The organism is Propionicimonas sp. (assembly GCF_034927565.1).
Taxonomy (GTDB): Bacteria; Actinomycetota; Actinomycetes; order Propionibacteriales; family Propionibacteriaceae; genus Propionicimonas.
On record NZ_JAYFPT010000062.1, the window covers coordinates 1 to 49,844 of the forward strand.

Genomic DNA, 49,844 nt, shown 5'->3' on the forward strand with positions numbered 1-49,844 from the left:
GTGGCGTCGTCGGCATGGTCCCCGGCGATCAGCGGCGTGCTGAGTTCGGCGGCAACGGCGCCGGCGACCACCGGTGCCGCGAACGACGTCCCGCTCCAGATTGCGAACCCGCCGCGGTAGTCGTCGGGATCCTGGGTCTCCCGGCGAAGCTGGTAGGCATCGTCGCGGGCGGTGGCCTGCAGCCCGCCCTGGAAGGCCGGGCTGGTGCTGATCACCGAGGCGCCGATCGCCCAGGTTTTCACCCAGGGCCCGACATTGGAGAACAACGCCGCCGCGTGGCCGCCGGGGTTGAGCGCACCCACCGAGAGGTGGTCGGCGTAGCCTGCCGGGTCTGGCGTGAGCCCGTTGTCGGCCCCCGGCCACGGCCACAGCGAGGCCGGGAAGGTGGGACGGTCGGTGGCATCGTTGCCTGCCGAGCACACCACCGTGCAGCCCAGTGCCCGCAGGGCTGCCAGCAGCAGGTACAGGCCGAGGCTGTAGGCGCCGTCCTGCGGCGTCTCGTGGTAGTAGCTCAGCGACAGGTTCAGCACGTCGATCGGCCGTCCACCCCGGCGGCGGGCGCGGTACCGGGCCAGCAGCACGCCCAGGTCCTCGATGATCGCCAGCAGGGTGCTCTCCTCCACCACTCCGAGCGCATCCGCCGCCCGGATCGCGAGCACGTCCGCATCGGGCGCCAGCTGGCGCACCAGGCCGGCGATGAAGGTGCCGTGCCCGGCGACCGGGTCGAGTTGGCCGTCCAGCGGGCCGTAGAGATCGGGGTGAAGCTCGGGGTTCGCCGGCCCGCTCAGCCCGACCGGCCGTCCGTCCAGGGTGACGTGGCGGTCGACGATCGCGGGGGGCAGCCAGTCGTGCTTCCCGCAGCCGGTGTCGAGGATGGCCACGACCGGACGGCGGCCCCTGACCGCCTTGTCGCTGCAGCGCACCGGCGCCGGCCCCAGCCAGGCTACCGGCGTCCGTCCCCCCGACCCCGGCAGGCAGTACTCGTCGGCCGGATTGCTGGAGGTGAAGGGGTTGGAATGGGTGTACGGGTTGGAGTGCGTGTAGGGGTTGGAGTGGGTGTACGGGTTGGAATGGGTGAAGGGATTGGTGTGCGTGAAGGCGTTCAGCCCCACCGGATCGATTGACACGATGTGCTCCAGGCCCACCCCGGGCAGCAGATCGGCACGCTCCAGCCGTGGCTGCTCGACCTGGTCGGGGTCGGTGCCCTCCGCGCGCAACCGGGCGAGGTACCGCAGCCGGCGGGCGCGCTGAAGCACCCGCCAGGCGTCCGGCGGAGCGGGAGACTCCTGCCCGGCCTGGTCTGACGAGGTGATCCGCAGCCGGATGGTGACCGGGGCCTGTGGGAAGCGGGGCTCCGGATAGTGGTTCTCGGTGGGCAGCGGGGTGCCGTCCAGCAGTTGAGGGCTGATCCGCCAGCCGAAGGCCGCCGCCGCTTCCTCGAGAACCTGATAGGGGTCATCCTCGCCCTGGAGGCTCTCGGTCAGCAGCAGCCGGTCGGGGACGTAGGCGGTCGGGAAGACCTCCAGCCCGTCCAGCGGCTCGTTGAGCGGGTTGAGCGTCGCCCCGACCGGGATCGACCCCTTGGCACGATCCTGCCAGGTCCATCCCCGAAGCTGGGGCACGTCCTCGTTCCCGGTGCCTGTCATCGTTCCCTCTCTCCCGACCACGCCCCGGCACCGTCGCCGGGGACGCTAGACCTCGAACTGTGGCGTCTCGAAATCGCGCAGCGAGCCGTCCGGCCGGCGGACCACCAGCCGGAGCCGTGCGACCCCTCGTGGCAGCGTCTCGAAAGCGAACCTGCCGGAGTCGTTGGCGACCGCCTGCCAGGATCTGTCGTTCTGGCTGAGCCGGATCTCCAGCGGGGTGGAGTCCACCCAGCCGTCAACCCTGCGGCGGTCGCGGGTCGCGGCCGCCACGTGCAGCAGGACGTTGGTCACACCGTCGCTGAACTGCAGGGTGGAGGTGTCGGCCTCGCCGCGGACGGCGCCCAGTTGGGCGTCCTCGACCAGGGCGAGCACCTCCCACTCGCGGGTGAAGTCCGCCATGGCGACACTGGCCACCATCCGGTCGGCGAGGTCGTCGGGCGCCGGGTCGGCGTCCAGCCACAGCAGCCGGAGATTCTCCATCAGCAGTTCGTCGTCGAGGTCACCAGCCATCGGGCTCCCCCTCGGCGAGCAGCGTTTTCAGCTTGGCCAGGCAGCGCTGCCGGGTGGGCCCAATGCTGCCGACCGGCATCTCCAGGTCGGTGGCCAGGCGGGCGTAGTCGGGACGGTCCTCGAAGGCGACCACGCGCAACAGGCGCTGGCAACGTTCGGTGAGCTGGTTGACCGCCGTCCACAGCTGCGTGGCGGTGCTGGTCTGCCCCGCCACCTGTTCGGCGGACGGGCTGGTCGCCAGGTGCGGCTCCAGGTGTTCGGTCTCGGAGACGTCGGCGCGGCGCTGCAGCCTGCCGACCCGCCAGGCCTCTCGCCGGGCGGTGGTGATGAGCCAACTGGAGACGGCCTGCGGCTCGGTGATGGCGTCTCGGCTGTGGACCAGCGCGAGCCAGGTGGACTGCACCACGTCCTCGGCCAGTTCGCGATCCAGACCATAGGATCGCGCCACCTGCCACAGCGTGGGGGTGAGCAGCCGGACGAGGTCGTCGACCGCCCGGGAGTCGCCGCCCTGCCAGCGCCGGAAGAGGGCAGCGGCAAGCTCCCACCGGGTGGCGTCGACCGGCGCGGCGGGAAGATCGGACAGGCCCGCGGGATCGTGTTCCGGGCGCGACCGATCGGGGGCGCTCATGGCGACCATTGTGCTCACAACTACCAAGAGCACGGCAAGCGTCTTCTGATACACGATCCGGAAAACATCGACCGGTGTCGTTGTGGTAGGGCGCCACGAGGTGGAGGCGTCGCCGTCCGCCGGCCGCCGCGAACTCCCGGTGCGCGTTCGGCGGGGACGGTTCCGGCGAACCGGCCGCGGTGCGTGGCCGATTCAGAGGGCGGCGTAGGCGACCGCGATCGCGGCGCCGAGGCGGGCGTTGTTCTTCACCAGGGCGATGTTGGCGCGCAGCGAGTCGCCACCGGAGAGCTCGACGATCCGGCCCAGCAGGTAGGGGGTGATCGCCGCGCCGGTGATGCCGAGCTGGTCGGCCTCGGCCACCGCCTTCGCGATCAGTACGCCGATCTGCTCCTCGGGGATCTCGTCCGCCTGCGGGATCGGGTTGGCGATCACCATGCCGCCGGCCAGGCCGAGCTCCCACTTGGCCTTCATCGCCCGGGCCACCTCGTCGGGGGTGTCCAGCCGCAGCGGGGAGTCGAAGCCGGAGGAGCGGGAGTAGAAGGACGGGAAGTCGTCCGAGCCCACGCTCACCACGGGGACGCCGAGGGTCTCCAGCACCTCCAGGGTGCGGCCGATGTCCAGCAGCGACTTCACGCCGGCGCTCACCACCCCGACGTCGGTCAGCCCGAGTTCCATCAGGTCGGCCGAGATGTCCATGCTGACCTCGGCGCCGCGGTGCACGCCGCCGAGCCCGCCGGTGACGAATACCCGGATGCCGGCCAGCGCGGCCAGCCGCATCGTCGAGGCGACGGTGGTGGCGCCGTGCTCGCCGCGGGCGATCACATACGGCAGATCGCGGATGCTCACCTTGCGGACGTGCTCGTCGGAACCCAGCAGATCCAGTTCGTCGTCGTCCAGCCCTACTCGGGGGATGCCGTGCAGGACGGCGATGGTCGCCGGGACGGCACCGCCCTCGCGGATGATGTCCTCGACCTCGCGGGCGGTCTGCACGTTCTTCGGGTACGGCATGCCGTGGCTGATGATGGTGGATTCCAGTGCCACCACGGGGCGGCCGTCGGCCAGCGCCTGGCGGACCTCGTCGGCGAGCTTGAGCATCGGGTGCGGTGTGGTCATCGGGTGACTCCTGTGGTGAGGGACTCGGCCACGGCCGTGGCCAGATCGGGACGGACGGTGTGCCGGCTGGCCACCGTGAGAGCTGCCACCCGGTGCCCGAGGCGGGCGGCGGAGGTCACGTCCGCCCCGGTGAGCAGGCCGTGGACGAAGCCCGCGGTCAGCGCGTCGCCAGCGCCGGTGACGTCCACCACCTCGGTGGGGCCGGCCTGCAACAAGGTGACCTCGCCGTCGGTGCTGAGCAGGCTGCCTGCGACGCCGCGGCTCACCCAGACGTTGGCGATCCCCCGGTCGTGCAGCAGCCGGGTGGCGGCGATCAGCTCGTCGAGGGTGCCGACGGGCCGGCCGGCGAGGGCGGCAAGTTCGTCGGTGTTGGGCGTGGTGGCGAAGATCGGGACCGCCGGCTGCACCAGGTGGGCGAGCCGGGCGGCCTTGGCAACGCTGACCGGTTCGAAGACCACCCGGACGCCGGCATCGGTGGCGGTCCGGAGCACCCAGGCGAACACCTCGGCAGACAGGTTCGCGTCCACCACCACGACAGCAGCATCGGCGATCAGCTCGCGCGAACCGGCCAGGCCTGCGGTGGTCAGCGCGTCGGTGGCGGCGAAATCGGAGACCGCGACGACCAGTTCGCCGTCGTGGTCGAGCAGGGCGAGGTAGCTCCCGGTCGGATGGGGGACCAGAACCAGGTGCCCGACACCAATTCCGGCCGTGCGCGCCTGCTGGGCCAGGGCGTTGCCGGCGGAGTCCTCCCCGACAGCTGCCACCAGGTGGACCGGACTGCCCAGCCGGGCGATCCCCTCGGCGATGTTGCGGCCCACCCCGCCCGGGGTCTGGGTGACGGTGCCGGGGTTGGAGGTCTGCATCCGCACCGGCGCGGCGCTGCGGGCCTTCACGTCCATTGCCGCGCCGCCGACGACGACTGCGTAGGGCTCGGGCACGCCTCCCACGGTACCGCGTCCGGCCGGACGTCCGCCTCCGGGAGCGCTGGCCGACGCGTACCGGCGACGCATGGCGCGGGGGTGCGAGTCGACGGGCGCGTCCCTAGGCTGAACCTATGGAGTGGCGCACGGTGATCGCGATGCTGGCCAACCCGGACACCCGGCGGGCCCTTGCCCGGGTGGTCGCCGAGACCGAGGCGACGCCGTCCGGGCAGCAGGCGCAGCGTGGACTGGCGCGGTTGGCCGAGGCCGGGCTGGTGCGGGACGGGGTGGTGGACGTCGATGCGTTGCGTGCCCTGCTGCAGGAGAACGCCCGGCCGCGGCCGGAGGGTGCCGAGCGGTTCCTCTCACCGTCCGGACGGCTGATCGGGCTACCGTCCCGGCCGGGTGATCGGCAGGAACTGCTGCGGCTGATTGCCACGCGGGTGCTGGTGGTGGGCGAGGTGGTCACCGAGAAAGAACTGGGTGAGCGGCTGGCGGCCTTCGACGACGACGTGGCCACATTGCGGCGCCTGCTGGTCGAGGCCGAGCTGCTGGAACGCACCCCCACCGGCACCGAGTACGCGCTGGTGGTTGAGGACGGCAGCACGCCGTCGGGCAGCTGAGGGCGGACGGACCGGCAGCCGGTCAGCGGGAGGCGAACGCTTCGCGGTAGATCCGGCCGAGTTCGGCGATGTCCAGCCCCTCGAGGGAGGGACGGATCACCTGGCCGGGATGCGGGGTGAGCCGGGCGACGCTCGGTACAGCCAGCACCGCGGCCCCGGCTCGTCGGCCGGATTCGGCGCCGGCGTCGGAGTCCTCGATCACCAGGCAGTCCGCGGCCGCCACGCCCAGTCGGGACGCGGCCAGCAGGTAGCCCTCGGGGTCGGGCTTGTCCCGGGTGAGCTGGTCGCCGGTGACCACGGCGGCGAACCAGGTCTGCGGCAACCGGTCCAGCCCGGGCTGCACGACGTGCTGCGGGCTGGCGGTGTGCAGGGCGCAGCGGATCCCCGCGTCCGCCAGCCGGTCCATCAGCGCAGCCACGCCCGGACGGGGAGTCACGCCCTCGGCCCGCACCCGTTCGGCCACGCCGTGGGCGCGCAGTTGCTCGACGGCGGCAGGGGTGAGAGCGGGGTCGCCGATTGCCTCGGCCAGCAGGGTACTGGCCTCGGCGCCGCCAAGGCCGATCGCGGCGTGGGCCTGCCCGGTGGTCCAGGTCCCGCCGTGCCGGGCGACGAGTTCCTGTTCGACCTCGATCCAGATCGGCTGGGTGTCGACCAGGGTGCCGTCGTAGTCCCACAGCACGGCGCGGGGGAGGGGCAGTTCGTCTGGCGTCACCCGCCAAAGTCTGCCAGTCGATCGGACCGGGTTTGTTACCGGTCGATCACGAATGGTGACAGTGTTGTCACCTTTGGAATTGCCGCAGCCAGCCGGTCTTAGGCTCGCCGCAACACCACCAGGCAGACATGGCTGTTCGCCGCCGGCGAGTTGCCCCCTGAGACCGCGGTGTTCGTGACGAGGAGGTCCCCACAGATGACGAGAACCCGCTTCCTGGGCTCGCTGGCAGTCGTTGCCAGCCTTGCCCTGCTCGCCGGTTGTGGCGGCGGGTCGGAACCCGCTGCCAACGACGAGGCTTCGAAGGCCACCCAGGCCCTGATCACCCAGGCCGAGGGGATGAGCAGCGAAGAACTGTTCAAGAAGGCGATCGAGGAGTCCAAGGGCAAGACGATGTACGGCATCGGCAACTCCAGCCGGGGTGCCGCCGCTGCCACCGAGTTCATCGCCGCCCTGCAGCAGATCGACCCGAGCTACAACGGCCAGATCGAGTGGTCGCAGCCGAAGAACAACTCGATCTTCACCACCCTCAACGCCGACATCAACTCGTCCACCCATACCTACTCGATGACGCTGATCCAGGACGGCAACCAGATCCAGTCCAAGATGATCAACACCGGCGCCCTGCTCAACTTCATCCCCAAGGAGTGGAAGGAGGCCCAGGGGGTCAACGTCGAGGCCGACGGCACGCCGTTGTCGCTCCAGACCATCTCCAAGGTCTTCATGGTGAACAACCTGGGCAGCAAGACCTACACCAACGTGTGGCAGTTCGTGGCACCGGGCGAGAGCCCGCTGTTCATGGGTGTGAACTCCGAGCCGGTGGGCAAGAACTTCCTGTACATGCTCACCCAGGACAAGTACTCGACCCTGCTCAAGACCGCCTTCGACGCGCTCCCGGCCGACCAGCAGTCCGCCTTCCAGCCGACCATCGAGGAGATGGCCAAGGAGGCCGAGAGCCTGGGCATCACCGGCGACAACGCCAAGTACGGCCTGGCCTGGGTGAAGCTGTTCGCGCAGCAGTACAACGAACAGACCGACGACGGCCCGATCGCCAACCAGTTGGTGACCACCTCGGCTGCCGGCCAGACCGGTCTGCTGGTCTACTCCAAGCTGCGCTCGATCGAGGAGTCTGCGTCGTCCTCGAACAAGAACGTCGACATTGCCGCCTATACCGACGGCTACGCCGGCTTCGGCGGCTACGGCTACAAGCACTACCTGATGATCCCCAAGACCAGCCCGCTGCCGTGGACCGGGATGGCCTTCAACGCCTTCATGGCCACCACCAAGGAAGGCTTCAACGCCTGGGGCAAGGACATCGGCGGCTGGTCGTCCAACCCGAACATCAACCAGGACCACACCGCTGACGGCGGCACCGAGTTCCCGGCACTGAACGACAAGGGTCACGACTGGTGGATCTCCGACGACGGCGGACGCCTGGTGCTGGAGGATCCGAAGTACGCCTCCGAGGTCGCTCCCGTGCTGGGCGACTGGATCGACATGATCGTCGGCGGCAAGAAGTAGCCGACTGATCCAGCGGTGAGGGGGCCGGTCTCCGGTCCCCTCACCAGCGGGCGCCGGGCAGGTGCCCGCCAGGCCGTCCGTCCCGCTGCCACGGCGGGGACGGGGCCGACCACCAACTTCGCCAGGAAGGAGCCACTGTGAGCACGGTGCAGGCAGCCGTCGCGGGTCCCGCGCCCGGCGGGTTCTCCGTCCGGCTTCGCAGGCTGACCACCTACTTCTCCAAGCCGTGGAACGCGGTACTGCTGGTTCTGGGCATCGTCTTGACCATCTCGACGCTGGCCCCGCTGGCAATGATCCTGCTCGACACGGTCACCGTGCACGCCGGCTCGGTGGACGACCCGACCGGCGCCGGCGGCGGGTTCACCCTGCTGAACTGGCAGGATCTGTTCGGCGGCCGGCTGGTGATGGTCAACTTCGTCACGCCGCTGGTCAACACCGTGGTGATGGCGATCATCGCCTGCGCCGGGGCCATCCTCTACGGCGGCTTCTTCGCCTACCTGGTGACCCGGACGAACCTGGCCTTCAAGAAGTACCTGTCGGCGATCTTCATCTTCCCCTACATCATGCCGCAGTGGACGCTGGCGGTGGTCTGGGACAACCTGTTCACCTCCCGGGAGATCTCCGGCGGCTCGGACGGCCTGCTGGCCTACGTCTTCGGCATCCACACCCCGAGCTGGCTGGCGGAGGGCATCGTCCCGTCCGGGCTGGTGCTCGCCATGCACTACGCGCCGTTCGCCTACATCCTGATCGGTGCGATCTTCCGCAACATGGACGCCAACCTGGAAGAGGCGGCGACCATCCTGAACACCCCGCGCTGGAAGACCTTCACCCGGATCACGTTGCCGATGGTGACCCCCGCGGTGCTGTCGACCACCCTGCTGGTCTTCTCCTCTGCGATGGGCTCCTACCCGGTGCCGCACTACCTGCGGCTGACCACCCTGGCCACCAAGTACGTCCAGATGAACGTCAACCGGCAGGGGCAGGCGTCCATCCTGGCGGTCACCATGATGCTGTTCGGCATCGCGCTGATGGTGGCCAACCAGCTGAGCACGTCCAGCCGCCGCAGCTACACCACCGTGACCGGCAAGTCGGGCCAGTCCAGCCGGGTCAACCTGGGGGCGGTCGGCAGCCGGGTGATCGCGGTGATCTTCCTGCTGACAACGCTGTTCACCTCCATCTACCCGATCCTGGCGTTCGCCTTCGAGACCTTCTTGCCCAACCCGGGCGACTACAGCTTCCTCAAGACCGGCGACCCGTCGAATCTGACCACCAAGTGGTGGCTGACCACCGACAACAACGACGGGGCGATGTTCGGCCAGTACGGCATCCTGTTCAACTCCTTGATCTGGGGAGCTGTCGGACGGACGCTGATCGTGGCGGTGTTCACCGCCCTGTGTGCCGGCACGATCGGTCTGCTGGTCGGCTACAGCGTGGCGAAGAACCGGCGCAGCAGGTGGGCCAACTGGGTCAACAACATGGCCTTCCTGCCCTACCTGATGCCGTCCCTGGCGGTGGGCGTCGCCTTCTTCATCTTCGGGTCGAACCTGGGCATCTTCAACACCCTGCTGCTGCTGGTGATCGCCGGCACCGTGAAGTACATCCCGTTCGCCTCCCGGGCCGCACTGAACTCGATGCTGCAACTCTCCGGCGAGATCGAGGAGTCGGCGATCATCCAGAACATCCCGTGGTGGAAGCGGATGGTGCGGATCATCATCCCGATCCAGAAATCGGCGATCATCTCGGGCTACATGCTGCCGTTCATGAGCACGCTGCGGGAGTTGACGTTGTTCATGCTGCTGGTCTCCCAGACGCAGATCGTCACCACGATGCTCGACTACTTCGACGAGATGGGGCTGTACGCCTTCTCGTCGGCGATCAACCTGATCCTGATCGTGATCATCCTGATCTTCAACTCACTGGTCAACAAACTCACCGGCGCCAGCCTGGACAAGGGTCTTGGAGGGAACTGAACATGCCCACTATCGAACTGAGCCATGTCACCAAGCGCTGGGGCGGCTTCTACGGTGTCGACGACCTGTCGCTGGTGATCGACGACAATGCCTTCGTCACCTTGCTGGGGCCGTCCGGCTGTGGCAAGACGACGACCTTGCGGATGATTGCCGGCCTGGAGACCCCGACCAGCGGACGGATCACGATCGGCGACCAGGTGGTCTTCGACTCCGCCCGCGGGATCGACGTCCCGGCGAACAAGCGCCGGGTGGGCTTCCTGTTCCAGAACTACGCACTGTGGCCGAACATGACGATCTACAAGAACATCGCCTTCGGTCTGGCCAATATCAACGAGGAACTGCCGGTCATCGACGACGAGGCGGTGAAGGCGGCCGGCATGGTGCGTGCCACCGCCCGGCCGTCCGAGCTGCGGGACGCGATCGCCGACTGCAAGGACGTCAAGGGCGTGCTGGACGTGGCCAAGGCGCGGATCCGGTTGATCGACAACTACCAGATCTCGCTGTCCTCGGCGAAGGAGTTGCTCGGGCTCGGCCTGCACACCGCCTCCGACCCGGCGGCGGCCGTCCAGGCCACCACGGCCAGGTACGCGGCCCAGCTGGAGGCCGCTCGGGCGCGACACCAGGCGGCCGGTGAGCAGCTCAACACCCGCTTCGAGGTGACCGATGCGAACGGGACGGTGAAGACCGTCAAGCGGAAGCTGAGCGCCGAGGAGATCGACCTGCGGGTCCGCCGGGTGGCCCGGATCGTCAAGATCGGGCCGTTCATGGACCGCTACCCCAGCGAACTCTCCGGCGGCCAGCAGCAGCGGGTGGCGATCGCCCGCACCCTCGCCCCCGAGCCGACGGTGCTGTTCATGGACGAGCCGCTGTCCAATCTGGACGCCAAGCTCCGGCTGGAGATGCGTTCGGAGCTGCAGCGGCTGCACATCGAGACCGGCTCGACCTTCGTCTACGTCACCCACGACCAGGGCGAGGCGATGACCCTGGCCACCCGGATCTGCCTGCTCGACAATGCCGTGCTGCAGCAGTACGACCAGCCGTTGGACGTCTACAACAAGCCGGCGAACCTGTTCGTGGCCGACTTCGTCGGCAACCCGTCGATCAACTTCATCGATGCCCAGGGTGCCCAGCGTCCTGACGGCAGCGTCGGCCTGGCCGCCTTCGACGGCCACCAGCTGACCTTCCGGCCCCGGCAGCCGGTGGATCTGGCGCAGTGGTTCGCCGACGAGGCCGGGCGCGACGAGGAGTTGGCCCGGGCCGAGCAGCAGAAGCTCGCCCAGCCCCGCGCGGTCGAGAAGGAGAACAAGGAGTCCAACTTCCACTACCACGTGGCGCTGGTCACCGAACCCGAGGACACCGGCGACGACGTGGCCTGGACCGACCGGGACTTCGTCGTGGGGGTGCGGCCGGAGTTCCTGGAGATCCGGGACGGCGGTGCCTTCGAGGCTGAGGTGTACTCGTCGATGCCGACCGGCATGGAGACCACGGTGCGGGTGCGGATCGGCAACTACTTGCTCACCGGCGTGATCTTCGGCGGCGCGATCTACGCCATCGGGCAGAAGGTGCGGGTTGATCTCGACGGCGATGCGCTGATGCTGTTCTCGCGCAAGAATGGGCGCATGATCGCCCAGGGATCGCTGACCGCGGGGTGACTGCTCCGCGTCCCGGCCAGCCTCCGCACGAGGATCTGACCGACAAGGTCTTCCGGGTGGGGGGCGAGCTTGCCTACATCTGCCTGCTGTCGGCACTGTGGTTGCTGCTGGCGTGGCCGATTGTCACGCTGCCGGCTGCCACCGTCGGGGTGTACGCCACGCTGGTCGCTCATCTCGAGGACGGCAGCCGCGAGTACGTCCGTCCGTTCTGGGACGCCTTCCGGGCCAGTTTCCGGATGGTGACGCTGCCGGGCCTGCTCCTGGTCGCCGTGGCGGGCCTGGCCGGCTTCAACAGTTACTACTACCTGGTGGTGCAGGAGCGGACGGCCGTCACGATCGCGCTGGCTGTCGTCCAGATGCTGCTTGCGGCGGTGGCGATCGCGCTGGCCAGCTACCTGTTCGGCCTGGCCGGACGGTTCCACGTCCGCGGCGCAGGCGGACGCCCACCCGGGCTGCGGCAGGCCGCCACGTCCGCGGCGGCGGCACCCGGCTGGAGCCTGCTGATCATCGCGGTCACCGCCGGCGTGCCGGCGGTGCTGGCCTGGCTGAGCCTGTGGCAGTTCGCCCCGTTCGTGATCGGCACCGTCTGCTACGCCAACACCCGCCTCCTGCTGCGCGCCCTCGGGGAGGCCGAATCTCGGCGGTGACGCCGCGCGCCTGCCATCGCGCCGAGCGCTCGACCCTCGGGAGTGGCGCTCGGCGCGATGGCAGGCGGTCAGTGCTCGAAGGGTGGCGTTCGATGGGGGACGGGCGCGGGCGGACGTCCGACGCGCCGGCGGTCAGGGTGGGGCGAAGGGTCGGCAGTGCGCCCCACCTTCACTCTCGAGAGGACGACACCAACGAGGGTTGCGAGGCCTGCCGAGGCAGCTCAGCTCGCGACAGCGGTTCCGAGGGTGACCACCACGTGGTGGCATCCACCCGGGGCGGGCAGTGGCAGCCGGGCCACCAGGCGGTCGCGCTGTGGGTCGGGTTGCGGAGCGACGGGGACGCCGTCCAGTTCGACCGAGGCAACACCGGCGGCCACGCCGGCAAGGTTGCGGATCTCGATCTCGTACGTCGCGCCGCGCCACTGCCGGGTGGCGGTGAACCCGTCCCAGTCGGACGGGATGCACGGGTCGATCACCAGGGAGTCGAAGCCGGGGCGGATGCCGAGGATGTACTTCGTCGCGGCGGTGTACATCCAGCCGGCGGTGCCGGTCAGCCAGGGGTTCTGGGCCTTGCCGTAGTACTCGTGGTCGCGGCCGTAGAGGAACTGGGCATAGACGTACGGCTCGGCGCCGCGCACCTCGATGTTGTCGTTCTGGCGCGACGGGGCCAGCGCGTCGTAGTAGGCCATTGCCTGGGCTCCCCGTCCGAGGATGGTCTCGGCGATGATCGGCCAGGCGTTCGGGTGGCTGAAGATCGAGCCGTTCTCCTTGACGCCGGGGTAGACCCGGGTGACGTAGCCGATGGTGTCGTCGACAGTGGTGTAGCTGGGCCAGCACAGGTGGGTGCCATACGGGCTGGCCAGGTGCTCGGCGACGGCATCCATCGCGCGGGTGCCACGGTCGGCCGGCGCCATCCCCGAGATCACCGCCCAGGGCATGTGCTCCAGGAAGATCCTTCCCTCCGGGCTGGCCGCCGAGCCGATCTTCACTCCGTCTCGGGTGTAGCCGCGGAGGTACCAGTCGCCGTCCCACAGTTCGCGGTTGGTGTCCTGGGCCAGCTTCGCGATGATCTCCTGCAGCCGGGCGAGTTCCTTCGTCCAGTCCGGGACGGCAGAACCGCCCCCGTGTCCCGCCTTCGCCCGATGCTCGACCAGTTCGGCCAGGGCCTGGGCCGCCCAGGCGTGCAGGAAGCTCACCAGCGAGGTCTGCCCGCCGCCGAGGTTGAGGCAGTCGTTCCAGTCGGCCCGCAGGCCCTTGGCGATGCCGTTGTCCCCGACCTGTTCGGCGGTGAACTCGATCGCCCGGCGCAGGTGTTCGTACACGGTGGCCGGGGCGGCGTCGAACCGTCCGGCGGCGTCGGCGCCCATCACCTCCGCCCGCTCGGCAAGGCTCAGCTCCGAGTCGGCGAACGGGATCACCTGGTCGAGGAAGGCCAGGTCACCGGTCTCTTTCAGGTACTCCATCACCGACGGCACCAGCCACAGGTGGTCGTCGGAGCAGGCGTCGGCCAGTCCGTGGACGAGGTCGCCGGCCTTGCCGGGCACGACCGTCGGCAGTTTGACCCCCACCGGGATGTCGGGACGCTGGCTCTCGGCAAACAGCAGCGGGTCGAACAGGTGCAGCCCGTAGCCCCACGACATCTGCCCGTGCAGCAGTTCCTCCATGCGTTGCCGGACCTTGCCGGGGTTGGTGTGGACGACGCTCATGATGTCCTGGGCGGTGTCGCGATAGCCCAGGCCCACCCGTCCGCCGACCTCCACGAAGGAGGCGAACCGCGACCACACCACGCAGGTCTCGGCCTGCAGCAGGGTCCAGCTGTTCAGCAGGGTGTTCATCGCCTCGGACGGGGTTCGCAGGGTGAACACCGACTTTTTGGCCTGCCAATACCGGGCCAATTCCTCAATGGCCTCGTCGACCGCCGCTGCAGTTGCGTAGCGGTCGCGCAGCGCAGCGCCGGCCGTCCGGTTCCCGTAGCCGAGCAGATAGCTGAACCGGGCGGTCTGACCCGGGGCGAGGGTGAGCTTGTGCTGCAGGGCGCCACAGTGGTTGCCGGTCGTCCCCTGGCTGCCCGAGCAGGCGCCGCGTTCGACGGCAAGCGGGTTGGTCTCGGTGCGGTAGGGGCCGATGAAACAGTCGCGCAGGGTGTCGAAGCCGTCGGGTTCGCGGGTGGCGGTGAAGTAGTGGTACGTCCACGGCTCGTAGTAGAAGTCGTACTCGACAATGCCGTCGGCGTAGTCCGAGCCGGAGGCGTAGAGCGACATCTGGAAGTTCTCGTTGTCGATCTGCACCGAGTGGTAGCTGAACTCGACGTAGCCGAACAGGCTCAGCGTGCGGGGCACGGCGGAGGTGTTGGTGACCGTCACGTCCCACAGTTCGACGTCGTCGTTCACCGGGACGAAGATCCGCTGGCTGGCCTCGATGCCGCGGTAGCTCGACTCGAAGACCGAGTAGCTCAGCCCGTGGCGGGTGCGATAGACGGCGTCGGCGTCGGTCGCGCTGGTCGGGGCCAGGGCGTCCCCGGGGGCGGGGTCGCCCTCCGGGGCTCGCAGCTTCTTGCCCACCGGTTGCCAGGACGCCGACCAGTAGTCGCCGTCGGCGTCGTCGCGCAGGTACAGGTAGTGGCCGGGACGGTCCAGCGGGACGCCGTTGGGACGGAACCGGGTCACCCGTCCGGTCTGGCTGGAACGGTAGAAGGAGTAGCCGCCGGCGTTCTGGTTGATGACCGTGCACCAGTCCTTCACGCCCAGATAGTTGATCCAGGACGCGGGCACATCCACCCGGTCGATCACGTACTCGTCGTGGTCGGTGTCGAAGTAGCCGTAGCGCATGCGGTCCTTCCTTGTCGTTCATTGGGGCCGGGCCAGGGAACCGTCCCGCGGTCCCGCGGCGACGGGTTGGGCCGGGGAACCGTCCCCCGTCCCAGCGGAGACGAGGTCAGCGGGCCGGGGAACCGTCCCCCGTCCCGGAGGCGAAGTCCTCCAGCCAAGCGATCAGCTCGGCGGCCTTCTGGGGGGTTTCGGCCTCGACGAACATCCGGAGTACCGGCTCGGTACCGCTGAACCGGAGCAACGCCCAGGCACCCCCTTCCAGGTAGATCTTGATGCCGTCGTAGGAGTCGATGTGGTCGACCGGGTAGCCGGCCACCCGGGTGGGTGCCGCGGCGGCCATCCGCCGGGGCAGCTCCACTCGCATGTCGGGAGTGGCGGGCACGCCGGTCTCCACCTGGTGGAGCCGTCCGGTGATGGCGTAGACGTCGTCCAGCAGCTCACCGAGGCGCTTGCCGGTCCGCGCCAGCATCTCCACCACCAGGGCGCAGGCGAAGATCCCGTCCTTGCCCTTGATGTGGCCGCGGACGGTCAGACCGCCCGAGCTCTCCCCTCCCAGCACGGCACCGATCGCGTCCATGCCCGCGGTGATGTGCTTGAAGCCGACCGCAACCTCCCGGTGCTCCTCTCCGAAGGACTCCGCCAGCCGGTCCAGCAGGTGGGTGGTGGCCAGGTTGCGCACCACTCCGCCGCGCTCGCCGCGCACCTCGTGGAGATACCAGTAGACCAGCAGCAGCAGGTCGTTGGTGGAGATGTAGCGGCCCTGCTCGTCGATGATGGCGATCCGGTCGGCGTCGCCATCGGTCGCCATCCCCAGGTCATAGCGACCCGACGACCTCACCATGTCGATCAGCGTCGACAGCCGCTCCGGGTCGGGGGCGGGCGACCGTCCGCCGAACAGCGGGTTGTGACGCTCGTGGATGAACTCGGTCCGGCAGCGGGCGTCGGACAGGATAGTGCCGAGGGTCAGTTGCGAGGTGCCGTACATCGCGTCCACGATCACCCGCAGACCGGCCGAGCGGATCACGTTCACGTCCACGATCTGCTCGATGGCGTCCACATAGGCATTGGTCAGGTCGATCTCCTTCACCCGCCCGACCGCCCGGGCCAGCGAGAAGTCGATCGCCACCACGTCGGCCTGGCGCAGCGAGTTCGCCTCGGCGGTGTAGGCGTCGGTCTCGTCCTGCAGCGGCAGGGAGCCGTCCGCCCGGAAGACCTTCAGCCCGTTCCACTGCGGCGGGTTGTGCGAGGCGGTGAAGATCAGGCTGTAGGCGGTGCCGAGGTACGGTGCCGCGAAGGTGACCAGCGGGGTCGGGACGTCGTCGGGCAGGACCTGGACGTCGATGTTGTTGCCGGCGAACACCTCGGCCGCTGCCACCACCGACTCCCAGGACAGGAACCGCCGGTCGCCACCGATCACCACGCCCTGCTGCTCCAGACCGCGCCGGGCCACCTCGTTCGCGATCGCCTGGCACAGCCGGCGGACGTTGTGGATGGTGAAGCCCTCGCCGATCAGCGCCCGCCAACCGCCGGTCCCGAAGGCGATCTCCCCGGTCTCGATGGCGTGCTGCGGGGCGAACAGCCGCTTCAGCACGATGTCGGCGGCCGCCTGCAGCTCGCCGTCGGTGTTGATCCCCTGCACCTCGTCGGGATCGACGATCGCATAGGAGGCGACCTCGCGTCCCTGGTCGATCAGGCGCTCGGCCAGCTCGGTGAGCCGATGCTCGCCGGCCTCTGCCATGGCGTCGAGTTCGGGGATGAGCAGGCCGTTGTCCACCACGTACGCACCGACGTTCACCTCGGTGATCTGGGTGGTGGTGGGCGACAGGTCGGTGGCCTCGACGATCTCCTGGATGCGCCCGGCGTCGTCGCGTTCGATCCGGCCGTAGCTCAGCGGTTGCTCCAGGACGGCGGTCAGCAGCGAGAATTGGGCGGCCTTGAGCCGGTGCCGCCACAGCAGCCCGCGCAGGGACGCGGAGCGCAGCAGGGGAGTGTCGCCGTAGGCGATCAGCACGTCGCCGTCGAAGCCCTCCAGCTCGAACCGGGCGCAGCGCACGGCATCGCCGGTGCCGGCCTGCACGGTCTGCACCACGTAGTTCCAGCCCTCGCCGAGGTACTCGCGGACGGCCGGGTCGTGCTCGGCGACGACGATGATCACGTCCTGGCGCGGGACCACCGCGGTGACATTGGCCAGGGTCTGCTCCAGCACGGAGGAGCCGGCCAGCGGGCGCAGCAGCAGGTCGCGGGTGGCCTCGTCGTGTCCGGCCGCCAGCACCACCGCCTTGCAGGGACGGGCGCCGGCCGGTGCCGGGTTCGTGCTGCTCGCGTTCATGACTGGCTCCTGACAAGGTCGTGACGGGCGTGAAGCCCTTTCTTCCGTCCTACCACGGCGGCACCGATCGCGGCGACCGGGACGTCGCCGGGAAGGACGATCAGCCGGTCGGCCACCCGGAGCCCGGCCAGGAAGGACGATGATGCGGCCCGTTCAGTCAGCGTCTGCCGGACGGCGGGCAGCAGCCAGTCGGCGGTCCGCAGCACACCGCCGCCCAGGGTCACCGCTGCCGAGTCGTAGCTGATCACCACCAGGGTGAGGCCGGTCGCCAGCGCCCCCACCAGCCGATCGCGTTCGGCGGTGGCGACCGGGCCGACGGCAGTGCCGAGCCCGGCCAGGTCGAGGCCGAGGCCTGCCAGCCGGGCGGTCAGGTGGCGGCCGCCGACGAAGGTCTCCAGGCAGCCGCGCTGGCCACAACCGCAGCGCTCCCCGGCGGGATCGATCGCGAAGTGCCCGAGTTCGCCGGCGCCGTTGCGGTCACCGCGGATCAGCCGTCCGCCGGCCACTGCGGCGGTCGACATCCCGGTGCCGAGGTTGACGTGGCACAGGTCACGCGGGCGGGTGCCGAGGATGACCACCGCGCCGAGGGCGGTGGCTTTGACGTCGTTCTCGACCCGCACCGGGACGGTGAAGCCGTCGGCCAGCAGTTCGGCCAGGTCGGTCCGCTCGATGTCCAGGTTGACCGCGGTCTCGACCAGCCCGTTGGTGTGGTCGACGATCCCCGGGATGCCGATGCCGACCGAGCTGAACGCAGCCGGCTGGATGCCCAGGCCATCAGCCAGGCAGCCGGCGACCTCGAGCGCGGTGGCGCGGATGCCGTCCGGCCCGCGCCGGGTGGGGTGGACGACCTCGGCGAGCACCCGGTCGGCCGGGTCGAGCACCAGACCGTGGGTCTTCGTCCCGCCGATGTCGAGGCCGAGGCTGAAGGCGCCCCGCTGGTGAGCTGCCACGGTCAGCCCTTCACCGCTCCGGCGACCAGGCCTGAGGTGAGCCGTCCCTGGACGATCAGGAAGAAGATGATCACCGGGATCGCCACCAGGGTGGATGAGGCCATCACCTGGCCCCAGTCGGTGGCGCGGTTGGCGCTCTGCAGGATGAACGTGCGCAGCCACAGCGGCAGGGTCATCGCGTCCTCCTTCTGCAGGATCACCAGGGCGACGGTGAACTCGTTCCAGCACTGCAGGAAGGCATACACCCCCGAGGCAACCAGCCCGGGGGCCAGCAGCGGGAAGGTGATCCGGAAGAAGGCCTGGGTGCGGCTGCAGCCGTCCACCATGGCGGCTTCCTCCAGGTCGGCAGGGACGCCGGCGACGAAGCCGCGCAGCATCCAGACGGTGAACGGCACCACCGCGGCGATGTAGAGCAGGGAGATGCCCAGCACGTTGTTGAGCCCGATCACCCCGCCGGTGACCTCGCCGAGTGAGCTCATCATCTTGTACTGGGCGATGAACAGGCCCTCGGCCGGCAGCATCTGGATGAACAGCAGGGCGAGCACGAAGGTGGTGCGGCCACGGAACTTGAACCGGCTGATCGCCAGCGCACCCATGAAGGCGAACAGCAGGGTGACGGCCACCGCGAGCAGTGTCACGGTGACGCTCATCTGCAGCGCACCGAGGAACTTGCCGTCGCTGAGGACGGCGACGAAGTTGTCCAGCGAACCGCCGAACGGGAAGAACCGTGGGGTGGCCGACTGCAGCACGGCGTTCGGGAGCAGCGCCGAGTTGAGCATCCAGTAGACCGGGAAGATCCAGATCAGGGCGACGACGATCGCCAGCAGGCTGAGCAGGAACTTGCCCAGATGGAAGCGGGGACGATCGCTGATGGCGGTGGATGCGGCCATGTCAGTTGTCCTCCTTGAGGAGCTGGAACACGTAGTAGGCGGACAGCACGATGGTCAGCAGCAGGACGAAGATCGACATCGCCGAGGCCATGCCGAAGTCGCCGGAGCCGACGCCGATCCGGTAGATGAAGGTACCCAGCAGGTCGGTCTCGCTCGGGGTGGCGCCGGCGTCCTGCAGCATCCTGATCTGGGTGAACACCCGCAGGTCCCAGATCAACTGCAGCAGCAGCACGATCATCATCACCGGGCGGATGATCGGCATGATGATGTGGAAGAAGCGCTGGGATCCGGTCGCGCCGTCGATCTGGGCGGCCTCGATCACCGCGGTGTCCACCTGGGTCAGGCCGGCGTACACCGAGAAGGAGACGAAGGGGACCGACATCCAGACCACGATGATGGTGGCGACCCCGTAGAAGCTGAGCGGGTTCTGCAGCCAGTTGTGGCCGGCGAAGTCGGGCCCGAGCAAGTAGTTGACAACGCCGCGGTACCAGTCGAACAGCCACACGAAGATCGTCATGGTGGCGACCACCGGCATTGCCCAGGCGATCAGCATGGCGATCTGCAGCACCAGCCGGATGATCTTCCCCACGGCGTTCATCAGCAGGGCGAGCAGGGTGCCGATCAGGACGGTGAGCGCGGCGTTGACCACGCAGAAGATGAGGGAACGCAGGATCACCCACCAGATCTCGGCGTCGCCGAAGATGCTGGCGTAGTTCTCGAGCCCGACGAACTCGGGCGGCTGGCCGAACTGCTGGGCCAGCCCGAAGGACTGCATGGACGTGACGATCTGCCAGTACAGCGGGTAGCCGAGAGCGAAGAGCAGAATCGCGACCGCCGGGAGGATGAGCAGGTACGGCGCCAGTCGGCTGGTGCCGCTGGGGCGTGCCTTCTTCGTCGCGGCCCGGGGCCTGGCCGGCCGGGTCTGGGTGGCTGTCATGGGCTGCTCTTTCTGCGGGGCACGCTGGGCAGGGAGTTGAGGCAGTGTCCCGGGTGGATCCGGGCTTGGCAAGGCCCCGCCCGTTCGTCCTGCCGTCCGCGGGGGACGGAAGGCGGGCGGGGCCTTGCCGTGGTGTTAGGAGATCACTTGCCGTTCAGCATCGGGGTGAGCTGGGCATCGTACTCAGCGGCCAGCTTGGCGATGTCGCCACCCTCGGCCACCTTGGCGAAGAACTCCTCCAGCTTCTGGGAGGCCTCGACGGCTGCCCAGCCGGGAGCGGCCGGGGTCAGCTTGGAGTTGCTGGCCGACTCGATCAGGGCCTTGGCGAACTGGTCGTCGCCCAGGGCGGAGACGTAGTCGGAGTTGGCCGGGCCGAGGCCCGCCCCACCCAGCATCTTCTGGAAGTCGGCGGAGTAGATGATCCGCAGCAGATCGCGGGCACCCTCCTGGTGCTGGCTCTTGGCCGAGATGCCGATATTGGAGCCGCCGGCGAAGACCGGGGCCGGCTTGCCGTCGTTGCCCGGCAGTGCGAAGACACCGAAGGTGTCGTCGTTCCACTGGCGAACTTCCTTGCCCTCGTCGTTCTTCACCAGGTCGCCGATCGACCAGTGCGCCCAGCCCGGAGCCATGATGGTGGCGGCGGCCAGCGAGGTCTTGCCCGTGACCTTGTCCGGATCCTTGCTGTCTTCCTTCAGCACGTCGGCGTCGTTGATGTACAGCCACGGGCTGGAATCGCGGGCGGTGGAGGGAGCCTTGGAGGCGTCCTTCTGGATCTCCTGCAGCTGGGTCAGGCCCTTGATGGTGTTCGGGTCGGACAGGGTGGAGGTCCACTGGCCGTTCTCGTTCTTGGCGAGGTCACCGCCGTTGGCGAAGACCCAGGAGATGCCGTTGCGCCAGTCCTGGCCGCCGATGAAGAAGCCGGAGAAGTCCTTGATCTTGTTCGGGTTCTTCTCGGTGATGGTCTTCACCGCGGCGTTGAACTCGTCCAGGGTCGTGGGGACCTCGACGCCGGCCGCCTTCCACAGGTCCTTGCGGTAGAACATGTAGCGCGAGCCGAAGTAGTACGGCAGCGTGTAGTTCTTGCCGTCCACCTTGCCGACCTCGACGAACGAGTTCAGCAGCTTGTCGCCGCCCAGTTCGGTGTACATGTCGGAGATGTCGGAGAAAGCCATCACGTTGGTGAAGGTCGGCGACTGGGTGTTGCCGATCTCGGTGACGTCCGGGGTGTTGTTGGAGTCGGGCAGCGAGGTGGTCAGCTTGGCGATGATGTCACCCCAGGTCTGCTCCTCGATGGTCAGGGTGCCGCCGTTCTTCTCCTTGTAGGTCTGGACCAGGTAGTCGCGCAGGTCCTTGGGAGTGTCGCTGCCGATCAGCCAGAACGTGATGTCCTGGGGGGTTGAGGCAGGAGCGGCGGTGTCGGTCGGGCTTGAACTCGTCGAGGGCTCCGGTGCCGTTGACGAGGTCGTTGCGGCAGGGCTGCCGGCACAGGCCGACAGTGCCACAGCAGACGCGGCGAACAGGGCCACCGCGGCCAGCTTTTTCTTCATGGTTTTCCTTTCGGTTCGGACCAGGTGGCCGACTTGGGTTGGTGGGAGTGAGTCATGACACGCCCAGTTGGATACGCAGGACGAGGGCGACGGCGCCGAGCAGGACGGCGTCGGGGCCCAGCGAACTCGGGTGCAGCCCGACCTCGCCGCGGAAGTCGGAGTGGGTGCGCTCGGTGACCACCTGCTGGGCGGCGGCCAGCAGCGGGCCGTTCACCAGTTCGGCGGGGCCACCGAGGACGATGTCGTTGAGGTCGAGCATCCCGACCACGGGGGACAGGGCGATCCCGAGCCGGCGCCCGGCCTCGGCGAGGACCTCGTCCGGCTCGTCGGGGGCTGCGGCCATCCGGCGGCGCAGCGAGGGGACTGACAGCCAGGTCTCCAGGCAGCCGTTCTTGCCGCAGGGGCAGGGTTCGCCGCCGTAGTCGACGACGACGTGTCCGATCTCGCCGGCGGCCGCGGAGGTGCCGACCACCACGGAGCCGGCGATCAGCAGGCCGGCGCCGACACCTCGGGAGATCTGCAGCCGGATCAGGTTGTCCGGGCCGTCCGCGAAGAGTCGCTCGGCCAGGGCGGCGATATTGGCGTCGTTCTCGACGTGGACCGGCAGGCCGAGGTCGTCGGCGAGCTGCTGCTGGAGCGGCAGGTTGTACCAGGCCAGGTTCGGGGCTGCCACGACGGTGCCGTGTGAGTCCACCGCGCCGGGCGTCCCGACCCCCACGCCGAGCACCGGACGGGTGCACTGCGCGACCAGTTCGCGGGCCAGGTCGGCCACCGCGGCGTAGGCGGTCTCGCCGGTGGCGAAGTCGAGGGCGTGCTGCAGTCGCAGGCGGGGTTCGCCGCGCAGCGAGTAGATCCCGCCGCTGATGGTGTCGGGGGCCGACAGGTCGAGCGCGACCACGTCACGGGTGTCCTCGCGGACCGAGAGGGTGGTGGCCGGCTTGCCCGGCCGGACGCCGGCGGTGGTGCCGGTCTCGATGACCAGGTTGTCGGCGATCAGTTCGGCGACCAGGTCGGAGATGGTGACGCGGGTGAGGCCGGTGCGCCGGGCGAGGTCTGCCCGGGAGAGCTGGGGTTCGTCGTAGAGCGACTGCAGGACCAGGGACAGGTTGGTGCGCCGGCCGTCCTCGGGGCGGGTGGTGTGCGGCCCGCTGCGACGATGCCGGTGGGACGAGGGAGCCCCGCTGCGCTGCATGTTTGTTAGTAAACTTTACGAACAACCTGAGGTCAATGGCTACCGGCGACCGTGACTAGATTGTTATCTTTCCTAACAACTCGTGTCCGGCTGCCGGGGCTGCCTCGGACGGTGGCAGTCCAGCGCCACCCCGGCGGCGCAGGGTGGCGCTGTTCATCGTCGAAGGCGGTGGCGGCCGACGGGTGGCGCCAGGCGTGGTCGGCAGTCTCGGGTCAGGGCTGCCGACGGGGAGGGCGGTACATCCGGGAGTCGATCCGGCGGGGCGGGTCGAGGGACTCCATCGTCTCGGCGACCAGCGCCTCGCTGACCGGCTCGCCGCGCTCGGCCGCCAGCCGGCCCGCCTGCCGGCGGTGCCACAGGTCGATCAGGGTGTTGTCTCCCTCGCGCAGGCCCGCCCAGTCCCGCTCGAACAGGTCGTCGACGAAGGCGTCCTGGCCCAGTTCAACCCCCGCCCGTCCGGCCTGCAACAGCACCCGCTCGCTGGCTCGGGCAGCCGGGGGCAACTGCCCGAAAACCTGCCAGGCGCGTCCCGGGTGGCCCGCGTCCACCAGCAGGGCCAGGTACTCCTCGGCGTAGGCCACATCATCCCGGTCGGCGCCGGAGGCCCAGGCGGCCGTCATCAGCCGCAGGGCGTTCTCCCGCCTGCCGCGAGCGCGTTCGGCAGCGGCCAGGGTGCGCAGCGCGAGCGGACTGCCCAGGTCGGCGGCCTCCTGCCAGCAGGTCTCGGCGCGGTCGGGGGCCAGATCCTCCCATTCCAGCAGGCCGAGGTGGACCAGCGTGGACGCCGTCCGCTCTCGCTCCAGGCTCGCCTGCAGCAACGGACGCCACCGCGGGTCCACCAGCCAGGTGGCGGTTCCCTCCGGCAGGACGCCGCCGGTCAGCAGGGCGAGCCAGGGGGCCTGGTCCGCGCCGAGGCTGTCGGACGGAAAGACGAAACCCTCGGGCAGCCCCGATCGGCGAGCCTCCAGGGCGCCCCAGCCCGAGCCGCGGCAGAGCAGGTCGGCCGGCTCGATCGGGAGCCGGGCCCGTCGGCGGGCGGCGGTGTCGGCAGCCACCACGTCGTCTGCCGGCACCAGGTGGTCGATCACCCCGAGTACCCGCTGCCGGGCGTCCTGCCAGGTGCCCTGCGCCAGTGCCGGGTCGATGGTCAGCCCGGAGAAGACCTGGGTGAACTCCAACTCGCTTCCGGCGTCCAGGGTGCAGCCGTGCAACTGGGTGGGTGCCAGCCCGGCCTGCACCTCGCAGTAGTCGCCCCGGCCGGGCTCGGCCAGGAAGTCGCACCACCACCGGCCGCCGTCGTGGTTGCCCCAGCAGAACATCTTGCGGAACCGCAACGGCTGGGTGGAACGCTCGAAGAAGAGGGTCCCGTCCGGCTGGGTGGCGGCCTCCCACGGCGAGCTCTCGTCGGCGGGGATCTGGAAGAAGTACTCGCTCGCCCGGCTGAAGTTCAGCGGGTAGGAGCCGTCGAACCGCCGGCCGTCCTCGGTGAACCACGGCAGCGTGGTGTGGCCCATGTGAACCGGGGCGGTGGCCAGGTTGGCCGCCGTCGGGGTCAGGCCGCGGCCGGTCAGCCAGCCGACCTGGGCGGGGGTGTCGGTGTGGATCGCCTGGTCGGTGGCGGAGAACACCCGGGTGCCCTCGGCCTGGGGGACGGCGATGTTCGTCCACCAGTACAGCGGCACGGACACGTCGGACGGGTTGACGATCCGGACGTGCGCCTCCAGCAGCGGTCGGCCGTCCGGGAGCCGGAAGTCGACCTGCCAGAACAGGCCGCGCATCCGCTCGTACTCCCAGATCCGCAGGAAGTCGCCGTCAGGCGCCCGGCCGATCCCGCAGAACAGCGGCTCGCAGCTGGTGACCGCGTGGCCGTAGAAGCCGAGGTTCCACTCGATGCCGCCGGCGAACCAGGCATCCCGGACGGCGAGGTTGGCCGGCTGGAGGACGGGATTGGTGAACAGCAGTTCGCGTCCACCGGTCAGGTCGGTGAGGGAGTACAGCCGGCCGCCAAGCCCGGGCAGGAAGACCGCCCGCAGCAGGCCGTTGTCGAGTTCGACGGTCTCCAGGTCGAGCAGCCGGCGCTGGCGGCCGTAGCGGTCCTGCAGCAGGTAGGGCAGCACTCGTCGGGCGGTGTTGTCGCCCAACTGCTCCTGCTCGGCTGCCGAGAGGGTGCCGTTGCTCTCCACCCGCAGGTGGACGCGCTGGTCGCGCAGCACCGGCAGCGGGTTGGTGCCGATGGTGCTGGTGCCCGGCAGCCGGAGCCTGCCTGGAGTGATCTGCATCCTCGACTCCCTTCGCCTGCCACCGCCACGGTGCGGGTCGGCGGCACCTGCGTCCTGACCGGCCACTGTGCCGGTCGCGGATCCGATCAGCGCTGCGAAACCGTCGATCACCGCGTCAGCGGGTGGTCGGGCCGGTCGAATTACCTTGTCACCACGGTGTAGCCAGGGTCTCGACGGGCTCGACCGACGAGAATCGGCGCTCCCGGGTCGCTTACGAGCAGGGTACTGCTCGGGTGAGTGGGTTGTACCCCGATTGCGTGAAATTCCTTTGCAGGTATTGACCGGAGTTCTGAAACTGATATATGAATCAGGCGCAGACGGTTTCCCACACCGCGGTGGGAGACGGACGGAGGAAGCCATGCGGCAACGCGGCTCGTGGTGCGATCCGGCCCGGTCCACCGCCGGGGGCGGACCCAAGGACGGTGCCTGATGGCCGCAGCCTTGCCCGCGTCCGAGTCGGCTGCCGCCGAGTTCGGGTTGCGTGTCCGGCTGCGTGCGGCGCTGCCGCACCTGCCCCGCTCGATGGTGAAGATCGCCGAACTGCTGATCGAGGATCCCGAGCTGCCGGTCCGGCTGTCGATCTCCGAACTCGCGCAGCGTGCGGGGGTGTCCCCGGCGACGGTGACCAGGTTGTGCCGTCAGGTCGGGTATACCGGGTACGTGGCGCTGCGGGTGAGCGCGGCCGCCGATCTGGGACGCTCCAGCGCGCAGGCAGACTGGGGCACCGACTTCTCCCGGGTGGTCGACCAGCGCACCGGCGCCACCGACTCCCGCGACCTGTTGCGCGCGCTGGTCGCCACCAGCGTCCAGGCCCTGCAGAACGCCTCCGACCTGGTCGATCTGGACGCCGCCCAGCGGGCCGCGTCCGCGATCGCCGGCTGCAGCCACATCGACCTCTACGCCAGCGGCGGGAGCGCCTCGTCCGCCCGGGCGCTGCAGGAGCGGCTCTATCACCTGGGGATCAACGCCCACGCGCATTCCGACGTCCACCTGGGATTGATGAGTGCTTCACTGCTTGACGCCGGGGCGGTGGCGATCGCGATCTCCAGTTCCGGGCGGACCAGCGAACCCCTCGAGATGCTCACCCTGGCCAGAACCAGGGGAGCGCTGACGGTGGCGCTCACCAGCGACCCGCTGTCGCCGCTGGCCGAGGCCGCCGACCTGCGGATCCAGACCGCGCCGTCGGACCCGACCATCTATCCCGGGCAGCTGGGCGCCAAGCACGTCCAGCTCTTCACCTGCGACCTGCTCTATCTGCTGGTTGCCCAACAGCTGCGCGAACGGAGTGATGCCAACATCGCACTCACCACCGCGGCGATCAGCGGACACCGAGCAACCCCGGCCCGGGGAGCCCGGGAGAGTGACCAAACCGTTACCCCAGGACGTTGACCTCATGGCGAACCGTGACGAAACAATGTCGGAAGGCACAACCAGCGTCGGTCGTGGCGCGGTCGGGCATTCCGCTTCGACCAAGGAAGGGCAGCTCATGCCGGGCGTCTTCACTGACTACTCCGCGGCGGTCTCCACCCGACTGCGCCAGCTGGACGAACTGGCCGCGGCCGGCGGCCTCGACCAGGCGATCGGTCTGCTCGCCACCGCGCTGCGGGACGGGGGAGTGATCCAGGCCTTCGGCACCGGGCACTCCGAGGCCTTCGCCATGGAGCTGGCTGGCCGTGCCGGTGGCTTCATCCCCAGCCACGCCCTCCGGCTGGTCGACCTGGTGCTGCTGGGCTCCCGTCCGGTCACGCAACTCGGCGGTGCGGAGTTCGAACGTGACTTCACCGTGGCCGACGAGCTCTACGCGCTGTACGACATCCGCCCGGCGGATGTCTTCGTCATCGCCTCGAACTCCGGCGCCAACGGCTCCACTGTCGGGATGGCGCTGAAGGCCAAGGCCGAGGGGCATCCGGTGATCGCGGTCACCAGCCTCAAGCACAGCGGCGGGGTCAGCTCGCGGCACCCCAGCGGCAAGCGGCTCTTCGAACTGGCCGACGTCGTGATCGACAACCTCGCCCCCTACGGCGATGCCACCCTGGAGGGCTTCGACGGTGTGGCGGTGGGGGCGGTGTCCTCGATCACCGCCGCCTACATCGCGCAACTGCTGACCATCGGCACTGCCGCCCGGCTGCACGCCGCCGGCAGCCTGCCGCCGCTGTACATCTCGGCCAATGTTCCCGGTGGGGACGCCCACAACAACGACCTGGAGAACCGGTACGGCGCGCGGATCAAGCCGCACGCCTACCCCAGGTGAGCACCCACCTCCTCCTACTTCACCGGTCCATTCACCACACACCACACCAGGAAGGCACCTCATGGATCTCAGAAGGATCTCCGCTGGAGCAGCCAGCATCCTGTTGGCCTCCACCCTGTTCGCCGCGTGTGCGGCGCCGAACGGGGGAACCCAGCCCTCGTCAGCCCCGGTGGCTTCGCCGAGCGAGACCGGGGGCGGCGGCACCGATGCCGACAACCCCTTCGGCCTGGCGGCCGATTCCACCATCGACGCCGTCGTGTTCGACGGCGGCTACAAGAGCGATTACGTCAACTTCGCCGGCGACGTCCTGACCAAGAAGTTCCCGGGTGTCACGGTGAATGTCACCGCGACCTCCGAGATCTCGGCCGAGATGCAGCCGCGGTTCGTCGGTGGCAATCCGCCCGACCTGCTGGACAACCAGGGCGCCCAGCAGATTCCGATGACCACGATCATCGATCAGCTGGAACCGCTGGACCAGCTGTGGGAGGCCAACACCTACGAGGGTGTGCCGATCAAGGATGCGGTGTTCCCCGGCATCAAGGAGACCGGCACCTACAACGGCACCTTCGTCCAGGTTCCCTACGTGATGACCCTGTTCGCCTTCTACTACTCCCAGACCCTGTTCGACGCGAACGGCTGGACGCCGCCGAAGACCTGGGACGAAGCGCTGGCCCTGTGTGACCAGGCGAAGGCCAAGGACCTGTACCTGGCGACCTGGGGCAAGGAGGCCGCGTCCTACTGGAAGTGGCTCGCCTTCGACTCCGCCATCAAGCAGGGCGGCACCGGCATCGTCGAGGACATCGCCAACCTGAAGCCGGGCGCCTGGTCGGAGCCGACCCTGAAGGCGGTGCTGGGCAAGTTCAAGGAGGTCGTGGACAAGGGTTGCTTCATCCCGGGCGGTTCGGGCACCAAGTTCACCCAGGCCCAGGCCCAGTGGTCGAACGACCAGAAGGCGCTGCTGTACTACACCGGCTCCTGGATCGAGAACGAGATGAAGGACGCCACCGCCGACAACTTCCAGATGACCGCCTGGCCGGCGCTGGTGCTCGACGAGTCCACTGCCAAACTGCCGTTCAACGCCGTCCAGGCCGGAGCCGACGAGAAGTTCGTCATCCCGGCCCAGGGTGTCAACAAGGCCGGCGGCTTCGAATTGATGCGGGCCATGCTGTCGAAGGAGGCCGCGTCCAACTTCGCCAAGACCCGGCTGGCGCCGACCATCGTGAAGGACACCGTCCCGGCCGACGGCTTCGGTTCCACCGCGCTGGCCTCGACCACCAAGCTGATCGCCGACTCCGGCGACAACACGTTCAGCTGGATCGCCGGCGGCTATGACGGCTACTACGCCTTCGGCACCGACGAACTGGTGATCTGGAATGCCTTCCTCGACGGCAAGAAGTCGGTCGACGACCTGATCGCCGACGAGGAGAAGCTGGCGGCGGCGGCCGCTGCCGACGACTCGGTCAAGAAGATCGAGTACCACTACTGATCCCTCGGGATTCCCTCACCGTGTCCGATCGGATCCTTTCCAGATGACAACCACCACGGCGCCGGGCAGCCTTCGCAGGAGGGCTGCCCGGCTCCGCCACAGACTGACCTTCGACCGGGTCAGCTTCGTCGCGGTCTTCCTGCTGTTGCCGGTGACGGTCTTCGTCGTGTTCTGTCTGTCACCGAACATCCAGGCGCTCTACTTCGCCATGACCGACTGGTCGGGCTTCTCGCCGACCATGAACTTCGTCGGGCTGGACAACTTCGCGAAGCTGTTCACCGACGAGAAGTTCCTGCTGTCGTTCCGCAACTCGGCGGTGCTGGCACTGGTCGTCCCCACCATCACTCTGGCGACCGCTTTCGCGATCTCCGCGGTGGTCACCACCGGCGGACCCAGCATCGGGCCGGTCAGAGGACTGAAGGGTGGCGGCTTCCACCGGGTCGTGGCGTTCTTCCCCTACACCGTGCCGGCCATCGTGGTCGGCCTGATCTGGGCGCAGGTCTACGACCCGAACGCCGGCCTGCTGAACGGCTTCCTGGTCTGGCTGGGCCTGGACCAGTTTGCCGGCTTCCCGTGGGTGGGTGACGTGCGTGCCGCCATGCCGGCCTCGATGTTCGTCATCATGTGGGGCTTCGTCGGCTTCTACACGGTGCTTTTCGTGGCTGCGATCAAGGGCATCCCCGCCGAGACCTACGAGGCGGCCAGGCTGGACGGTGCCGGCCGGTTCCGCACCGCGCTGTCGATCACCCTGCCGCAGATCCTCGACTCGGTGCAGACCGCCTACATCTACCTCGGGCTGGTCGCGCTGGACGCCTTCGTCTACATGCAGGCGATGAACCCGCAGGGCGGCCCCGAGTACGCCACCCTGACGATGAGCCAACTGCTGTACCAGACGGCCTTCCAGAAGGGGCAGTTCGGCTACGCCACCGCGATGGGCGTCGCCCTGGCGGCGGTGACCATGGTGTACGCCCTGATCATCTTCATCATCTTCCGGCTCATCAAGGGCCACGACACGGGGGTGCGCCGGGCATGACCGCCGTCACCATTGATCGCAAGGTACAGACCACCAGGGGTGATCGCGCGGTCGCCGGCACCTCCCACGTCCTGCTGTCGATCTGGTCGATCATCGTCGTCGTCCCCTTCCTGTGGACGTTGATGTCGAGCTTCAAGACCACCAAGCAGATCCTGTCCTCGCCCTTCGCCCTGCCCGATCGACTGCACTGGGAGAACTACGTCAACGCCTGGGAAACCGCCGGGATCGGGCGGTTCTTCTTCAACACGGTGATCGTGGTCGGCTCTGCGCTGGTGCTGGTGATGCTGCTGGGCGCCATGCTGGCCTACGTGCTGGCGCGCTTCCGGTTCCCGGGCAACAAGCTGATCTACAACGTGATGCTGGGGGCGCTGGCCTTCCCGGTCTTCCTGGCGATCATCCCGCTGTTCTTCATCCTGAAGAACCTGCTGCTGCTGAACACCCTGCCCGGCCTGATCATCACCTACGTCGCATTCGCCCTGCCGTTCACGATGTTCTTCCTCTACGCCTTCTTCAAGCAGTTGCCCGACGAGATCTACGAGGCCGCGATCGTGGACGGTGCCGGCGAGTGGCGGGCGTTCTTCCAGGTGATGCTGCCGATGGCCGGGCCCGGCATGGCGTCGGTGGCGATCATGAACTTCCTGGGATTGTGGAACCAGTTCCTGCTGCCGCTGGTGCTGAACTCGAAGAAGGAGAACAACGTCCTCTCCCAGGGGATGGCCAACTACGCCTCCAAGGCCGGCTACGCGGTCGACTTCGGCTCGCTGTTCGCGGCGGCGGTGATCACGATCATCCCGGTGCTGGTGGTGTACATCATCTTCCAGCGGCAACTCCAGGGGTCGGTGTCCCAGGGCACTTTCCGCTAGCCACCGGCCGGTCAGCTCGAAGCCTGCTGCCATCAGGCCTCGGGCGTCCGGCCACCGACCGAACCAGGATTGAGGAGGATCTCCGGTGGGCTACGTGATTGCGGTCGACGGTGGCGGCACCTCCACCCGTGCGGTGGTGGCCGACACTGACGGCCACTGCCTGGGCTACGCCCGCGCCGGCAGCGGCAATCCGATCTCCGCCGGCCATGAACTGGCGGCCGGGTCGTTCGTGGGCGGGATCAGCGCTGCCCTCGACCAGGCCGGGGTGGCTGGCGGAGACGTCGACTGCGTGCTGTTCAGCATGGCCGGCGGGATCACCACCGGCGGCGTGCCGGCCTTCGTCCGGCGGCTGCAGGAGATCGGCATCGACCGGCCTCCGGTGCAGCGCGGCGACCTGTTGGGCAGCTTCTGCTCCGGCACCTGGGAGCTGGACGGCTACGGCCTGGCGTCCGGCACGGGCGCCGGCGCGGTCCGGATAACCGGCAGCGCGATCACCGGGATCTCCGACGGCCTGGGCTGGCTGGTCGGCGATGAAGGCTCCGGTTTCTTCCTGGGCAGCCAGGCGGTGCGGGCGGCCCTGGCCGACCTGGACCGGAGGGGGCCGGCCACCGCGCTCACCGAGTTGATCGTGCGCGACCTCGGCATCGACCCCGACCGTGAACCGGAGCAGGAGGGCCGGGTGGCGGTGCTGGTGAAGGCACTGCCGGTGATCTACCAGTTGAGGCCGGTCGAGTTGGCCCGGTGCGCGCGCTACGTCTTCGAGGTCGGGGACGATCCGGTGGCGGGCGCGATCCGGGAGCGCGCCGCCGAAGGGCTCGCCCGGTCACTGCGGGCGATCGTCGTCCCCGAAGTGAGCGGCCCGGTGGTGTTCGGAGGCAGCGTGCTCACCCGGCAACCCGCCTTCATGGACGAGGTGGCGGCGCTGGTGGCCGACGCCCTGCCATCGGTGCGCGACTACGTTGCCGTCGAGGACGGCATGGTGGGCGCGGTCGTGCTCGCGCTGCGGGAGGTGGGGGTCGAGGCCGGACAGGCGGTGTTCGAAACCGTCGCCAACTCCCTGGCGGAGCTCCCGACCCGCATCGGCTGAGCCGGACCCCGCAGCCTCCGCCCGCTCTCCCCGCACCTGTACCCGGTCTCCCCGCACCTGCGCCCTCTCCCCACAAGCTGTGAGCAAGACTCCGAGGACGGGGTTTCAGCCACAGCTTGTCTGGTTACGGTGCTGGCTGGTCTTGGTCGGCTGGAGGCTGTGGGTGGGGATCCGAGGACGGGGTTTCAGCCACACCTTGTCTGGTCACGGTGCTGGCTGGTCCTGGTCGGCTGGAAGCTGTGGGTGGGGATCCGAGGATGGGGGTTCAGCCACAGCTTGTCTGGTCACGGTGCTGGCTGGGCGTTGTCGGCTGGAAGCTGTGGGTGAGGATCCGAGGATGGGGTTTCAGCCACAGCTTGTCCGGCCTTGGTGGCTGCCGGCCGCCCGGGGGAGCGGCCGGACCGGCGGTGTCACGCGCGTCCGGATCCCAGCAGGGCGGGGTGGGGGCCGTCCAGGCGGTGCAGGATGGATGGCAGGAGAAGGAGATCCCATGCCTCAGGCCATTGCCTATGCCATTGACGGCCCCACCGGGAGGTTCGTCCGGACCACCATCGAGCGCCGCGAGCCGGGCCCCACCGAGGTGCTCTTCGACATCCGGTACGCCGGCATCTGTCATTCCGACATCCACACCGCCCGCGGGGAATGGGGGCCCGCCCGGTATCCGCTGGTCCCCGGCCATGAACTGGCCGGGGTGGTCACCCGGGTCGGTTCGGCAGTCACGAAGTTCGCCGTTGGTGACCGGGTGGGAGTCGGCTGTTTCGTGGACTCCTGCGGCGCGTGCGAGCAATGCGCCGCCGGACGCGAGCAGTTCTGCGAGAGCCGGGAGAAGCCCACCGTCTGGACGTACAACGCCATCGGCAGGGACGGTCTGCCGACCGCCGGCGGCTACTCCACCTGTTTCACCATCGAGCAGGACTACCTGCTGCGGATCCCGGACTCGATCGACCTGGCCGCTGCCGCCCCACTGCTGTGCGCCGGGATCACCACCTACTCGCCACTGAAGCGCTGGGGTGCCGGCCCCGGCAAGCGGGTGGCGATCGTCGGCATGGGCGGCCTGGGGCACATGGCCGTCCAACTCGCGGCGGCGATGGGTGCGGAGGTGGCGGTGATCAGCCAGACCCGCTCCAAGGAGGCGGACGGTCGGCGTTTCGGGGCATCGGAGTACTACGCCACCAGTGAACCGGGCACGCTGAGGCACCTGCGCCGCAGCTTCGACCTGATGGTCACCACGGTGTCGGGCTCCAGCGACCTTACGGGTCTGCTGGGCTGCCTGAAGATCGGTGGCGCCCTGGTGGACGTCGGCCTGCCCGAGCACCCGGTCGAGCTGAGGATGAGCACACTGACCAACGGCAACCGGATCCTGGCTGGCTCGAACATCGGAGGCATTGCCGAAACCCAGGAGATGCTCGACTTCTGCGCCGAGCACGGCCTGGCCGCCCAGGTCGAGGTGATCAGCGGGGAGGACATCAACGACGCCTACGACAAGGTGGTCGCTTCCCAGGTCCGCTACCGCTACGTGATCGACACCAGCACCTTCACCGCCTGAGCCCGACTGACCACCACCCCTGCCGCTTGGCGCTTCCCGACCGCCAGCCTTCGCGTCGAGCGCCCCTGCCTATGGTCGAGCGTTCGGCGCGAAGGCAGGCGCTCGATCGGTGGGACGCGGGGACGGTTCGGGTGGGGTTCGAGGCGGCTCAGCCGGCGTCCGAGACCGCGGCAACCACCGGGTGCAGCGACCGCCACCACGGCTCGGCCGGACGGCGGAACTGCAGGTCGACCTGCTCGTTGATCTGCGCCAGCGGGGTCAGTTCGATGCCGCTGCGCACCAGGCCGATGGCGTAGCCCTCGTGAGTGCCGGCGCTGAGCTGATCACCCAGCACCCTCAGCGCCCGGGACACCAGCCGGGTGGAGAGCACTCGGTCGAAGGGGGTGGGGACGCCGCCCTGCTGGACGTGCCCGAGCACCACCGTCCGGACGTCGTAGGCGTCCTTCCCCTCCTCCTCCAGCAGCCGGGCCAGGAAGTCGGTGGTGTAGAGCGCGTTCGCGTTCTCGTTGCGGATCGCCAGGAAGAGCTTGCGTCCGTGGGCGAAGCTCTGCTGCAGCCACTCGAGGTCGGCCTGCAGCGACTTCAGCGTGATGCCGTCCTCGTGCAGGTAGATCCGCTCGGCACCGCCGGCCAGCCCGCCCATCATCGCCAGGTAGCCGCAGAACTGGCCCATGGTCTCCACCACGAACGCCCGCTTCGCCGCGCTCGCCGAGGGTTTGATCCGGTCGATCGCCTCGGTCACCACGTTGAGCGCGGTGTCGGCGCCGATGGACAGTTCCGAGCCCGGCAGGTTGTTGTCGATGGACGCCGGCACACAGACGATCGGGATCCGGAAGGCCGGGTAGCGCTCCTGCTCGCGCTGCAGCAGGTGGGCGCCCTGGTAGGCGTTCCAGCCGCCGATCACCAGCAGGGCGTCGACCCGGTGGTGCTCCAGTGCGCGGCTGACCGCGTACAGGTTCTCCACCGAGGGGATCGGACGTCGGACGCCCAGTTCGGCGCCGCCCTCGGCCAGCCAGCCCTCGACACCGGCCCAGTCCAGTTCGCGGATCAGTCCCTCCCGCAGGCCGACGAAACCGTCCTGCACGCCCAGCATGGTGTGGCCGCGCGAGATCCCGAGCCGGACGGCGGCGCGGGCAGCCGGGTTCATCCCCGGCGCCAGCCCGCCGGCGTGCAGGATCGCTATGCGTTTGGCGGTGTCGGGGGCGGCGACGCTGGCTGGCTCGACCAGTTCGGCCAGCAGTTGCGCCATCTCCTTGAAGGAGCCACCGCGATAGGCCATCGCCTTGTCGTAGTCGCCTGCCTGGATCAGCCCTGGCACCTCCCGGGTCTGCGCCACCGCGTCGATCAGGGGGAACCGGATTACCCGGTTGCCGCGCAGCCCGAGCACCGAGATCGGCGTGTCCGCGTCTGCCTGCAGCACCTCGACCACCGCCTCGTACCCCAGCCAACTGGAGGCCCAGCGGTCGAAGGCGGACGGTGTGCCGCCCCGCTGCACATGCCCGAGAATGGTCACCCGGACGTCCTCGTGCAGTCGGTCGGCCAGCGTCTGGCGGACGTACTCGGAGGTGATCGGCTGGCCCTGCCGGTCGATGGCGCCCTCGGCCACCACCACCATCGAGTCCCGCCGGCCGGCTTCCCGGCTGCGGCGCAGGGCGGCGCACAGCTGGTCCTCCCAGCCGTCGGCAGGCGGCAGTTCAGGGATCAGGACGTAGTCACAGCCGCCGGCGATCGCACTCATCAGCGCCAGATAGCCGCAGTGCCGGCCCATCACCTCCACGACGAAGGAGCGCTGGTGGCTGGCGGCGGTGCTGGCCAGTGCATCGATGGCGTCGGTGATTCGGTGCAGAGCGGTGTCGGCGCCGATCGTCATGTCGGTGCCAACCAGGTCGTTGTCGATCGAGCCGACCAGTCCGGCAGCCAGCAGGGACGGGTGCGCGGCCGCGGTCTGGGGTGAGATCGCCCCCTCCGCGACCAGTTCGGCGAGCAGCTCCGGCCACTCGGCACGGAACTGGTCCAGGCCGGACAGCGACCCGTCCCCGCCGATCACGATCAGCCGGTCGATACCGGCAGTGAGCAGGTTGCGGGCGGCGGCCTTGCGTCCCCGGCGCTCGCGGAAGTCCTTGCTGCGGAAGGTGCCGATCATGGTGCCGCCGCGGTGCAGGATGCTGCTGACGTCCTCCCAGCCGAGCTCGCCGATCCCCTCGCCACCGTCCACCATGCCCTGGTAGCCCTCGTAGATTGCGAACACCCGGGCGCCCAGGGTGATCCCGGTACGGACGGCGGCGCGGACCGCGGCGTTCATCCCCTGGGCGTCGCCGCCGCTGGTGAGGATGCCGATCCGCCGGCCCTCACCGATGCCGGCGAGTTCGGACAGGGGTGCTGCCATGGGAGTCTCCTGGGGATCGTGCCTGATGGACCTCGAACCGGCGGTTCTGCCCCCGGTGCCGGAGAGGACGACCCGCGCGTCCCATCTTGCCAGCGCCCGGCTCCGGCCGTCCGCCAAAATGAGCCGCCCCGGAGGGTCCGGAGACTCCTCCCGGTGCCGGTTGTGCGGGATTCCGCCGGGAATCCCGCAGGCCATACCGGCCCCAAGCCCGCACAAACGGAGGGGGTAGGGGCGGGCGGCGCGGGCTCAGCCGATGCCGAGGTACTCCTCCAGGGTCAGCTTCGAGTTCGGGTTGAACGTCAGCGAATCTTCCACACCGATGTAGCGGAAGTGCCAGGGCTCGTAGGCGTAGCCGGTGATCTTCTCCTTGCCGGGCGGGTAGCGCAGGATGAAGCCGTACTCGCGGGCGTGCTTCCACAGCCACTTGCCGACCTTGGTGTTACGGACGCCGAGCCCCCAGGTGACGCCGTCCCACAGGTCCACCGCCAGACCGGTCTGGTGTTCGCTCTTGCCCGGTTCGGCGTTGTAGCGGCGGGCCATCTTCTCGCTGCCGTACTCGACGATCTTGCGCTTCAGGATCTTGTCCTGCTCGGCGTAGGAGCGGTATCCGCTGCGCACCAGAACCTTCACCCCGTCCTGCTTCGCGGCAGCGGTCAACTCCGCCAGCGCAGCGGCCACCTCTTTCTCCAGCCCGTACTTACCGGGATGCTTGCGCTGGTAGCGCTTGGAGATCGGGTGCTTCTTGGAGACCACGACGATCCCGTTGACGACATAGGGCTGGTCGAGTTGCCGGCCGGAGCGGGTGTCCTTCGGCGGTGTGGCGTCCGCCGTGGACGTGGCAGCAGCGGACGGCGCCGCGGTCGGGGTTGCGGCAGCCGACGGGCTGCCGGGCGTGGCAGGGCTGGACGAGGCTGGGCTGGACGAGGCAGGGCTGGACGAGGCAGGGCTGGACGAAGCTGGGTTGGATAGGGCTGGGCTGGGAGCAGCGGTCCCGGTGGCGTCGACCGGCAGTGGAGCTGTATTCGCCGGTACCGGCCTGATGCCCGGAGTGGCACCGGGTGCGGCTGCCGGCGGGAGCGCTGTGCAACCGGCGACCAGCACAAGGACGGCCCCGAAGGCGATCGACCGCAGTTTCAGTACCTGATCCACGAATTCCTGTGGCTATGGGAGCCGGTCTGCCGCCCGACCGGGCCGTGGTGACCGCGCACGGCCGGCTTCGACACCCTGACCGGTGTGGCCTTGGTTCGGGCCGGCTGCTGTCCGGCGGTTCGGGCGGATGGATGCCTGACCACGGACCGTCCCGTTGCTCGCCCGGCGCTGACCGACGTGCCCGCCCGTGCCACCTGCTTGCCCACCCGCGTCACCTGCTTGTGGGTCGGGACGGAACGAGTCGTGGCGACCAAGACGGCGCTGTTGGTGACGAGGGTGGTGATGGACTGAGTGGTGGTTTTCGCCACACTGTTGGTGGAGGGCTGGGAGATCGAGCTGGACCGCGGCTGCGGGTCGATGCGACTTCCGCGGTCGCCGGTCGAACGCACCCGCCCGTCGTACTCCGGCGGCGTGTAGGGCTTGCTGGTCGCGGTCGGTGTGGACGTCGGGGCCGACGTCGCCGGTGTGGTGGGCTTGGCTGACGTGCTGGGCTTGGCGGTGGCACTGGGCTTGGCCGTGGCACTGGGCTGGGCAGAGGTGGTGGGCTTGGCCGAAGCGGTGGCCTTGCCCGGGCTGCTCGACGTCGTCGGCCTGGCCTGGGTGGAAGGCCGGCTGCTGCTCAGGTTCACGTCACGGTCGCCCGGACGTCCCGGTGTCGGTCCGGACGGCCCCACTGTCGTGGGGGCGGGGGAGATCAGCGTCGGCACCACCGGCGCCGGTTCGGGACGAGGGCCGACCGGGGGACTGCCCTCACCAACCGAAGGTCGCGGCGTGGGGACGGCCGCCGGCGCAGCCGCTGGCTGCAGGGCCTCGCTGACCGCCTGCTCCATCAGGGCACTGCCAGGGGGCCCGACCAGCGCACCCGCTATCAGGCATGCGGCAGCGGCAGCCCAGACCGCGCGATGTCCCATCACCATCCCCCAAGAATCCTGAGGGCCAACTCTACGTCAGCAGATTACGGCTTTGCGAGCGGGTTTGCAGCCCCTGTGAGCCAACGACGCCGTTCCGCGGCCAGATTGCCCCGTGCGGTGTCCTCCCAGCGGAGCCGCCCCTGGCCGGTGGCGAACAGCGGAGTCAGCCCCAGCAGGTGGTTGAGCACCTGCACCCGTCCGCGCCGGAAGTCGGGCTCGGGGACCTGTTCGTACTCCAGCCGGACGTCGCGGACGTAGACGTCGTAGCGGCCCCGTGGCTGGCCGAGCACCGCCAGGTCGGCGTCCAGCACGATCGCCCCGGCCTGGTCGTGCGGGTCGGTCAGGACGTGGCTGGCGGTGAGCCGCACCAGGCGGGTGATCTCGTCCAGTTCGCTGGCCTGGACCACCGTGCCGGCGAGCAGGTCCACCGCGAGCCGGGCGGAGGCCTCCTCATCGGCGCCGGGCTCGCGGCGGTACACCGCGTCGTGGAACCACAGCGCGAGTTGCACCGGGCGCGGCACCTCGCCGCCGGTGATCTCCCGGGCCGCGGCCAGGGCGTGCGCGAGATGGCGGACGTCGTGGTAGAACCGGTGCGGTTCGCTCCAGCGGGCCAGCAACTCCGTCCCGATCCCCGGGGTTCCGGGCAGCAGCGTGTCCCAGGCCGCACGCAGCACCGGCAGCACCCGGGCGACGGTCGGCGACCGGTCCTGTGGCCGCACCCGCAGGCCGGCGGCCCGGAGCCGGCGCAGCAACTCCTGCTCGGGTACCGGGACGGCGCCCTGCGCGACCAACTGCGGGTAGCGGCCCTCGGCGACGTCGTAGTGGTCGTGGTCGAAGGCCCGCAGCGGAAGCCCTGCGGCCGCGGCGAAGGCGTGCAGTTCGTCCAGGCTGGTGTCGGAGACCAGGTGGGCGAACCGGGTGCCGTGGGCCGGCCACCGGGGCGGGTCGATCAGGACTGCCAAGCTCAGCTCGCCGGATTCTGGAACAGCGCGACGAACTCCGCCTCGCCGAGCACGTGGAAGCTGGCGGTGAGCAGGGCATTGGCCCGGGTGGTGTCGTCCGGCACCTCCAGCCGGTCGACATCGAGGGCCGCGACCCGGAAGTGGTAGTGGTGCGCCGGCTGGCCGGGCGGCGGCCAGGGGCCACCCCAGTTCGGGTAGCCGTAGTCGGTCGGCCAGGTCCGCGCACCCTCGGGGAGGGCACCGCCCTCGGGCAGTGCGGTCACAGCGGCCGGGATGTCGGCAACCACCCAGTGCCACCAGCCGCTGCCGGTGGGCGCGTCGGGGTCGAAACAGGTCACCAGGAAGCTCTTCGTGCCCGCCGGGACGTCGCCCCACTCCAGGTCGGGGGCGACATTGGCCCCACCCACGCCTGGTTCCGCGTGCCGGATGTCGATGGTCGAATCGGCGGGGATGGCTGTGCTTGTCAGATACATGGATCCTCCAATCCGCGTTCAGCCGCAGCCTAGAGCGTGTTTCCCCATCCCGACATGGCCCGCCGCGTCCGGTTCCCACCTCCGGCGGGAGAACCGGCATGATGGGCGGCATGGGTCGAGCAGAGTTCTGGGAGCTGGGTCGCCATCGGCTGATCCTCTCGCTGCCGGCCGTCGACGCCGAGGATCTGATCGCCGCCTGCGAGGTGCTGTGGCAGGAAGGGCACCGGGTGTGGTCGGTACCGCTGGAACGCCTGGACGACCTCGCCGCCCTGCTGCCGGTCTTCGGACGACGGGCGAAGATCGGCGTGAGCGGGGTGGACACCGCCGCGGACGCCCACACCGCGATCGCCGCCGGCGCGGCCTGGCTCTCGTCCCTGTTCCCGCTCGCCGAACTGCCGCAGGCCGCCGGGCCGGTGCCGGTGGTGCTCGGCGGTCTCACCCCCGCCGAGTTGCGGCAGGCGTACGCCGCCGGTGCCAGCGCGGTGCAGGTGGTGCCGGCGGACGCCTTCGGCAGCAGTTATGCGCGCAGCCTGCCGTCCCTGCTGCCGGAGATCCCGCTGCTGGCCACCGGACGACTCGAGCACTACCAGGCCGGGCTGTGGCTGTCCGGTGGGGCCGAGGGCGTCTGGCACACCGACCTGATCGAGCCGGACCTGGTGGTCGACGCCGGGCTGGGGCCGCTGCGGGCGTTGGTACAGCGCTGGGCACGGGACGACTGAGGGGTCGCTCGCCGGGTTCGCCCAGCCGCGATCCGACCGGCTCGGGATCCCGGCCCTGGCGACGGTCAGCCCGTGGGTTCGCCCCGTCCGCGGTGGGACCGGCTCGCGACCGTGGGCGGCTTCAGACCTGAGGGCAAGTTCGCGCCGTCCGCGGTGGGAACGGCTACTTCGTCCCGCCGTAACCCTCGATCGTGGCGGTGAAGACCTCCAGCGGCTGGGCGCCGGAGATCGGCGTGGTGTTGACCACGAAGAACGGGGTGCCGGTGATCCCGATGCCCTGCGCATGCTGGGTGTCCTCCCGGACGGCCTGCAGCAGGTCCTCGTCGTCCAGCGCGGCGGTGAACGCCTCAAGGTCCGGCACGCCGGCTGCCTTGGCGAACCCGATCACGTCCGCCTGTCCGATCTCCGGATGACCGCTGGCGGGGGCAGCGGCGAACAGGGCGTGGCTGAACTCCCAGAACTTCCCCTGTTCACCGGCGGCTCGGCTGGCGACCGCGGCCAGTTCGGACTCGTCGCCGAACATCGCCATGTCGCGGAACTCGACCCGCAGCGAACCCGATTCCACGTAGGGCAGCAGATCGGTGAAGGTGGTGGTGGCGAACCGGGCGCAGTAGGGGCAGCGGAAGTCACTCCACTCGATCAGCACCACCGGCGCGTCCACCGCGCCCAGGGCACGCGGGTCGTCCGGCTCCCGGCGCTGCAGCGAGAGCAGGAACTCCTCCAGCTCCGGATCGGCGGTGGACGGGGCGGGCGTCGGCTGGGCGGAGGCCGAAGGAGCCGGCGCGGCAGTGGGCGTGGCAGGTGCCGCGGTGGCCGCGGCCAGTTGGCCGGTCAGCTCGCCGATCTGCCGCTCCCGCAGCGTCACCAGGGCCGTCAGGCCGACCACCGCCACGCTGAGGATCACCACCAGCACCCAGGGCAGCCGGGCGGGATGGTGGGGACGTTGCGGCGTGGACGGCCCGGTCGGTGGAACGACGGGGCCGGGCTGGGGGATGGTCATTGCTGGTTCCTTCGAGCCTGGCGGCGGTACTTCAACCGCAGCAGGCTACCGATGATCATGAACAGAATCACCGCACCCAGCAGCCCGCCGCCCCCATAGATCGCCAGTTGCAGCCAGCGATCGCCCTCCGGGTCGGGGCGCGGGGTGTAGGAGTACGAGGGCGTGGGGGTCGGCGTCGCCGAGGCGCCGGGCGTGGGGGACTCGTCGTCGGGGTCCTCGGCCGGCGGGGTGTATTTCGGTTTGGACGGCGCCGTGGTCTGGGCCGGCGCCGGCGCTTGTGGCGGGGCGCCGCCGGGGTCGGCAGTGGCGGTGGCGGCCAGCGGGCCGAGTTCGAGCAGGGCGATCGCGAGCGTGATCGCGGCAGCCGTCCGAGCCCTCATTCATCCTCCTGCAGCGCTGCCGGACGGAGTCCCTCCCCGCCGTGGATGCTGGCTGCCAGTCTGGCTCGCCGGATGGAGGAGCGGGTGATTCCGATTGCTTCCTGAGGAATTCTTAGGGTAAGTTGAACAATCGTTGGGCTGTCTCGTGATCGGGGTGGGGATGTACGAACCGCGCCGCGCCGCTGCTGTAACAGCGGTCGAGGCCGAGGTGACCCCGCGTCCCGCAACCGGCTCGGGCCCCCGTCGGGCCGCTCCCACCTGGCGTGACGGCCTCGCCCAGCGTGCCGGTGTCGGCCTGGTGGTGGTCGCCGCAGCAGCAACCACCAGCGCCTTCGTGATCGATGCCGCGCCGGCACCGCTTGCCGCCACCGCGGCGATCGCCTCCCCCGAGGGACGGGACGTGGAGGTCGTCAGTCGCCGCGCCGACCGTACCCTGCAGGTCCGGACGCTGACCACCTCGGCCCTGGCCGAGACGGTCGGGGAGCTGACCAGCTACACCCCGCTCCACACCAAGTCCCGGCTGAACATCCGGGCCGAGGCCTCGGAGAAGTCCGCGCTGCTGGGCTCGGTCAACGCCGGTGAGGCGGTGCTGGGCACCACGGCGATCGAGGGGAAGTACCGCAAGGTGGAGACCGACAAGGTCACCGGCTGGGTTCTCGCCGACCACCTCACCGACGTGTCGCCGGATGTCGTCGGCGGCATCACCATGGCCCCCTGCAAGCGGGGCTCCGCAGTGGAGAAGAAGCTCCGTCCGGACACGATCCGGATCTATCGCTCGGTCTGCCCGCTGTTCCCCGCGGTGAACTCCTACGGCGGCTGGCGGGCCGGCGGCCGGCAGTTCCACAAGAACGGGCGCGCGCTCGACATCATGCTCACCCCGAAGAAGGAGAGCGCGCTGGGCTGGCAGATCGCCAACTACCTGATCAAGAACGCCAAGGCTTTCAATATCGACCACATCATCTTCGAGCAGAAGATCTGGACCCCGCGCACCCCGCACTGGCGCAAGATGGCCGACCGCGGCAGCATCACCCAGAACCACTACGACCACGTCCACGTGGCGGTGCGGGCCTGAGGCCTGGTCGCCGGCGGCCGGTTGGCGTTTGCGCAAACCGGGTGATTCCGGGTAGGCGCGTGGATTATCCACGCGAGTGGCCTCTACTGCCCGGTTTCTGCACGGACTGAAGCGCTACCTCGCCCGCCAACGCTTCAGAACACTGCCCAGCCCACCTGGCGCGACCTAGAAGCCCCTGGCCCGGACGCCGTGTCCTGGACGCCGCGTCCCGGGGGACGTCGGCGTGAGCCGGGACGGGCGGCAAGACCCGGCCGACGAGTGAGAGCCGCGTCGGGCGCGGACCAGCGGCGCCGCTAGTCTGAGGGCATGAGGTCAATCGAGCGACGGCTCGCCACTCTGGGACGGGCCCCGCTCAGCGAGTGGGAGGAACTCGCGCGGGCCGCGGCCCCGCCGCCGCCGGGCCTCGTCCGGTGGCTCGCCGATCACCTGCTGTGGGTTCTGCTGGTGCCGCATCTGGCGTTGCTGGTGGCCCTGGTCGCGCGCGCACCGCTGATCGCAGTGCTGTGCTGGCTGCTGGCGGCGGTCCTCGACTGGGCTGCGACCAGGGTTGACTCCCCGCTCGGCCGGCTCTTCGACTATGCCGGGCTGAAACCGCAGTTGCGGGCAGCCCTCCGCAGCCTGCTCCTGCTCGGGGCGCTCGCGCCGTTGCCGGTCGCCGTCCCGTACGCCTGTGCGGTGGTGGCGGTCCAGTTGGCCTGGACGGCGCTGGGCGGGCTGGCGGCCCTGCTGTGGCGGGCGGCGCCGCCGCTGCGGTATCTCCCCGGGCAGACGCACCAGGCTGAGCCGCTGCGGAGCTATGTCGCCTGCTATGCGGCGGCCGTGGGGGCACCCGGAGCCTTGGTACTGGCGGAGGCGATCGCCGTCCTCGGCGCTGTTCCCGGCGTATTCGGCCCAACCAGCATGCTCACCTGGCTCGCCGTCGTGGCGCCGGTGGTTGGTGCACTCTTCGCGCTGTTCGTGACCGCCCGGTCGGCGCTGGCGGTTCGGCGGCTGCTTCACCGGAAGACTGCCGACACCGAGATCCTGCTGTCCGAGTTGACCAGTGGGGATCCGCACTACCTGGTCTATGTCTCGGCCGGGGCAGGCCAGTCCCGCTCTGTGGTCAACCAGTGGCTGCCGGTCTTCGACGCCACACCGCACAACGGGGTGATGGTGGTGCGGGAGGCGAGCCAGCTGAAGCCGCTGGCAGCTACCCGGCTGCCGGTGGTGTACGCCCCGACCACCCGCGGAGTCGAGCTGCTCACGCTCGAGTCGATCAAGGCCGCCCTCTATCTCGCCTATGGCGAGAAGAACGTCCACTTGTTGCGGGACCAGCGGCTGAAGCACGTCATGCTGGGGCACGGGGACTCCGACAAGGCATCCTCCGCCAATCCCCAGGCGCGCGCCTACGATCAGGTGTGGGTGGCGGGTCCCGCCGCTGTCGGCCGCTTCCGGGCCGCCGGCATCGACCTGCCCGACGACCGCTTCGTGCTGATCGGCAGACCGCAGGCCGAGCCGTTGCTGGCCGGCGTGCAGCGCGACCCCGGCGAGTCGCCGGTCGTGTTGTACGCACCCACCTTCGAGGGCTACTACGAACAGACCGCCTACAGCTCGCTGGACACCATGGGGCCGGCCATGGTGCGGCGGTTGCTGGAGGTGGTGCCCCGGGTCCGGGTCTGGTTCAAACCGCACCCGGCGAGTGGGACGGTGCGCCCGTCCATGCTCGCGGCGATCGCCGAGATCGAGGGCCTGCTCGCCGGCGGCGAGCACGTCCTGGTTGACCATACCGACCTCACCCTGGTCGACTGCCTGGCCCAGGCGGACGTGCTGCTCGCCGACGTGTCCAGTGTCACCAGCGACTTCCTGGCCACCGGACGCCCGGCCATCGTCACCAACCCCGCCGGCCTGACCACCGAGGAGTTCCTGGCCGCCTACCCCAGCCAGCGCGGGCTGTATCTGGTTGGGCCCGGGCTGGCCGGCTTCGACCAAGCGGTGCGCGACGCGTTCGGCCCCGACCCGCTGCGGGCCGAGCGGCTCGCGCTGCGCAGCCATCTCCTGGGCGACCATCCCGACGGTCCGCAGGCCGCCTTCGACGCAGCCCTCGCTAGGCTGACGTCATGACCGCTCCTGTCGATCCGACGACCACCGCCGCCTGGTCCACCCTCACCGCGCTCACAACCTCGCTGGAGCCCGACCTGCGAGGCTGGTTCGCCGCCGATCCCGGCCGCGCCGAACGCTTCAGCCTGACCGCCGGCGACCTGTTCGTCGACCTGTCGAAGAACCTGCTCACCGACGAGGTGCTGGCCGCGCTGGTGGCGCTGGGCCGCGAGGTCGGCCTGGAGGCCCGCCGGGACGCGATGTACGCCGGCGAGCGGATCAACACCACCGAGAACCGCTCGGTGCTGCACACCGCGCTGCGCCGGCCACGCACCGATTCGGTGGTGGTGGACGGTATCGACGTCGTCCCCGGCGTCCACGAGGTACTCGACAAGGTCTACGGCTTCGCCGAGCAGGTGCGCTCGGGGGCCTGGCAGGGCGTCACCGGCAAGCGGATCCAGACCGTGGTCAATATCGGCATCGGCGGCTCCGACCTCGGCCCGGTGATGGTCTACGAGGCGCTCAAGCCCTATGTCCAGCCTGGTCTGAGCTGCCGGTTCGTGTCCAATATCGACCCGACCGACGTGGCAGAGAAGACCGCCGATCTCGACCCGGAGACCACGCTGTTCATCGTGGCGTCCAAGACCTTCACCACCCTGGAGACCCTGACCAACGCCCGGTTGGCCCGCGACTGGCTGCTGCGGACGTTGGCCGCCCAGGGCGCGATTGACGGGTCGGACGGGGCCCGGGCCGACGCCATCGCCAAGCACTTCGTCGCGGTCTCCACCGCCCTGGACAAGGTGGCAGCCTTCGGCATCGACCCGGCCAATGCCTTCGGCTTCTGGGACTGGGTGGGCGGCCGCTACTCGGTCGACTCCGCGGTCGGCACCAGCCTGGCCGTCGCGCTGGGACCGGACGCCTTCGCCGACTTCCTGGCGGGCTTCCGCGCGATCGACGAGCATTTCGCCAGCGAGCCGCTGGAGCGCAACGTGCCGGCGCTGATGGGCCTGCTGAACGTCTGGTACGTCAACTTTTTCGGCGCCGCCAGCCACGCCGTCCTGCCGTACGCGCAGTACCTGCACCGGTTCGCCGCCTACCTGCAGCAGCTCACTATGGAGTCCAACGGCAAGGGCGTCCGGTGGGACGGAACCCCGGTCACCACCGCCACCGGTGAGGTGTTCTGGGGCGAGCCCGGCACCAACGGCCAGCACGCCTTCTACCAGCTGATCCACCAGGGAACCCAATTGATCCCGGCCGACTTCATCGCTGTCGCCACCCCGGCGCACCCGCTGACCGACGGGGATGCGGACGTCCACGAGCTCTTCCTGGCGAACTTCTTCGCCCAGACTAAGGCGCTGGCCTTCGGCAAGACCGCTGACGAGGTGCGCGCCGAGGGCACCGCCGAGCCGATCGTCTGGGCCCGGGTGTTCCCGGGTAACCGGCCGACGACGTCCATCATGGCGCCGGCGCTCACCCCGTCCGTGGTCGGCCAGCTGATCGCGCTGTACGAGCACATCACCTTCACCCAGGGTGTGGTGTGGGGGATCAACTCCTTCGACCAGTGGGGGGTGGAACTCGGCAAGCAGTTGGCGCTGCAGATCGCCCCGGCGGTCGCCGGGGTCGCCGCGGCACTCCAGGCCCAGGACCCCTCCACCCGCAACCTTGTCGGCTACTACCTCAGCCACCGCGGTTGAACCCGTCAGCGAGGTGCAGGTGCACAAACCGGGTGATTCCGGGCACTCGCGTGCACTATCCACGCCAGTCGCCTCTGCTACCCGGTTTGTGCCGAGCTTTTCTGCCGGGGCTCTCGCCGGTCACCGGAGCCTGGCCTGGTCGGGCGGCGCGGCGGTCCGCTGCGCCGCGGAGCTCCGCGAGTGTCCGGAATCGCCTGCCGTGACCGGGACGGATAGACTCCACCCGAAGAACCGGCCGGACAACGGTCGAGGCTTGACGAGGGGAACCCGACGCGCATGAGTCTGGCCGAGTACGCGGCGCGGAGCGGCCTGCACCGGGTGGGTGCGCGGCCCTCGCTCGGGTCGTACCTGAAACAGACCTGGGAACGCCGCGATTTCATCGTCGCGATGGCACAGTCCCGGTTGCGTGCCCAACTGGAGGGCAACCGGCTGGGCATCGGCTGGCTGCTGCTGCAGCCGGTGCTCAACGCGGCGATCTACGGCCTGATCTTCGGCGTCCTGCAGAAGGATGTCGGCAGCCCGCTCACCTACGCAGCGCACGTGGTGATCGGCGTCTTCCTCTTCGGCTTCTTCTCGTCAAGCCTCATCCGGGGCGCCAAGTCGATCACCGGCAACCAGAACTTGGTGCAGTCACTGGCCTTCCCGCGGCTCACGCTGCCGCTGGCCGAAGTGGTCCAGCAGCTCCTCGCCCTGCTGCCTTCGATCGCCCTGCTCCTGGTGATCCTGCCGTTCCTGGGGCACTGGCCGACGTTGGAGTGGCTGCTGATCATTCCGCTGCTGGCGCTGTTCGCTCTGTTCAACGCCGGGATCGCGATGATCGCCGCCCGGCTCACCGTCCACGTCCGCGACCTCACCCAGCTGCTGCCGTTCATCTCCCGGATCCTCTTCTACACCTCGGGCGTGCTGTTCGACGTCAGCCGGGTGTTCGTCAAGTACCCGTGGGCGGTTCGGCTGTTCGACTTCCACCCGATCTACCAGGTGCTGCAACTGGGTCGCAGCCTGCTGATGGGAGAGCAGCTGACCGACCAGAATTACTGGTGGTACTTCTCGGCCTGGGCGGTGCTCACCTTCGCCGTCGGGCTGGTGTTCTTCTGGTCGGCGGAGGAGCGGTACGGCCGTGACTGAGCCCCTCACCCCTGTAGCCACTCCATCGGACGGACGCCGTCCGGTGGTGGTGGTCGACGACCTGCACGTGAAGTACCGGGTCTATGCCGGCGGCCGGGCGGTGCAGGGTGCCCAGCCCGGGTTGCTCGCCAAGGAGCGCCGCGGCATCCGGGTGGTGCATGCCCTGAAGGGCATCTCCTTCGTCGCCCGCGAGAACGAGTCGATCGGCGTGATCGGCTCCAACGGCTCGGGCAAGTCCACCCTGATGCGCGCGATCACCGGCCTCACCCAGCCTGAGTCGGGCGCGGTGTACGCCTCCTCCCGGCCCAACATGCTGGGGGTCGGCGCAGCCTTGATCGGCGACCTCTCGGGCGAGCGCAACATCCTGCTCGGCGGGCTGGCCCTGGGCTTCTCCCGCAAGGAGGTCGAGGCGATGCGCGACGAGATCGTCGAGTTCGCCGAGTTGCAGGACTTCATCGACCTGCCGATGCGGACCTACTCCTCGGGCATGCAGGCCCGGCTGAAGTTCTCGATCGCCACCGTCCGGCAGCACGAGATCCTGATCGTGGACGAGGCCCTGGCGGTCGGCGACCGCCGGTTCCGCACCCGCAGCGAGGACCGGATCCGCGAGATCCGGGACAACGCCGGCACGGTCTTCCTGGTCTCGCACTCGATGGCCTCCATCCGCGACACCTGCGGCCGCGCGATCTGGCTGAACAAGGGCGAACTGGTGATGGACGGCCCGGTCGACGAGGTCACCGAGGCCTACGAGGACTCCAGGCAGGCGCGCGGCTGAGGCCCCGGCCCGCCGCTCAGCCGAAGAACTCGGCGCCGGCCCGGGCCCGCTCGATGATGTCGGCGATGGCCAGTGATTCCGCGGCGCGCAGCTTGAACGACTCCAGGTTCTTCCCTCGGATCATCTGGGTGAACTCGGCCAGCTCGTAGCGCAGGCCGTCGCCGTCGAAGGTGTTGTAGTACTTGCGGTTCTGCGCCGGGTTCTCGAACCGGGTCTCGAAATACTCGGTCAGCCACCAGGGCGCGGGGACATGGACGTAGCCGAGGGTTCCGGCGACGATCAACTCTCCCTCGGCCTTCACACCGAGCCCGGTGCGGGCCGAGGCGATCGCACCCGGGTAGCTGATGTCGATCCGGCTGAACAGTTCCACCTCGCTGTCCTCGGGGCGCAGCGACTGGGTGCGGATGGTGGTGTAATCGGTGCCGAGCAGCTTGACCACGGCCAGCAGCGGGTAGGTGGCCAGCTCGGAGATGCTGCCGCCGTCCGGGGACTCCAGTTCGCGGCCGCCGGTCACCAGCTTGGTGAAGGTGGCGTCCACAGAGCGGATCTGTCCGATCGAGCCGGAGCGGGCCACCTCCACCATCCGCTGGAAGGCCGGAGCGAAGGCAGTCTTGACCGCCTCAAGGAGCACGACCTCGCGTTCCCTGGCACGAGTGAAGAGCTCCTCGGTCTGGGCCCTGGACAGGGTCATCGGCTTCTCGCACAGGACGTGGATGCCAGCGTCCAGAGCGGCCGCGGTGTGCTCGTAGTGGGTGCCGTGGGGGGAGGCGATGTAGACCGCGTCGACCGCGCCGAACAGGTCGTCCCGGGTCTGGGCCGCGTGCTGCAGCTCGAATCGCTCGGCGAAGGCCTGCGCCCGGGCGTAGTGCTGGCTGAAGACGGTCCTGACGTCCACGCCGGACACGTAGCGGGCCTCGGCGACGAAGCGGGCGGCGATCCGTCCGGACCCGATCACACCGAGCCGGATCACCCCGGCGTTCTGGTCCCGCAGCTGGGTGCTGGAGACCCCCTTGGTGCGCTCGAGGTACACCACCTCGCAGTAGTCCTTGAGGTAGTCGAACTCGCCCAGCCAGTCCGACCCGATCGCGAAGATGTCGATGCCGTACTTCTGGATGTCGCGGATCTTCTGGCCCTCGTACTCCTCGATGATGATCTCGTCGGCCAGGCCGCTGTCCTGCACGTTGCGGATCCGCTCCATCAGACTCTGGCTGACGTTGAGCTTGCCGCGGCTGTTGTCGTAGTTCTCCGTGGTCACACCCACGATGAGATGGTCGCCGAGCGCCTTCGCCCGTTCGAGCAGTCTGCGATGACCCTCGTGGAACAGGTCGAAGGTGCCGTAGGTGATGACGCGCATGTTCCCTCTCTGAGGCGCCGGGACCGGTGACCACCCGGCCGGACCCAGAACCGTCCCGGTCGGCGTGGACGGGTGATCCTCGTACTGTAACGGCTCCCCGGTTTCGGCGCCCCACCGCTGGTGGGCCGAGCTTGGACGGGGAGCTTCTCGCGAACACGGCGCACGAGCCTCGTCGGGCGTTTTGCGGGCATCTTCCGTGAGTCTCGTCGGGGACTTGCCGTGACCACCGCAACCTGAGAGAATCTTGAGAAGGATGTCGGATTACCCCTCCGGCCACCGTGAAGGACAGCCTCCCACCCCGTCAGACGGATCTCAGGGAACTCTCAAGCCGACCTTCAGTGTGGGTCCCGGATCTGTCCACCGGGCGGGCATGATGCGCATCCAGGTTGCGATCCTGAGAAGGCAGCAACCGCTGGTGGGGGGAAGCCGCCAAGGATGGGAGAGTCGCGTGACCCGCGCCCGGTATGCCTGGAAACCAGTCGCCTGGATAGCGTTGTGGGCGCTGCTGGTGTCGATGCTGACCTTCGTCGCGACCCCGGCCCATGCCGCGGAGACGCCGACCGGCCTGAAGGTGGTGAACACCTCTGCCCGGGGGTTCGCCGTCACCTGGA

40 protein-coding genes are annotated in these 49,844 nt (G+C 69.3%); 19 read left to right on the plus strand and 21 right to left on the minus strand.

Annotated features, from left to right (window positions below):
• The 5 genes from VB080_RS11755 to VB080_RS11775 all read right to left on the minus strand — a co-directional run.
• Nucleotides 1-1,646, minus strand: a 1,646-nt coding sequence (locus VB080_RS11755) for a S8/S53 family peptidase (protein ID WP_323418641.1), incomplete at its 3' end; no start/stop codon positions are given.
• Between the two features lie 45 nt (nucleotides 1,647-1,691).
• Nucleotides 1,692-2,156: a hypothetical protein gene (locus VB080_RS11760; RefSeq protein WP_323418642.1), complete on the minus strand. Its 465-nt coding sequence runs from the start codon at nucleotides 2,154-2,156 to the stop codon at nucleotides 1,692-1,694.
• Nucleotides 2,146-2,784 (minus strand): sigma-70 family RNA polymerase sigma factor, encoded by a 639-nt coding sequence (locus VB080_RS11765; protein WP_323418643.1) that lies wholly within the window; start codon nucleotides 2,782-2,784, stop codon nucleotides 2,146-2,148. The genes VB080_RS11760 and VB080_RS11765 overlap by 11 nt, the downstream gene beginning before the upstream one ends.
• Nucleotides 2,785-2,976: 192 nt before the next feature.
• Nucleotides 2,977-3,897 (minus strand): pseudouridine-5'-phosphate glycosidase, encoded by a 921-nt coding sequence (locus tag VB080_RS11770; RefSeq protein WP_323418644.1) that lies wholly within the window; start codon nucleotides 3,895-3,897, stop codon nucleotides 2,977-2,979.
• The gene (locus VB080_RS11775; RefSeq protein ID WP_323418645.1) at nucleotides 3,894-4,835 is read right to left on the minus strand and encodes a carbohydrate kinase family protein; all 942 of its coding nucleotides are present in this window, start codon (nucleotides 4,833-4,835) and stop codon (nucleotides 3,894-3,896) included. The genes VB080_RS11770 and VB080_RS11775 overlap by 4 nt, the downstream gene beginning before the upstream one ends.
• Nucleotides 4,836-4,951: 116 nt before the next feature.
• On the opposite strand from VB080_RS11775, the gene VB080_RS11780 reads away from it, so the two are divergent.
• Nucleotides 4,952-5,440: a DUF2087 domain-containing protein gene (locus VB080_RS11780; protein WP_323418646.1), complete on the plus strand. Its 489-nt coding sequence runs from the start codon at nucleotides 4,952-4,954 to the stop codon at nucleotides 5,438-5,440.
• A 22-nt stretch (nucleotides 5,441-5,462) separates the two neighbouring features.
• Here VB080_RS11780 and VB080_RS11785 read toward each other — a convergent pair whose 3' ends face one another.
• Nucleotides 5,463-6,152, minus strand: a complete 690-nt coding sequence (locus VB080_RS11785; protein ID WP_323418647.1) for an HAD family phosphatase — start codon at nucleotides 6,150-6,152, stop codon at nucleotides 5,463-5,465.
• A 195-nt stretch (nucleotides 6,153-6,347) separates the two neighbouring features.
• Between VB080_RS11785 and VB080_RS11790 the strand changes: the two genes are divergently transcribed.
• The 4 genes from VB080_RS11790 (at nucleotide 6,348) to VB080_RS11805 (ending at nucleotide 11,939) form a co-directional block, all read left to right on the plus strand.
• Complete coding sequence (locus VB080_RS11790) at nucleotides 6,348-7,670, plus strand: hypothetical protein (RefSeq protein WP_323418648.1); 1,323 nt, start codon at nucleotides 6,348-6,350, stop codon at nucleotides 7,668-7,670.
• A 137-nt stretch (nucleotides 7,671-7,807) separates the two neighbouring features.
• Nucleotides 7,808-9,640 carry an iron ABC transporter permease gene (locus tag VB080_RS11795; RefSeq protein WP_323418649.1) on the plus strand — a complete coding sequence of 611 codons (1,833 nt, stop codon included), beginning with the start codon at nucleotides 7,808-7,810 and terminating at the stop codon, nucleotides 9,638-9,640.
• A gap of 2 nt (nucleotides 9,641-9,642) precedes the next feature.
• Nucleotides 9,643-11,292, plus strand: a complete 1,650-nt coding sequence (locus VB080_RS11800) for an ATP-binding cassette domain-containing protein (RefSeq protein ID WP_323418650.1) — start codon at nucleotides 9,643-9,645, stop codon at nucleotides 11,290-11,292.
• Nucleotides 11,289-11,939 (plus strand): YesL family protein, encoded by a 651-nt coding sequence (locus VB080_RS11805; RefSeq protein ID WP_323418651.1) that lies wholly within the window; start codon nucleotides 11,289-11,291, stop codon nucleotides 11,937-11,939. The genes VB080_RS11800 and VB080_RS11805 overlap by 4 nt, the downstream gene beginning before the upstream one ends.
• A gap of 221 nt (nucleotides 11,940-12,160) precedes the next feature.
• On the opposite strand, the gene VB080_RS11810 is transcribed toward VB080_RS11805, so the two are convergent.
• From VB080_RS11810 to VB080_RS11845, 8 genes are all read right to left on the minus strand, one after another.
• Entirely contained in the window at nucleotides 12,161-14,767 is a 2,607-nt protein-coding gene (locus tag VB080_RS11810; RefSeq protein ID WP_323418652.1) for a GH36-type glycosyl hydrolase domain-containing protein, read from the minus strand.
• A 106-nt stretch (nucleotides 14,768-14,873) separates the two neighbouring features.
• Complete coding sequence (locus VB080_RS11815) at nucleotides 14,874-17,096, minus strand: sugar phosphate nucleotidyltransferase (protein WP_323418653.1); 2,223 nt, start codon at nucleotides 17,094-17,096, stop codon at nucleotides 14,874-14,876.
• On the minus strand, nucleotides 17,093-18,046 hold the full coding sequence (locus VB080_RS11820; RefSeq protein WP_323418654.1) for an ROK family protein: 954 nt from the start codon (nucleotides 18,044-18,046) through the stop codon (nucleotides 17,093-17,095). The genes VB080_RS11815 and VB080_RS11820 overlap by 4 nt, the downstream gene beginning before the upstream one ends.
• Nucleotides 18,047-18,048: 2 nt before the next feature.
• Nucleotides 18,049-18,936: a carbohydrate ABC transporter permease gene (locus tag VB080_RS11825; RefSeq protein WP_323418655.1), complete on the minus strand. Its 888-nt coding sequence runs from the start codon at nucleotides 18,934-18,936 to the stop codon at nucleotides 18,049-18,051.
• A gap of 1 nt (nucleotide 18,937) precedes the next feature.
• A complete protein-coding gene (locus tag VB080_RS11830) occupies nucleotides 18,938-19,873 on the minus strand; it encodes a sugar ABC transporter permease (protein WP_323418656.1) in 936 nt (311 codons plus the stop codon).
• A 143-nt stretch (nucleotides 19,874-20,016) separates the two neighbouring features.
• Nucleotides 20,017-21,420, minus strand: a complete 1,404-nt coding sequence (locus tag VB080_RS11835) for an extracellular solute-binding protein (protein WP_323418657.1) — start codon at nucleotides 21,418-21,420, stop codon at nucleotides 20,017-20,019.
• Nucleotides 21,421-21,472: 52 nt separating this feature from the next.
• Nucleotides 21,473-22,612 carry an ROK family transcriptional regulator gene (locus VB080_RS11840; protein ID WP_323418658.1) on the minus strand — a complete coding sequence of 380 codons (1,140 nt, stop codon included), beginning with the start codon at nucleotides 22,610-22,612 and terminating at the stop codon, nucleotides 21,473-21,475.
• A gap of 212 nt (nucleotides 22,613-22,824) precedes the next feature.
• Nucleotides 22,825-24,891, minus strand: a complete 2,067-nt coding sequence (locus VB080_RS11845) for a DUF5107 domain-containing protein (RefSeq protein ID WP_323418659.1) — start codon at nucleotides 24,889-24,891, stop codon at nucleotides 22,825-22,827.
• A 429-nt stretch (nucleotides 24,892-25,320) separates the two neighbouring features.
• Here VB080_RS11845 and VB080_RS11850 point away from each other — a divergent pair, with 429 nt between their 5' ends.
• The 7 genes from VB080_RS11850 to VB080_RS11880 all read left to right on the plus strand — a co-directional run bounded on the left by VB080_RS11850 (nucleotide 25,321) and on the right by VB080_RS11880 (nucleotide 33,157).
• Nucleotides 25,321-26,280 (plus strand): MurR/RpiR family transcriptional regulator, encoded by a 960-nt coding sequence (locus VB080_RS11850; RefSeq protein ID WP_323418660.1) that lies wholly within the window; start codon nucleotides 25,321-25,323, stop codon nucleotides 26,278-26,280.
• A gap of 97 nt (nucleotides 26,281-26,377) precedes the next feature.
• Nucleotides 26,378-27,142: an SIS domain-containing protein gene (locus VB080_RS11855; RefSeq protein ID WP_323418661.1), complete on the plus strand. Its 765-nt coding sequence runs from the start codon at nucleotides 26,378-26,380 to the stop codon at nucleotides 27,140-27,142.
• 61 nt (nucleotides 27,143-27,203) lie between these two features.
• Nucleotides 27,204-28,628 (plus strand): N-acetylglucosamine/diacetylchitobiose ABC transporter substrate-binding protein, encoded by a 1,425-nt coding sequence (ngcE, locus tag VB080_RS11860; protein WP_323418662.1) that lies wholly within the window; start codon nucleotides 27,204-27,206, stop codon nucleotides 28,626-28,628.
• A gap of 43 nt (nucleotides 28,629-28,671) precedes the next feature.
• A complete protein-coding gene (locus VB080_RS11865; protein WP_323418663.1) occupies nucleotides 28,672-29,661 on the plus strand; it encodes a sugar ABC transporter permease in 990 nt (329 codons plus the stop codon).
• Nucleotides 29,658-30,524 (plus strand): carbohydrate ABC transporter permease, encoded by an 867-nt coding sequence (locus VB080_RS11870; protein WP_323418664.1) that lies wholly within the window; start codon nucleotides 29,658-29,660, stop codon nucleotides 30,522-30,524. The genes VB080_RS11865 and VB080_RS11870 overlap by 4 nt, the downstream gene beginning before the upstream one ends.
• An 85-nt stretch (nucleotides 30,525-30,609) precedes the next feature.
• Nucleotides 30,610-31,611 (plus strand): N-acetylglucosamine kinase, encoded by a 1,002-nt coding sequence (locus tag VB080_RS11875; RefSeq protein WP_323418665.1) that lies wholly within the window; start codon nucleotides 30,610-30,612, stop codon nucleotides 31,609-31,611.
• A gap of 490 nt (nucleotides 31,612-32,101) precedes the next feature.
• Nucleotides 32,102-33,157 carry an NAD(P)-dependent alcohol dehydrogenase gene (locus tag VB080_RS11880; RefSeq protein ID WP_323418666.1) on the plus strand — a complete coding sequence of 352 codons (1,056 nt, stop codon included), beginning with the start codon at nucleotides 32,102-32,104 and terminating at the stop codon, nucleotides 33,155-33,157.
• A gap of 148 nt (nucleotides 33,158-33,305) precedes the next feature.
• Here the strand turns inward: VB080_RS11880 and VB080_RS11885 are convergent, their stop codons facing one another.
• Nucleotides 33,306-35,543, minus strand: coding sequence for a 6-phosphofructokinase (locus VB080_RS11885; RefSeq protein ID WP_323418667.1), 2,238 nt, complete (start codon nucleotides 35,541-35,543; stop codon nucleotides 33,306-33,308).
• A gap of 246 nt (nucleotides 35,544-35,789) precedes the next feature.
• Nucleotides 35,790-36,692, minus strand: a complete 903-nt coding sequence (locus tag VB080_RS11890; RefSeq protein ID WP_323418668.1) for a M15 family metallopeptidase — start codon at nucleotides 36,690-36,692, stop codon at nucleotides 35,790-35,792.
• A gap of 420 nt (nucleotides 36,693-37,112) precedes the next feature.
• Here VB080_RS11890 and VB080_RS11895 point away from each other — a divergent pair, with 420 nt between their 5' ends.
• The gene (locus tag VB080_RS11895; protein ID WP_323418669.1) at nucleotides 37,113-37,625 is read left to right on the plus strand and encodes a hypothetical protein; all 513 of its coding nucleotides are present in this window, start codon (nucleotides 37,113-37,115) and stop codon (nucleotides 37,623-37,625) included.
• Between the two features lie 22 nt (nucleotides 37,626-37,647).
• Here the strand turns inward: VB080_RS11895 and VB080_RS11900 are convergent, their stop codons facing one another.
• Nucleotides 37,648-38,565 (minus strand): DUF4031 domain-containing protein, encoded by a 918-nt coding sequence (locus VB080_RS11900; RefSeq protein WP_323418670.1) that lies wholly within the window; start codon nucleotides 38,563-38,565, stop codon nucleotides 37,648-37,650.
• Between the two features lie 2 nt (nucleotides 38,566-38,567).
• Nucleotides 38,568-39,038, minus strand: a complete 471-nt coding sequence (locus VB080_RS11905) for a YbhB/YbcL family Raf kinase inhibitor-like protein (RefSeq protein ID WP_323418671.1) — start codon at nucleotides 39,036-39,038, stop codon at nucleotides 38,568-38,570.
• Between the two features lie 110 nt (nucleotides 39,039-39,148).
• On the opposite strand from VB080_RS11905, the gene VB080_RS11910 reads away from it, so the two are divergent.
• Nucleotides 39,149-39,757, plus strand: coding sequence for a hypothetical protein (locus VB080_RS11910; protein ID WP_323418672.1), 609 nt, complete (start codon nucleotides 39,149-39,151; stop codon nucleotides 39,755-39,757).
• 163 nt (nucleotides 39,758-39,920) lie between these two features.
• Here VB080_RS11910 and VB080_RS11915 read toward each other — a convergent pair whose 3' ends face one another.
• Together VB080_RS11915 and VB080_RS11920 are read right to left on the minus strand one after the other, a co-directional pair.
• Nucleotides 39,921-40,757: a DsbA family protein gene (locus VB080_RS11915; RefSeq protein ID WP_323418673.1), complete on the minus strand. Its 837-nt coding sequence runs from the start codon at nucleotides 40,755-40,757 to the stop codon at nucleotides 39,921-39,923.
• Nucleotides 40,754-41,137, minus strand: coding sequence for a hypothetical protein (locus tag VB080_RS11920; protein WP_323418674.1), 384 nt, complete (start codon nucleotides 41,135-41,137; stop codon nucleotides 40,754-40,756). Before VB080_RS11920 ends, VB080_RS11915 begins: the two co-directional genes overlap by 4 nt.
• A gap of 160 nt (nucleotides 41,138-41,297) precedes the next feature.
• Here VB080_RS11920 and VB080_RS11925 point away from each other — a divergent pair, with 160 nt between their 5' ends.
• The 5 genes from VB080_RS11925 (at nucleotide 41,298) to VB080_RS11945 (ending at nucleotide 47,879) form a co-directional block, all read left to right on the plus strand.
• Nucleotides 41,298-42,209: an SH3 domain-containing protein gene (locus VB080_RS11925; RefSeq protein ID WP_323418675.1), complete on the plus strand. Its 912-nt coding sequence runs from the start codon at nucleotides 41,298-41,300 to the stop codon at nucleotides 42,207-42,209.
• Nucleotides 42,210-42,515: 306 nt separating this feature from the next.
• Nucleotides 42,516-44,309 (plus strand): CDP-glycerol glycerophosphotransferase family protein, encoded by a 1,794-nt coding sequence (locus VB080_RS11930; protein WP_323418676.1) that lies wholly within the window; start codon nucleotides 42,516-42,518, stop codon nucleotides 44,307-44,309.
• Nucleotides 44,306-45,979 carry a glucose-6-phosphate isomerase gene (gene pgi / locus VB080_RS11935; protein ID WP_323418677.1) on the plus strand — a complete coding sequence of 558 codons (1,674 nt, stop codon included), beginning with the start codon at nucleotides 44,306-44,308 and terminating at the stop codon, nucleotides 45,977-45,979. The genes VB080_RS11930 and pgi overlap by 4 nt, the downstream gene beginning before the upstream one ends.
• A 276-nt stretch (nucleotides 45,980-46,255) precedes the next feature.
• Entirely contained in the window at nucleotides 46,256-47,104 is an 849-nt protein-coding gene (locus VB080_RS11940; protein WP_323418678.1) for an ABC transporter permease, read from the plus strand.
• Nucleotides 47,097-47,879, plus strand: a complete 783-nt coding sequence (locus VB080_RS11945) for an ABC transporter ATP-binding protein (RefSeq protein ID WP_323418679.1) — start codon at nucleotides 47,097-47,099, stop codon at nucleotides 47,877-47,879. Before VB080_RS11940 ends, VB080_RS11945 begins: the two co-directional genes overlap by 8 nt.
• 16 nt (nucleotides 47,880-47,895) lie before the next feature.
• Here the strand turns inward: VB080_RS11945 and VB080_RS11950 are convergent, their stop codons facing one another.
• Nucleotides 47,896-49,233: a Gfo/Idh/MocA family oxidoreductase gene (locus VB080_RS11950; protein ID WP_323418680.1), complete on the minus strand. Its 1,338-nt coding sequence runs from the start codon at nucleotides 49,231-49,233 to the stop codon at nucleotides 47,896-47,898.
• Nucleotides 49,234-49,844 lie beyond the last annotated feature (611 nt).

Bases quoted from the DNA above. Each gene is read 5' to 3' on its own strand.
- VB080_RS11760 (WP_323418642.1), bottom strand. From the start codon at position 2,156: ATGGCTGGTGACCTCGACGACGAACTGCTGATGGAGAATCTCCGGCTG.
- VB080_RS11765 (WP_323418643.1), bottom strand. From the start codon at position 2,784: ATGAGCGCCCCCGATCGGTCGCGCCCGGAACACGATCCCGCGGGCCTG.
- VB080_RS11770 (WP_323418644.1), bottom strand. From the start codon at position 3,897: ATGACCACACCGCACCCGATGCTCAAGCTCGCCGACGAGGTCCGCCAG.
- VB080_RS11780 (WP_323418646.1), top strand. From the start codon at position 4,952: ATGGAGTGGCGCACGGTGATCGCGATGCTGGCCAACCCGGACACCCGG.
- VB080_RS11790 (WP_323418648.1), top strand. From the start codon at position 6,348: ATGACGAGAACCCGCTTCCTGGGCTCGCTGGCAGTCGTTGCCAGCCTT.
- VB080_RS11800 (WP_323418650.1), top strand. From the start codon at position 9,643: ATGCCCACTATCGAACTGAGCCATGTCACCAAGCGCTGGGGCGGCTTC.
- VB080_RS11810 (WP_323418652.1), bottom strand. From the start codon at position 14,767: ATGCGCTACGGCTACTTCGACACCGACCACGACGAGTACGTGATCGAC.
- VB080_RS11815 (WP_323418653.1), bottom strand. From the start codon at position 17,096: ATGAACGCGAGCAGCACGAACCCGGCACCGGCCGGCGCCCGTCCCTGC.
- VB080_RS11825 (WP_323418655.1), bottom strand. From the start codon at position 18,936: ATGGCCGCATCCACCGCCATCAGCGATCGTCCCCGCTTCCATCTGGGC.
- VB080_RS11830 (WP_323418656.1), bottom strand. From the start codon at position 19,873: ATGACAGCCACCCAGACCCGGCCGGCCAGGCCCCGGGCCGCGACGAAG.
- VB080_RS11835 (WP_323418657.1), bottom strand. From the start codon at position 21,420: ATGAAGAAAAAGCTGGCCGCGGTGGCCCTGTTCGCCGCGTCTGCTGTG.
- VB080_RS11840 (WP_323418658.1), bottom strand. From the start codon at position 22,612: ATGCAGCGCAGCGGGGCTCCCTCGTCCCACCGGCATCGTCGCAGCGGG.
- VB080_RS11845 (WP_323418659.1), bottom strand. From the start codon at position 24,891: ATGCAGATCACTCCAGGCAGGCTCCGGCTGCCGGGCACCAGCACCATC.
- VB080_RS11850 (WP_323418660.1), top strand. From the start codon at position 25,321: ATGGCCGCAGCCTTGCCCGCGTCCGAGTCGGCTGCCGCCGAGTTCGGG.
- VB080_RS11855 (WP_323418661.1), top strand. From the start codon at position 26,378: ATGCCGGGCGTCTTCACTGACTACTCCGCGGCGGTCTCCACCCGACTG.
- ngcE (WP_323418662.1), top strand. From the start codon at position 27,204: ATGGATCTCAGAAGGATCTCCGCTGGAGCAGCCAGCATCCTGTTGGCC.
- VB080_RS11865 (WP_323418663.1), top strand. From the start codon at position 28,672: ATGACAACCACCACGGCGCCGGGCAGCCTTCGCAGGAGGGCTGCCCGG.
- VB080_RS11870 (WP_323418664.1), top strand. From the start codon at position 29,658: ATGACCGCCGTCACCATTGATCGCAAGGTACAGACCACCAGGGGTGAT.
- VB080_RS11880 (WP_323418666.1), top strand. From the start codon at position 32,102: ATGCCTCAGGCCATTGCCTATGCCATTGACGGCCCCACCGGGAGGTTC.
- VB080_RS11885 (WP_323418667.1), bottom strand. From the start codon at position 35,543: ATGGCAGCACCCCTGTCCGAACTCGCCGGCATCGGTGAGGGCCGGCGG.
- VB080_RS11905 (WP_323418671.1), bottom strand. From the start codon at position 39,038: ATGTATCTGACAAGCACAGCCATCCCCGCCGATTCGACCATCGACATC.
- VB080_RS11910 (WP_323418672.1), top strand. From the start codon at position 39,149: ATGGGTCGAGCAGAGTTCTGGGAGCTGGGTCGCCATCGGCTGATCCTC.
- VB080_RS11915 (WP_323418673.1), bottom strand. From the start codon at position 40,757: ATGACCATCCCCCAGCCCGGCCCCGTCGTTCCACCGACCGGGCCGTCC.
- VB080_RS11920 (WP_323418674.1), bottom strand. From the start codon at position 41,137: ATGAGGGCTCGGACGGCTGCCGCGATCACGCTCGCGATCGCCCTGCTC.
- VB080_RS11925 (WP_323418675.1), top strand. From the start codon at position 41,298: ATGTACGAACCGCGCCGCGCCGCTGCTGTAACAGCGGTCGAGGCCGAG.
- VB080_RS11930 (WP_323418676.1), top strand. From the start codon at position 42,516: ATGAGGTCAATCGAGCGACGGCTCGCCACTCTGGGACGGGCCCCGCTC.
- pgi (WP_323418677.1), top strand. From the start codon at position 44,306: ATGACCGCTCCTGTCGATCCGACGACCACCGCCGCCTGGTCCACCCTC.
- VB080_RS11940 (WP_323418678.1), top strand. From the start codon at position 46,256: ATGAGTCTGGCCGAGTACGCGGCGCGGAGCGGCCTGCACCGGGTGGGT.
- VB080_RS11950 (WP_323418680.1), bottom strand. From the start codon at position 49,233: ATGCGCGTCATCACCTACGGCACCTTCGACCTGTTCCACGAGGGTCAT.